At 40.9% G+C, this 43,942-nt stretch carries 46 protein-coding genes (1 of these 46 only partly in view); 38 read left to right on the forward strand and 8 right to left on the reverse strand.

What is annotated here, in order from left to right; genetic code table 11:
* Positions 1 to 7: the start of a DsbA family oxidoreductase gene (locus tag KHA99_RS18720; protein ID WP_284037962.1), read on the reverse strand. Its footprint begins 653 nt before the window's first position; the window shows 7 of its 660 coding nt (coding positions 1–7); its start codon is at positions 5 to 7; the stop codon falls past the left edge of the window.
* A gap of 243 nt (positions 8 to 250) precedes the next feature.
* Here KHA99_RS18720 and KHA99_RS31245 point away from each other — a divergent pair, with 243 nt between their 5' ends.
* The 3 genes from KHA99_RS31245 to KHA99_RS18730 all read left to right on the forward strand — a co-directional run bounded on the left by KHA99_RS31245 (position 251) and on the right by KHA99_RS18730 (position 1,959).
* A complete protein-coding gene (locus KHA99_RS31245) occupies positions 251 to 373 on the forward strand; it encodes a hypothetical protein (RefSeq protein ID WP_261363816.1) in 123 nt (40 codons plus the stop codon).
* Positions 374 to 497: 124 nt separating this feature from the next.
* Positions 498 to 758 carry a CGCGG family putative rSAM-modified RiPP protein gene (locus tag KHA99_RS18725; protein ID WP_213119020.1) on the forward strand — a complete coding sequence of 87 codons (261 nt, stop codon included), beginning with the start codon at positions 498 to 500 and terminating at the stop codon, positions 756 to 758.
* 106 nt (positions 759 to 864) lie between these two features.
* Positions 865 to 1,959 (forward strand): PrsW family glutamic-type intramembrane protease, encoded by a 1,095-nt coding sequence (locus tag KHA99_RS18730; protein ID WP_213119021.1) that lies wholly within the window; start codon positions 865 to 867, stop codon positions 1,957 to 1,959.
* A gap of 133 nt (positions 1,960 to 2,092) precedes the next feature.
* On the opposite strand, the gene speD is transcribed toward KHA99_RS18730, so the two are convergent.
* Complete coding sequence (gene speD, locus KHA99_RS18735) at positions 2,093 to 3,373, reverse strand: adenosylmethionine decarboxylase (RefSeq protein ID WP_213119022.1); 1,281 nt, start codon at positions 3,371 to 3,373, stop codon at positions 2,093 to 2,095.
* A 254-nt stretch (positions 3,374 to 3,627) separates the two neighbouring features.
* On the opposite strand from speD, the gene KHA99_RS18740 reads away from it, so the two are divergent.
* From KHA99_RS18740 to KHA99_RS18785, 10 genes are all read left to right on the forward strand, one after another.
* Positions 3,628 to 3,933: a BC1872 family protein gene (locus KHA99_RS18740; protein WP_213119023.1), complete on the forward strand. Its 306-nt coding sequence runs from the start codon at positions 3,628 to 3,630 to the stop codon at positions 3,931 to 3,933.
* Positions 3,934 to 4,154: 221 nt separating this feature from the next.
* Positions 4,155 to 4,514 (forward strand): DUF3147 family protein, encoded by a 360-nt coding sequence (locus tag KHA99_RS18745; protein ID WP_213119024.1) that lies wholly within the window; start codon positions 4,155 to 4,157, stop codon positions 4,512 to 4,514.
* A 15-nt stretch (positions 4,515 to 4,529) separates the two neighbouring features.
* On the forward strand, positions 4,530 to 4,934 hold the full coding sequence (locus KHA99_RS18750; protein ID WP_213119025.1) for a DUF3147 family protein: 405 nt from the start codon (positions 4,530 to 4,532) through the stop codon (positions 4,932 to 4,934).
* Positions 4,935 to 5,209: 275 nt separating this feature from the next.
* Positions 5,210 to 5,347, forward strand: a complete 138-nt coding sequence (locus KHA99_RS18755; protein WP_213119026.1) for a hypothetical protein — start codon at positions 5,210 to 5,212, stop codon at positions 5,345 to 5,347.
* Positions 5,348 to 5,790: 443 nt separating this feature from the next.
* Positions 5,791 to 6,369 (forward strand): DUF2087 domain-containing protein, encoded by a 579-nt coding sequence (locus KHA99_RS18760; RefSeq protein WP_213119027.1) that lies wholly within the window; start codon positions 5,791 to 5,793, stop codon positions 6,367 to 6,369.
* A gap of 64 nt (positions 6,370 to 6,433) precedes the next feature.
* The gene (locus KHA99_RS18765; protein ID WP_213119028.1) at positions 6,434 to 7,669 is read left to right on the forward strand and encodes an MFS transporter; all 1,236 of its coding nucleotides are present in this window, start codon (positions 6,434 to 6,436) and stop codon (positions 7,667 to 7,669) included.
* A 138-nt stretch (positions 7,670 to 7,807) separates the two neighbouring features.
* On the forward strand, positions 7,808 to 7,930 hold the full coding sequence (locus tag KHA99_RS18770) for a YjcZ family sporulation protein (protein ID WP_213119029.1): 123 nt from the start codon (positions 7,808 to 7,810) through the stop codon (positions 7,928 to 7,930).
* Positions 7,931 to 8,065: 135 nt separating this feature from the next.
* Positions 8,066 to 8,776 carry a ZIP family metal transporter gene (locus KHA99_RS18775; RefSeq protein WP_213119030.1) on the forward strand — a complete coding sequence of 237 codons (711 nt, stop codon included), beginning with the start codon at positions 8,066 to 8,068 and terminating at the stop codon, positions 8,774 to 8,776.
* Between the two features lie 213 nt (positions 8,777 to 8,989).
* Positions 8,990 to 9,514: a GNAT family N-acetyltransferase gene (locus KHA99_RS18780; protein WP_213119031.1), complete on the forward strand. Its 525-nt coding sequence runs from the start codon at positions 8,990 to 8,992 to the stop codon at positions 9,512 to 9,514.
* Between the two features lie 875 nt (positions 9,515 to 10,389).
* Complete coding sequence (locus tag KHA99_RS18785) at positions 10,390 to 10,902, forward strand: DUF3231 family protein (protein ID WP_213119032.1); 513 nt, start codon at positions 10,390 to 10,392, stop codon at positions 10,900 to 10,902.
* A gap of 86 nt (positions 10,903 to 10,988) precedes the next feature.
* On the opposite strand, the gene KHA99_RS18790 is transcribed toward KHA99_RS18785, so the two are convergent.
* Positions 10,989 to 12,083, reverse strand: coding sequence for a CdaR family transcriptional regulator (locus KHA99_RS18790; protein WP_213119033.1), 1,095 nt, complete (start codon positions 12,081 to 12,083; stop codon positions 10,989 to 10,991).
* 145 nt (positions 12,084 to 12,228) lie between these two features.
* On the opposite strand from KHA99_RS18790, the gene KHA99_RS18795 reads away from it, so the two are divergent.
* From KHA99_RS18795 to KHA99_RS18850, 12 genes are all read left to right on the forward strand, one after another.
* Positions 12,229 to 13,392 (forward strand): glycerate kinase, encoded by a 1,164-nt coding sequence (locus KHA99_RS18795; RefSeq protein WP_213119034.1) that lies wholly within the window; start codon positions 12,229 to 12,231, stop codon positions 13,390 to 13,392.
* Between the two features lie 108 nt (positions 13,393 to 13,500).
* Positions 13,501 to 14,469: a 2-keto-3-deoxygluconate permease gene (locus tag KHA99_RS18800; RefSeq protein ID WP_213119035.1), complete on the forward strand. Its 969-nt coding sequence runs from the start codon at positions 13,501 to 13,503 to the stop codon at positions 14,467 to 14,469.
* 223 nt (positions 14,470 to 14,692) lie between these two features.
* A complete protein-coding gene (gene larA / locus KHA99_RS18805; protein WP_213119036.1) occupies positions 14,693 to 15,955 on the forward strand; it encodes a nickel-dependent lactate racemase in 1,263 nt (420 codons plus the stop codon).
* 276 nt (positions 15,956 to 16,231) lie between these two features.
* On the forward strand, positions 16,232 to 17,047 hold the full coding sequence (locus KHA99_RS18810) for a formate/nitrite transporter family protein (RefSeq protein WP_213119037.1): 816 nt from the start codon (positions 16,232 to 16,234) through the stop codon (positions 17,045 to 17,047).
* A gap of 335 nt (positions 17,048 to 17,382) precedes the next feature.
* On the forward strand, positions 17,383 to 20,355 hold the full coding sequence (gene fdhF / locus KHA99_RS18815) for a formate dehydrogenase subunit alpha (protein WP_213119038.1): 2,973 nt from the start codon (positions 17,383 to 17,385) through the stop codon (positions 20,353 to 20,355).
* Positions 20,355 to 20,834, forward strand: coding sequence for a helical membrane plugin domain-containing protein (locus KHA99_RS18820; protein ID WP_213119039.1), 480 nt, complete (start codon positions 20,355 to 20,357; stop codon positions 20,832 to 20,834). Before fdhF ends, KHA99_RS18820 begins: the two co-directional genes overlap by 1 nt.
* Positions 20,835 to 20,930: 96 nt before the next feature.
* Complete coding sequence (locus KHA99_RS18825) at positions 20,931 to 21,293, forward strand: Na-translocating system protein MpsC family protein (protein WP_213119040.1); 363 nt, start codon at positions 20,931 to 20,933, stop codon at positions 21,291 to 21,293.
* 22 nt (positions 21,294 to 21,315) lie between these two features.
* Entirely contained in the window at positions 21,316 to 22,125 is an 810-nt protein-coding gene (fdhD, locus tag KHA99_RS18830) for a formate dehydrogenase accessory sulfurtransferase FdhD (protein WP_213119041.1), read from the forward strand.
* 110 nt (positions 22,126 to 22,235) lie between these two features.
* On the forward strand, positions 22,236 to 23,117 hold the full coding sequence (locus KHA99_RS18835) for a LysR substrate-binding domain-containing protein (protein WP_213119042.1): 882 nt from the start codon (positions 22,236 to 22,238) through the stop codon (positions 23,115 to 23,117).
* Positions 23,118 to 23,257: 140 nt separating this feature from the next.
* A complete protein-coding gene (locus tag KHA99_RS18840) occupies positions 23,258 to 23,626 on the forward strand; it encodes a CidA/LrgA family protein (RefSeq protein WP_213119043.1) in 369 nt (122 codons plus the stop codon).
* The gene (locus KHA99_RS18845; RefSeq protein ID WP_213119044.1) at positions 23,623 to 24,300 is read left to right on the forward strand and encodes an LrgB family protein; all 678 of its coding nucleotides are present in this window, start codon (positions 23,623 to 23,625) and stop codon (positions 24,298 to 24,300) included. The genes KHA99_RS18840 and KHA99_RS18845 overlap by 4 nt, the downstream gene beginning before the upstream one ends.
* A 125-nt stretch (positions 24,301 to 24,425) precedes the next feature.
* Positions 24,426 to 26,603 carry a transglycosylase domain-containing protein gene (locus KHA99_RS18850; protein WP_213119045.1) on the forward strand — a complete coding sequence of 726 codons (2,178 nt, stop codon included), beginning with the start codon at positions 24,426 to 24,428 and terminating at the stop codon, positions 26,601 to 26,603.
* Positions 26,604 to 26,716: 113 nt separating this feature from the next.
* On the opposite strand, the gene KHA99_RS18855 is transcribed toward KHA99_RS18850, so the two are convergent.
* Both KHA99_RS18855 and KHA99_RS18860 read right to left on the reverse strand, forming a co-directional pair.
* Positions 26,717 to 28,333 (reverse strand): HAMP domain-containing sensor histidine kinase, encoded by a 1,617-nt coding sequence (locus KHA99_RS18855; RefSeq protein ID WP_213119046.1) that lies wholly within the window; start codon positions 28,331 to 28,333, stop codon positions 26,717 to 26,719.
* The gene (locus tag KHA99_RS18860) at positions 28,323 to 29,039 is read right to left on the reverse strand and encodes a response regulator transcription factor (RefSeq protein WP_213119047.1); all 717 of its coding nucleotides are present in this window, start codon (positions 29,037 to 29,039) and stop codon (positions 28,323 to 28,325) included. Before KHA99_RS18860 ends, KHA99_RS18855 begins: the two co-directional genes overlap by 11 nt.
* Positions 29,040 to 29,216: 177 nt before the next feature.
* On the opposite strand from KHA99_RS18860, the gene KHA99_RS18865 reads away from it, so the two are divergent.
* The 11 genes from KHA99_RS18865 (at position 29,217) to KHA99_RS18915 (ending at position 39,045) form a co-directional block, all read left to right on the forward strand.
* Positions 29,217 to 29,879, forward strand: a complete 663-nt coding sequence (locus KHA99_RS18865) for a phosphatase PAP2 family protein (protein WP_213119048.1) — start codon at positions 29,217 to 29,219, stop codon at positions 29,877 to 29,879.
* Between the two features lie 67 nt (positions 29,880 to 29,946).
* Positions 29,947 to 31,122 carry an MGDG synthase family glycosyltransferase gene (locus tag KHA99_RS18870; protein ID WP_213119049.1) on the forward strand — a complete coding sequence of 392 codons (1,176 nt, stop codon included), beginning with the start codon at positions 29,947 to 29,949 and terminating at the stop codon, positions 31,120 to 31,122.
* Between the two features lie 19 nt (positions 31,123 to 31,141).
* Positions 31,142 to 31,807 carry a TVP38/TMEM64 family protein gene (locus KHA99_RS18875; protein ID WP_213119050.1) on the forward strand — a complete coding sequence of 222 codons (666 nt, stop codon included), beginning with the start codon at positions 31,142 to 31,144 and terminating at the stop codon, positions 31,805 to 31,807.
* 41 nt (positions 31,808 to 31,848) lie between these two features.
* On the forward strand, positions 31,849 to 32,538 hold the full coding sequence (locus tag KHA99_RS18880; RefSeq protein ID WP_213119051.1) for a polysaccharide deacetylase family protein: 690 nt from the start codon (positions 31,849 to 31,851) through the stop codon (positions 32,536 to 32,538).
* A 103-nt stretch (positions 32,539 to 32,641) separates the two neighbouring features.
* Positions 32,642 to 33,421, forward strand: coding sequence for a COG4705 family protein (locus KHA99_RS18885; RefSeq protein ID WP_213119749.1), 780 nt, complete (start codon positions 32,642 to 32,644; stop codon positions 33,419 to 33,421).
* Positions 33,422 to 33,457: 36 nt separating this feature from the next.
* Positions 33,458 to 34,057 (forward strand): undecaprenyl phosphate transporter UptA, encoded by a 600-nt coding sequence (gene uptA / locus KHA99_RS18890; protein ID WP_213119052.1) that lies wholly within the window; start codon positions 33,458 to 33,460, stop codon positions 34,055 to 34,057.
* 249 nt (positions 34,058 to 34,306) lie between these two features.
* A complete protein-coding gene (locus KHA99_RS18895) occupies positions 34,307 to 34,729 on the forward strand; it encodes a MarR family winged helix-turn-helix transcriptional regulator (protein ID WP_213119053.1) in 423 nt (140 codons plus the stop codon).
* Positions 34,730 to 34,766: 37 nt separating this feature from the next.
* Positions 34,767 to 36,098, forward strand: coding sequence for an MFS transporter (locus tag KHA99_RS18900; RefSeq protein WP_249366775.1), 1,332 nt, complete (start codon positions 34,767 to 34,769; stop codon positions 36,096 to 36,098).
* A gap of 40 nt (positions 36,099 to 36,138) precedes the next feature.
* Positions 36,139 to 36,585, forward strand: a complete 447-nt coding sequence (locus KHA99_RS18905) for a PaaI family thioesterase (RefSeq protein WP_213119055.1) — start codon at positions 36,139 to 36,141, stop codon at positions 36,583 to 36,585.
* A 146-nt stretch (positions 36,586 to 36,731) separates the two neighbouring features.
* Positions 36,732 to 38,348: an ATP-binding protein gene (locus KHA99_RS18910; protein ID WP_249366776.1), complete on the forward strand. Its 1,617-nt coding sequence runs from the start codon at positions 36,732 to 36,734 to the stop codon at positions 38,346 to 38,348.
* Positions 38,341 to 39,045, forward strand: coding sequence for a response regulator (locus KHA99_RS18915; RefSeq protein WP_213119056.1), 705 nt, complete (start codon positions 38,341 to 38,343; stop codon positions 39,043 to 39,045). The genes KHA99_RS18910 and KHA99_RS18915 overlap by 8 nt, the downstream gene beginning before the upstream one ends.
* Before the next feature lie 84 nt (positions 39,046 to 39,129).
* Here KHA99_RS18915 and KHA99_RS18920 read toward each other — a convergent pair whose 3' ends face one another.
* The 3 genes from KHA99_RS18920 to KHA99_RS18930 all read right to left on the reverse strand — a co-directional run bounded on the left by KHA99_RS18920 (position 39,130) and on the right by KHA99_RS18930 (position 41,608).
* Entirely contained in the window at positions 39,130 to 39,915 is a 786-nt protein-coding gene (locus tag KHA99_RS18920; protein ID WP_213119057.1) for a class I SAM-dependent methyltransferase, read from the reverse strand.
* 93 nt (positions 39,916 to 40,008) lie between these two features.
* Entirely contained in the window at positions 40,009 to 41,049 is a 1,041-nt protein-coding gene (locus KHA99_RS18925; protein ID WP_213119058.1) for a tripartite tricarboxylate transporter substrate binding protein, read from the reverse strand.
* A 256-nt stretch (positions 41,050 to 41,305) separates the two neighbouring features.
* On the reverse strand, positions 41,306 to 41,608 hold the full coding sequence (locus KHA99_RS18930; RefSeq protein WP_213119059.1) for a hypothetical protein: 303 nt from the start codon (positions 41,606 to 41,608) through the stop codon (positions 41,306 to 41,308).
* Between the two features lie 192 nt (positions 41,609 to 41,800).
* Between KHA99_RS18930 and KHA99_RS18935 the strand changes: the two genes are divergently transcribed.
* Entirely contained in the window at positions 41,801 to 41,968 is a 168-nt protein-coding gene (locus KHA99_RS18935; protein WP_213119060.1) for a zinc-binding dehydrogenase, read from the forward strand.
* Between the two features lie 336 nt (positions 41,969 to 42,304).
* Positions 42,305 to 43,696 (forward strand): IS1182 family transposase, encoded by a 1,392-nt coding sequence (locus KHA99_RS18940; protein WP_213119061.1) that lies wholly within the window; start codon positions 42,305 to 42,307, stop codon positions 43,694 to 43,696.
* Positions 43,697 to 43,942 lie beyond the last annotated feature (246 nt).

Genomic DNA, 43,942 nt, shown 5'->3' on the forward strand with positions numbered 1-43,942 from the left:
TGCCAATATAGCAAAATGGTCAAGCGAAGTCAGTCCACATTTCAATTAACATGCGATATACCTCCAAATTAACATATTGTAATAAAACTATAGCAGTTCCCAAATTGGGATGCAAAAATGCCGCTTGTTGGCAAGTACTGCATCATTACCTAAATAGCATAGCCTTCAAGAAAGAACACAAAATATAAAGGAAGTGCCGGACAGGCATTTTTTTTAGTAAGAAAAATGAATCGAAAAGGATGATGAAGAAATGTCTAAAAAGAAGAACAAGCAAAAACAGTATAATCCTGCAATGCCGAAAACGGATGTAGAATTTGCTCAAACTGGGCTTGAAAAGGTAGCGTTACAAGCTTTAGAAAAAACAAAAAAATAAAGTAAAAAATGATTAAAAAGGGCGCTGCAATTAAGCCGCCCTTTTTTAGTTGAACATGATGAGTGATGAATATCATCTCTTACCAGTTTAGTTCATTTTAAAAAAGACGGAAGAGGTGAATGAAATGGAAAAGAATTGGTCAATATCACTTGAGCATGAGGATTATGAACATGATAAGGAATTGGTTATTGTGGATGCTATCGATGCTGTTCAACAGACAGCAAAGGGGTACTATGTTAATGTCGTCACACCTGCCGTCTTTGGGAATCCTGATGAGTATTTAACAAAGGAGTTGTTTTCCAAGTTCGGTGCAGAAATTGATGTAATGTTTATCGACCAGTGCGGCTGCGGAGGTTACGTGTTTCGGGTTTGGAAAAGAGGTTAGATAAATAATCTTCATTATAAAAAAATAATTTTGTATGCAGTTAACGGGCATAGTAAAAACATGTTAAACATCCAATTTCAGTCATTTACCAAGAGGAGGATGCCAATTGAATTGCCCGGACTGCGTTTATTCTAATCCGGAGGGGGTAAGGTATTGCCTCAACTGCGGAAAAAACTTTAAACTGGGTGGGAATACGGACCCCGATCCAGACAGTTTATTTTATGAGTTTGCCTCTTACGTGGATGCTATGCCGAAGCAGCTACGTTCAGTCGAACCCAGATTTCAGAACATTTTTTCAAGGGTGTTCCGCAAGCATAGTACACTGGAGGCGGACCGTCTTTTCATCGTCGGTACAGCAATTACAACACCGAAGATAGAAGAAGTAAAGGAAACATGGCCGAAGCCTTGGCTTTTTGCAAGAGTATTTTTGATTGCACTGCTTGCATTCTTAGGAATGCACATAGGTGTCACCGTTTTCCATAATTTTAACTTTTTACCGGGTCTCATCATTATTGGTGCTTTTGCAGTTCCCATAACGACGCTTATGTTCTTCTGGGAAATGAATGCACCGCAAAATATAGCTTTTTATAGGGTCATTTATGTGGTCTTGATTGGCGGCATCCTTTCGATGCTGGTGGCACTAGTGTTTTTTAATCTTGTAAAAAACAACATCAACCCCATCACAATTGGTATTGTGGAGGAAGTGGCCAAAGTGATGACTGTTATCTGGTTTGTTCGAAACCACAAATACAGGTATATGCTAAATGGGCTTTTGGTGGGGGCAGCAGTGGGAGCAGGCTTTGCCGCGTTTGAAACAGCAGGCTATGCGTTAAGAAGCCTGTTAACAGGAGGGAGTTTCGAACACCTTTATACGACGATCCTATGGCGCAGTGTTTTAGCTCCCGGCGGGCATGTGGCCTGGGCGGCATTGACAGGTGGCGCCTTCTGCAAAGCGCAAGGAGATCAAAAATTCAATTTTTCACTATTGATTAAGCCGTACTTTTTATTTGTTTTCCTTCTAGTCGTAGCGATGCACGCATTATGGGATACACCGATTAAAGGCATGTCCCCATTCGGACATATCTTTCTTATGGTTTCTTCATGGGTTGTCGTTTTCTTAATGATTCGCAGGGGCCTTAAAGAAATCGCCAATAAAAAATGGCGGATTGCGTATGAACCTACTCAGCCGACACAGCCATAAAGGTGATTGGGGCATATTGACGAGTGCCAATCGGCAATTACCTATTACGTTCAAAGAATGATAGTTCGATTGCAGCCAAAAATAAAAAATGCGATTGAAGATGATCTCAATCGCATTTTTTTTATTCCCAGCATCAAATATTACCCATTTCTTGCTGATAAAGTTCATGCAGCTTAAGGTTATTTTTGCTGTTAATAATCAAGCCGGTTTTGGGCGGGTGGAACTTTGGCGGCAGGTGAAACAAAGGTTCCACGTTTGCCTCTATAGCTTCATGGTGAACGGAGATTTGCGGCCATTTTTTCACAAAATTGCCCCGTTGCGCGATGTGGAATCCCCACATTCCGAACGATGGCACCACTGAATAAAAAGCCTCCGTTTTGAAGCCTGCAGCCTGCAGTGTTTTAGCGATACTCCAATAGACCCGGGGTGTGTCCGCTGGGGAGGATGACTGGCAGACGATGATTCCATTGGTGTTTAAGTGCCGCCCGACTTGATCAAATAGTTCTTTCGTATATAATAAGCTGGTTTCAGTGTCAACTGGATCTGGAAAATCAATGATGATGACATCATAACCGTTCATTTCACCCATTAAGTAAAGTTTCGCATCCAATGTGTGAATCTTCAGCCTGTTATCTTTCAACGAACCCTCATTAACATCAACAAATGCCGGTTCATTTGCGGCAAGCTTAATAATCATCGGATCAATTTCAACAAGGTCGATATGGCTGACATCATGATATTTAATGACCTCCCGAACGGCAAGGCCATCCCCGCCTCCTAAAATCAGCACCCGTTTCCTTGATTTTGCGAGTTCCATTGCTGGCAGGACCAAGGCTTCGTGGTAATGTCTTTCATCCAGCGAAGAAAACTGGAATTCTTCATTCAGATACAATCTCAGGTCCTTTGCCTCGACAAGCAAAATGTCATTGAGCTCACTAGAACCCTGGTAGAGGATATGGTGCCCGCCATTCTTGATTTCCTTAAGAATTTTCATGTCCCATGCATTACCCGGGCGCCTGCTGTCTGTGAACCTCGGATGTGGCTCTTTTGAATATATAGGAGAAATCTGCCTTTCCATCCCTCTTTTAATTTCAATAGCTGTGGCCCGCCCGGCACCGATTTTTCCAAGGAATTTTCTTAGGACTGGCCAGGTATCCTGAGGGGAGCAGGTATATAAATCAAAGGCTGCATACCCGTATTCGGGCCAAGTATGAATGGAAAAATGGGAGGTAGAAATCGCGATGATTCCCGTTACTCCTTGTGGTGAAAAGGAATGGAAGCAGGCCAGCAGAATTTCCAATTCCAGCTCACGGAGGGTATCAAGCATCAAGGTTTTTAATTCATCAGCGTTATTTAAGAGCTCCGCCCGACAATCGTAAGCATCCACGATGAGGTGCTGACCTTTCATCTCCATACTTCCATCCCTTTCTTCGTTCTGATTCATTTATGAGTTCATATTATTGATTTAAAAAATTTTTCATATTTAAGGTATGTGAGTGTATTTCGGGAAGTGATAAATACGTAAATTCGTTTCAGTAAATTAAGACCTTGAGGACAATAAATAAATTGTCAAAATCAATTTAGTGTATGTGTGAAAATTGATACAGGCTTCTGAATCTGAAAATGGTAAAATAGGAAAATCTATTGAGGATAGGGAGTAATGTGGCTATGAACAAGACTGAAATAATTGCGCGCAGAATACTAGGCTGGAAGTTAAACAGATGGGATCGCTGGTATGATTTTGAAAAGGGAATTTTCATACCTGTAGACGAGTTTCAACCCGATCAAAACCTGGAGCACGCGATGCTAATTGTTGAAAGATTGAAAGAGTTAGGGTTTACATATAAAACAGCCGGTGCACGCCAGGCATGTTTTAATGATGTATGCGAAACGGGCAATACGTTAGCGGCGGCCATAACAGAGGCAGCCTTTGCAATCGCTGATAATAGTTCGGTTCCGGATGAATGGCTATAACAAATGTAATATTATTTTGAAACTTAAACCCAACTTTTGAACGATCGAATTTTTCAAGCATTCGTTCGTTTTGCTTTTGGTACCTATTTAGAACTTGATAACGCTTCATAAATGTTAATGAAATGTTCACATGAGCTGCGGATAAATAGGAGTAAAATAAACATATCGAGTAATTATGTGAAATCATTCACAAATATATGTGATATGGACAGGTGATAAGGATGGGTGGACTTTCCGTTAGTGCTTTACTTATAAGATTTATTTTAGGGGGCTTGGCGGTTGTCGCTTCAACGATTGTAGCGAGGAAATTGGGCGAAAAGGCAGGCGGAATATTCGCTGCTTTTCCAGCCGTATTTTTAGCGGCATTACTTACAGCGGGACTGGATTTGAAAGGTGAAGCTCTTGTTTCCCAATCTATTATTCTCTCAAAAGGAGCCATGGTTGGGATGGGAATTAATATACTCGTGGCCATTGTGGCTGTCCTTCTATTAAAGAAACACGGATGGAAAAAAGGACTCATCGAGGCGTTAGGTTGCTGGCTGGCAGTTTCAATCGTAGTGGTTGCCATCACTGTCAATTAGGAAAGGGTGTTAACAATGACAAAAGATTTACTTTTGCGGTTTTTACTTGGCGGGGCAGCTGTTATGGCCAGCTATTTAATTATAGTGGTTTCGCCATGGGAAATCTTAGGGGGGATTTTCGCTGCGTTTCCGGCTGTGATGATTACGGCCGTCTTAATGGCAGGGGTTACTTCCGGAACAAAGAACGCAGCAAAAATTGCAGGCGGTTCCGTCTACGGCATGATTGGAGGCGTTATTTGTGCAGCGACCGTCTGGCTGTTCTTAAAACTGACTCATAATTGGCCGCTAAGTATGCTGCTCGGTCTGCTTTTTTGGCTGATCAGCTCAGTGATGGTGTCAACATTAAGGGAGAAATTAAATATAAAACTATTTAGTAGAAAAATGGTTTTGGCAGAAGCTCGGTTCAGACATCATAAATAATAGAAAAAATGCCAGGCACCATCCGAAAAAGGCAAGCAGCCTGGCATTTTTCATCTTTAAATAATATCAAGGGGAACTTTTCTTGCGGGAGCCGGGAAAACCTCGTCAAGTCTAGATAATTCCTCTGTTGTTAATTCAATACAGGCAGCCGCATAATTTCAAGTGAAAACTCCTGTTCGGAATAGACAAATTTTACAAAAAAATATGCACATTTTTTAACAATCGTCATATATTAGCTTCTGTGTGAGAAATTACGTAGGAAGGAAGTATGGACGATGAATAACAACCAAGTATTAACACCAATCAAGAACGTGGGCAAAGATCTAGGAAATGGCGGATTTAAGATTGTTGAAATCAATGTGACTGACCCGTCTGAAAATTTATTTGCTGTGTGTACGCCTGTTAAAAAATAATAAAAAAGACTATCCAGAAAAACTATCTTTTTTGTAAAAATACATAGAAAGATAGTTTTTTTATTTATGCTATTTAGTGTTTTTTATATATGTAAGCGCATACATTGCAATGAGCAATGGAGGTGAGACCTTTGATGTATATCTATGGTAATGACTATATCAAGTATTTGAACGACGACAGTGCAGGACATTTAACATACGATCAATGGAAAGTGAAAAAGAGTCAACAGGGCACCGATCAATGCGCTTCATGCGGAACTGTGAAGGAACACTTGCAGCCTTGTCCGAAATGCAGACATTAATTGTAATGTTTATAAAACCCACTCAATTGGTGGGTTTTTTTATTTGCTTTATTCAAAAAAAAAATTCACTCGCCTATTGCAAATGAAATCAAATTCAAATAATATCTAATTAGATAATCATTAAAGTAGGTGTACGCAAACATGCAATTAAACAAAATCGTGGAATTTCATAAAGCACTTGGTGACCTTACTAGGATCCGAATCATTGCCTTGCTTCAACAGGGGCCGTTGCACGGGCAGGCGATTGCCGGTAAGCTGGGGCTTAAACCGCCAACGATAACTCACCATATGGCAAAACTTAGAGAGGTGGGGTTGATCAAGGAACGGCGTGATAAAAACACCATCTATTTTTCTCTCAATACAAAAATATTAGAGATGAGTGCTAAGGCTATTTTGAATGTTGGAACGGGAGGCGGAGCAGAGATGGAAATGTCGGTGACAGCGGAGGATAGGGGAGCGATCATTAAAAACTTCTTCACCAAAGAAGGGAAACTGAAAACCTACCCTGCGCAGCGAAAGAAAAAGCTAGTTGTGCTTGAGCATATGGTCAAAGGGCTGGAACTGGGTAAAGTTTATCAGGAAAAAGAAATCAATGAATATTTAAAACAGTATCATGAGGATTACGCTACATTACGTCGCGAACTCATTATGTGTCAGTTTATGTACCGTGAAAATAATCAATATGAGTTAAATCCAGTTGAGGTTTGGTGGTTGAAATAAATTTTTTTACACAACTAATTAGATAATTGTTAAATTAGATGATAATGAAAGGAGTTCCTGGGAGATGGCTCTTTCCTTTATTAAACAGGAAAAACAGTACCGGAATTTGTTTCTAGCCGGTGTCGTAAATGGAATCGGTGATCGCTTCAGTTCCGTTGCTGTATTAGCGCTTGCGATCGAGTTAACAGGGTCAGGCTTTGCAGTCGGCATGACGCTGGCGATTCGGCTATTGCCTTTTGTTATCTTCGCCCCAATCGGAGGCAGGCTGGCAGACCGTTTTTCAAGAAAAACCATTTTAGTGGCAACGGACCTCATCCGCATCGTGTTTGCCTTATCGTTTCTACTGGTTCATGGAAAAGAAGACCTTTGGATTGTTTATGTCAGTACCTTTATGTTAGCGGTTGGCGAGGCTATTTATGCACCAGCGAGAAAATCAGCGATACCTCAGCTTGTCAACAAAGAGCATCTGATGAAAATAAATAGTCTGGAACAAGTATTGGTTGGGATTGTGCTGATTGTAGGCGCCTTTTCAGGGGGGATTGTTTCCTACTTATTTGGAGCGGGTTTAACATTTATGATTAATGCCGCCTCCTTTTTAGGTGCAGCGATTATCATTTCTTCGATCACATTTCCTAAAAAGAAAAGCCTTCAGGATGAAAAGCAGCAGCATAAGGAAAAGCCGATTCCCACCTTTAAAAAGGTAATTTTACTGTCTGTACCGGTTCAAATTCTTCTTTTCTGTGAAGTAGTCATTGCGTCTATGAACGGAATTGATAATGTCCTGATTACCGTGTATGCCATTAAAGAGTACCATTTAGGGGATGTAGGTGTTGGGCTGTTTTATGGAGCGTTAGGGATTGGTTTAACATTAAGTTTTTCTGTCGCCAACCGACTGCGAAAAAATATCTTTGGGATTGGGTTGGCCAGTCTCATGCTTGAGGGGGCTTTCCTGGTAGTATTGAGCCAAACCCATTATATAGCCGCAGCGTTTCTCGTGTTTTGCGGGGCCGCGTTTATGTCCGGGATTGGGAATGCCTGTTTTGATACGGTTCTGATGAAGGAAATTCCTGAGGAACACCAGGGAACAATGTTTGGGTTATTGGCATCCATTGGCAATCCATTATTGGGTATTTCGATGCTTTTATCAGGGGTCGCTTTAGAATACCTGACCCCACGAACCTTGGGGTTAATTGGCGGCAGCGCATATATGTTAATTGCCATTTTCCTGATGGTCTTCCTGTCTGTTAAACGGGTTCGAGAAAGGGACAGCATGCCCAGTCCGGAAATTTTGAAAAAATGATGCCCCCCTTGAAATCGTAATAGAAACGTAAACCAAGCAGGACAGACATCCATTTTTAAAAGGTTATTATATTCGCATTTACGTTTACTGTCACGGCTGCATAAGAATAATTAAACCAATTAGAGAGGTGACTTTATTATGTGCGGCTGGTGCGGTTGCGGTGGTTATGGCTATGGTTTCGGCTATGGCGGCTTTAGCCCATTTGTATTAATTGTTGTATTGTTTATTCTTTTAATTATCGTTGGGGCTAGCTTTTATTAATTACAAGTAAAAAATGAGGTGTTCTTTGAGGGCACCTCATTTTTTAATGGTCCCTAAAGTTGGAATCATTTTTTTAAATGGTGAATACATAATGGAGAATAAATAATAAAGGAGAGGGTTTAGCTGACTACCACTTTGTTTCTTGTTGTTTTAATCTCATCTCTTGCCTATATTCTTGGCGGATTTCTCGTTTTAATTCGAAAAAATTGGCCGGAAAGAACCTTATTGTCATTGGTTGCTCTTAGCGCTGGCCTGTTATTATCGATTGCTCTTTTACATTTAATTCCTCATGCCATAGAAGACTATCATGATAGCAGTTTGTTCGTTTTGCTTGGTTTCCTGATTATGTATTTTATTTTTCTGCCAGGAACTTTTAATGGAAAAAATGGGGTAGAAAACAGTGGTAAATCTGGGGCAACGGGATTAACAATTGGAATGCTGCTCCATAATTTTTTTGAAGGATTATCGATTGGAATTAGCTATGCCTCATCTTTTGAATTAGGTGTTTTTGTTACGATTGCACTGGTAATTCATAAAATACCTGAAGGGCTTTCCTATACTTCGGTTATGCTCGCCTTTTTAAATGGCCGCAAAAAAACTGCCATCTATCTTGTCATTCAGGGGCTTTTTACCTGGCTCGGAGCAGGAATTGCTGTTTTGTTATCGGAAATGAAGGACTTTCAAGAAACAATTGTAGCTATGGGCTTATCAGTAACAGCTGGGATTTTTCTGTATCTAAGCGGGGCTATGTTATTGCCTTTAATAAATCAAGGGACATTTAAAAGTACACCTTTGTTTTTTATAGGTGGGATCTTGCTCTTTTTCATATTACATAGTGTTGTCTAGAACCTATATGATCCCAAATTGAAACGGCTTGGAAATTTCAAGCCGTTTTGTTTTTTGGGCTTTTTATAAAAGATTTATTCTTCTCGAAAGTTCTGTAGTAAATAAAATCGAAATAGAAAAAATATGTAAGATTTTCTGACAAATGCCTATTTAACAGCCTTTATATTTGATACATTTGATCCATATTTTATAAATAGGGATGGGGGATTTTTCATGGAAAATGGTTTAGAAGTTAGAAAGAACATAAAAATAGAGAGATGCATCGCTATTGAGGAACATATGAACGAACTCTCAGCACTTCTTATTCAGGTTGTTGGGGATGGTGCTTCGATTGGATTTTTACCGCCATTAGAGGAAAACGTGGCAAAGGGGTATTGGGAATCCGTCTTAAATCCAGAGGTGGTCTTATTTGTTGCCAAGATAAATAATATCATCGCCGGGAGTGTTCAATTACATCTATGTTCAAAGCAGAACGGCAGACATCGGGCTGAAATCGCCAAGCTCATGACGCACCCACATTATCGCCGGAATGGAATTGCTCGGTTATTAATGGAGAAGGCTCACGAAACGGCTAAACAAATGGGGAGAACATTAATCGTTCTTGATACGAGGGAAGGAGATCCTTCTAATAGTCTTTATACTTCTTTTGGGTATATTCAAGCAGGTCGGATTCCTAAATATGCATTGTCTGAAAATGGGGATTTTGATGCGACGATAATTTATTATAAAATGATTTAAACTATATAGAGATGGGTTCGTCTAAAATGTTAGACGGACCTTTGTTATGGTAGAACTTGTAATTCGTAAAATAAATGGCTTATTTTTACCGGAGGGACACTTTTATTGTGGTCACGGGAAGAATAGCTAGCTTATTTTTACCAGTGCGATGCTTTTCTTTCACTCGAGGGAAGAATAGCTAGCTTATTTTTACCAGTGCGACATTTTTCTTGGACTCACGGGAAGAATAGACGGCTTATTTTTACCATTGCGGTACTTTTCTTGTACTCACGAGAAGAATAGACCGTTTTATTTTTACCGGAGCGCTGCGTTTCTTGCACTCACGGGAAGAATAGACGGCTTATTTTTACCATTGCGGTACTTTTCTAGTACTCACGAGAAGAATAGACCGGTTTATTTTTACCGGAGCGCTGCGTTTCTTGCACTCACGGGAAGAATAGACGGCTTATTTTTACCATTGCCGTATTTTTCTTGTACTCACGGGAAGAATAGACCGTTTTATTTTTACCGGAGCGCTGCGTTTCTTGCACTCACGGGAAGAATAGACGGCTTATTTTTACCATTGCCGTATTTTTCTTGTACTCACGGGAAGAATAGACCGTTTTATTTTTACCGGAGCGCTGCTTTTCTTGCGCTCACGGGAAAATAGTAAGCCATTTTTACTTTTACCTTCAACCGAGGCCGTTTTATCTTTAAGAACCCAAAACATAGGAGTGTTTTTCAGTGATCTCGGACGGTTCTCTTGCCTCACATTCCCAGAAAATGAGGAAAAAGAACCTTCATTTTTTTCGGATTATGGGAAATGCTATTGAATGTGCTTTAGGAAAGGTGGCACGGGAATGAATTATTTTTCTTATAATTTGAGGAGGATTGCAATGGGTATTTTGAGTGGAAATCCTAAGGAAGAGCCGATGCATTATGGCGAAGTGTTTGATCTATGGGCATCTGTTTTAGCTGGTAATGGCATGATTGCGGGTTATCAAACGATGATAAACCATGCAGGTGACGACGATTTAAAAAAATTATTAAAGGAAGCCATTGAACTTTGCCAGCAGGAAAAGAAACAAGTGGAGGAACTTTTAAAGGAAAACGGAATTGGTTTACCTCCAGCTTCACCAGAGCCGCCGGAAGCTTGTTTAGAGGATATTCCGGTTGGAGCGCGCGTTCCTGATCCCGCTATTGCTGCCGTACTTTCGGCCGATATAGCTGCAGGATTAGTGACTTGCAGCCAAGTTATCGGTAAATCCATTAGGGAAGATATCGCCATGATGTATGTGCAAATCCATAACCAAAAGGCAGCGCTTGGCGGCAAAGTTCTTAGGTTAAACAAAGAAAAAGGCTGGCTGATCCCGCCGCCATTACATCCAAATAAACATGGTGACTGTTAAGGATATTAGGATGAAGACAAATTGTCTCCATCCTTTTATTGTTTCAACATTGCCTATATTTATGAACTATAGCCTGGAGGCCCCGGTCATCCCAGTTCAATTTTATTAGTGGCCCAGATGGCTAGCTGCAAAGTCAGAGCATCCCTAAAATCTTTCGGATCGTACCCTGTTTCTTCTTTAATTTTATTTAACCGATAAATTAATGTATTTCGATGGATAAAAAGGGCATCAGCTGTGTTTTGGATGTTTAGATTGTGATCGAAAAACGCTTCCAATGTCTCCAAGTAGCTTTTCAATGTACTATTCATTATTCGTTTAGAGAATTTTTCTGCATCTTCCCACTTGATCTTATAGATAAGGGCTTTTGATTCGACCTTGGAGAAGGGGACAATTTCCAGCGTCTTATCGGTGATATCGAGCGCAAGGTCACAGTCCAAATAAGATTCTTGAAAATTCTTTATGTCGGAAAAAGGAGTACTGAACGATAGGCGGTGGGAGACCTTAAGGCGTCTCAGTTCATGAGCAATCCTATCAAACACTTTTGATGTTTCAGTCAGGGTGCATTCCGAAAAGGCAATAAAAATTCTATTTATGTTAATGAAGCCAATAATTGCATTTTGTCCACTTATCGTTAGTTCCAGTTGTTTAATAAGAGTATTGTTAGAGATGGAACGCTCGTTCATTTGGATTACGCATGAAATAAACGGGGGGTGAAGCCGTTTTTCCAACAAACTTAGTCCCCGTTCAATATTAGTTATAGACGGTACCGATTTTAGCAATTCTTCTAAAATCATATCCTTGGTTCGCTGCTGCCATTCCAGCTGCGTGGAAATATAATTTTGCATGATCATGAGCTCCGTCGTCATTTTGACTAATCCCCCGAAATCCTGTGTTTCGATAGGATTTCCGGTGATGCCTATGACTCCAACGATGATGTCTTTAAACACGATAGGTAGATTAATTCCCGGCTGAGATCCTTTTAATTCTTTTGCCTGCTCCTCTGAAATAGTAACTGTTTTACCGGTCTTTAAAACTGCTAGAGCTCCTTCATGAATATCCCCTATTCTCGAAGAATTCCTGGAAGCAATGATGATCCCATGTTCATCCATTATGTTTATATTGCGATCAAGGCGAAGAGAGGTTTCTTTTACGATGGTGGAAGCGATTTCCTTTGTTAGCATAATTCCTCCAATAAATTAGTTATACCTTACAAAAAAACATATAATTTTTTAACTATTTTTGTTTATTATACACGATGAATTAAAGAAGTAGAAAAAGTATAATAATTCCATAAACTTAATGAAAACGTTTTCTAAGGAGGTTGCCATGAAAATAGTAATCGCCCCTGACTCATTCAAAGGCAGCATGAGCTCAGTAGAGGCAGCAAGCTCAATTGAAAAAGGGATTCTCCGGGCGTACCCTGACGCAGAAACGGTCCTATTGCCCGTTGGAGACGGCGGGGAAGGAACATTAGAAACGCTAGTATCTGCAACGAACGGATATACTGTCCCGGTGAATGTTACAGGACCTTTAGGCGACAAGGTTGCAGCAGAGTACGGTGTATTGGGTGATGGAGAGACATGTGTAATCGAAATGGCTAAAGCGTCGGGACTAGCTCTTGTGCCCCCATCTCAGTTGAATCCGTTAAAAGCAACAACCTACGGAACTGGGGAATTGATTAAACGGGCACTTAATGATGGCTACAAATCCTTCATTCTCGCAGTAGGTGGTTCTGCCACCAATGACGGCGGAGCTGGAATGCTGCAAGCCCTTGGGTTAAAGCTTCTGGATGCAGATGGCAAAGAGATTGGCTTTGGCGGTGGAGAACTTAGAAAAGTTGAGATAATCGAAATGTCATCATTTGATGCAAGAGTTGCAGATTGCAAGTTTCTTATCGCATCAGATGTCCAAAATCCTTTTATTGGCCCCGATGGTGCATCTAGTGTCTTCGGACCACAAAAAGGCGCATCACCTAATGATGTAGATTTTCTTGATGCATGTTTATCTAATTTTGCAGATGTCATTGAAAAGACAACAGGTATCCAAATTCATAATCTTCCCGGATCAGGAGCGGCGGGAGGAATCGGCGGTGCTTTTCAAGCCTTTTTCCCATCCAAGATGAGACGAGGTATTGACGTGGTCATTGAGTATACCCGGCTGAATCAACTGGTCGAAGGTGCAGACCTTGTCATTACTGGTGAGGGAAAGGTAGACTTTCAAACCGCATCCGGCAAAACTCCAATGGGTGTCGCACAGGTGGCACATTCGAAAAATATTCCTACCGTCATTCTCGCAGGTTCTGTCGGCAAGGGAATTGATCCGCTTTATCAATATGGTGTTGTTAGTGTTCACAGTATAATTAATAGGCCAATGGATTTAGTAGAAGCAATGGAACATGCTGAAGAATTAGCGGAATTTGCCGCTGAGCAAATTGTTCGATCGTTTTTTTATCAAAAGAGGCAGATTGAAAACCAAGTTAAGAATGGATAAAAAGTTAAATCCGTTGATGTTTATGCAGCCCGATTTCTTGTGGAAGATTCGCTTTAAAGTTTGTCTTTGAAAAATATTAATATTATCCTTGAGAGGAGCTTTAAATCTATGAAAATCAAAGCAACACTTGATAGAATTCCTGGTTCGATGATGCTGTTCCCCCTACTCATTGGTGCAACACTAAACACGTTATTTCCGGGCACCCCTACTTTTTTCGGGTCCTTCACCGGGGCGCTTTGGGGAGGAGCACTGCCAATTTTAGCAGTATTCTTCTTCTGCATGGGTACAACATTAAGTTTTAAAGCGACACCTTACATCGCCAAGAAGGGCGGCGCGTTACTATTAACCAAAATTGGAGTAGCGGCCATAATCGGTATCATTGCTGCACAGTTTATCGGTAATGGAATGGTTCTTGGAGGATTATCAGTATTGGCGATTGTTGCTTCCATGAATGATACAAATGGTGGTATGTACATGGCGTTGATGGGCCAATTCGGTAAAGCTGAGGATGCGGGTGCTTACTCAATAATGTCTCTTGAGTCCGGTCCTTTCTTGACAATGGTTTCTTTAGGTCTTGCCGGTCTTGCCGGTTTCCCATGGCAAACAATGGTTGGCGCGATTCTACCAATGGTTTTAGGGATGATTATTGGAAACTTGGATCCGGATTGCCGTGAGTTTTTCGGAAAAGCTGCTCCTGTTTTAATACCGTTCTTCGCATTTGGACTTGGTGCCGGGCTTGATTTCAACAAAGTCGCAACTGCCGGTTTAACCGGAATTTTATTAGGTGTTGCTGTTGTAGTTATTACAGGTTCTGCTTTATTCGTTGTAGACAAATTGACAGGCGGAAATGGAATTGCTGGTCTAGCAGCCGCTACTACTGCCGGAAATGCTGCTGGTGTTCCTGCAGCCGTTGCTGCTGCCAATCCTGCTTATGCAGAGGTTGCTGGTACTGCAACAATCATGGTAGCAGCGAGCGTAATTGTAACTGCAATTTTATGTCCGATTGTTACTGCATGGTATGCGAATAGACTCAAGAAAAAAGAGCAATTCAAACTCCAAGCGAACAGAGCAAGTTAAGAAATCCCTGGAAAACTATCCGTTATTTAAAAATGGATTCATAAATGATCCGCGTATGTTATGCTCTAAGGTGTTTAACAAAAGGCAATGTAAAACAACCATAAACCCCTGAGAGCGATCTCAGGGGTTTGGCAATTAGGTTTTTTTCTCCTTAAACGGAAATAAATTAACTAGAAGCACGTTAGTATATACTGAAAACATTTGCGAAAGAGAGTGTATAGACATGAAAACAAACCTGTTATATGGCCAAAACGGACTTGAAATTGAAGTTCCTGACAATGCGTTTGTCGTAGAACCAAAAGACCTCCCAGCGATGGAAGATGAACGGGAAGCGATTAAACAGGCACTGAGAAACCCAATTGGAACGGCCCCTTTAAGAGAAATGGTCAAGCCTACAGATACCGTTGCCATTGTTATTAGTGATATTACAAGACCGACCCCGAACCATATTCTTGTTCCATTATTGATTGAAGAATTGAGCCACGTCCCATTGGAGAATTTCGTTGTCATCAATGGAACAGGGACTCACCGCGATCAGACAAGGGAAGAATTTGTGCAAATGTTGGGTGACTGGGTTGTAGACAATATTCGGATCATCAATAATAACTGTCACGACAAAAGCACACAGGTAAACCTCGGACGCAGCAAATTTGGCTGTGATGTATATCTCAATAAAGAGTATGTGGAAGCTGACTTCCGTATTGTAACAGGTTTTATCGAGCCCCACTTTTTTGCAGGATTCTCTGGCGGACCAAAGGGAATTATGCCGGGCATTGCTGGAATTGATACGATTATGACTTTCCACAATGCCAGAATGATTGGCGACCCTCTTTCAACATGGGGAAATATGGTCAATAACCCTGTCCAGGATATGACACGGGAAATCAATGGCCTTTGTAAACCACATTTTATGTTAAATGTGACACTGAATAAAGAAAAAGAAATCACAAATGTATTTGCGGGAGAGTTATACGAAGCCCATGACAAGGGATGTGCCTTTGTAAAGGAACATGCGATGGTCCGCTGTGACGAGCGGTTTGATGTGGTTATTACCTCCAATTCTGGATACCCGCTGGATCAGAATCTTTACCAGGCCGTTAAAGGAATGAGCGCTTCACAAAAGATTGTCAAAAAAGGCGGCGCCATAATCGTTGCTTCAGAATGCTCTGATGGACTGCCAAGCCATGGAAATTATGCAAAAATCTTTGAATTCGCAGACAGCCCGCAAGGCTTACTTGACCTAATCAATAATCCCGAATTTAAAATGTTCGACCAATGGCAGGTGCAAAAACAGGCGGTCATTCAAGTATGGTCGGATGTCTATGTGTATTCGAAGCTAACAGACGAACAAGTCAAAGGGGCCATGCTTAAACCAACACATAATATTGAGAAAACACTTGAAGAACTTAAACAGGCATATGGAGAAAACATGACTGTGGCTGTCTTACCGCTCGGGCCGCTGACAATTCCATATGTTGAAGAGTAGTAGTTTGAAATAAAAAAAGTCACAAAATGTTCACAAAAAATAAGAAATATGTTATCTTATAAAATGTTAATAAGAAATAGAATGTTCATTGATGAAATGTAACATGATGTCGCACTTTCATTCTGTTATTCTATTTTTATAGTGGCGGGAAGGATTACTAGTATTTTTAAATGCTTAGATATTAGCCCATCATAAACGGTTTATGTGAATTTGTTTGCATGAAACCGCTTTATGGTGGGCTTTTTGTTTTTTTTAATACATAAGGGAGGAAAATAAATGGCATTTCATAGTCCTGATCAAATTGCCCGAAAAGTAGTTGAAGCGGGCGCGAAGAAAGCAGTAATGCCGATTCGTCATGCCCTGCTGTTAGGTTTCTTAGGAGGAGCGTTTATCGCATTGGGTTTTCTATTAGACATACGGGTGAGTGGCAACTTGCCAAAAGAATGGGGGTCATTCGGCTCATTTCTTGGCGCTTCGGTGTTCCCGGTCGGCCTCATGCTGATCATTATTGCCGGCGGTGAACTGCTGACGGGGAATATGATGGCCTTGCCGATGGCAGTATTGGCTAAGCGGGCAACAACCCTACAACTAATGAGGAATTGGCTGCTGATTGTTGTCAGTAACTTTGTCGGTGCTATCTTTGTAGCTTACTTCTTTGGCCATGTGGTTGGCTTGACAGAAACAGGGCCATTCTTGGAAAAAACAGTGGCAATCGCCCAAGCAAAAACAAGTGAAACCTTTGTTCAAGCATTAATTTCTGCAGTCGGCTGTAACTGGCTGGTCTGTTTGGCGGTGTGGATGGCATTTGGTGCTGAAGACATTGGTGGAAAGATGTTTGCGATTTGGTTCCCTATCATGGGATTCGTTGCAATCGGTTTCCAGCACGTCGTGGCCAATATGTTCGTGATTCCAGCGGCCATTTTTGCCGGCAGCCTTAGCTGGACCGATTATTTTAGTAACTTTGTACCGGTATTTATTGGCAATGCCATTGGCGGAGGAATTTTCGTCGCCTTGATCTACTGGATGGTATATAAAGAGGCATTACGGACTAATGCTTCACAAGCATTAAACAACATAAAGAAGGCCGTTTAGCAATCTAACTTGCCGTAGTTCGCAAAAAATACAAATTTATGATATATTCATAGTATTAATGTTTAAAATTAGTGAAGAATGCATTGAAATCAGGTAACAGTTGTTGCTTTGATTTCCTGCTTGCTCACAGATAATATGGCGGGAATGATCGCTAGTATATAAAATATGCTCAGAAATTCTCCCCCCATGAAACGGTTTATACCAATTAGGTATAGCAACTGTTTTATGGGGGGTTTTTTGGCTAATAAGAAAGTATAAGTGCAACTACGCCTCTGTCTTCGCCCTTAGGGGCTCACCAGTCGGCGAGTTTTCTTTATGTTTAGGAGGGTTTTATTTTGTCGGAAAAAGTGAATGTGTTTATTAATGGAACCGCCCGTGAGATTGAGGCTGGAACTCGAATCTTGGATTACCTTATTTCACAGGATATCCAGCATCCACATGTTTGTTATTCAGAAATTCTTGGTCCAGTCCAAAGCTGTGATACCTGTATGTGTGAAGTGAACGGCACTATTATGCGGGCCTGTTCGACTGTCATGGAGGAAGGGATGAATATCCTGACAGCTTCCGAGGTGGCGAAAAAGGCCCAGGAAGAAGCGATGGACCGGATTTTGGAAAATCATTTATTGTATTGTACGGTCTGCGACAACAACAACGGCAATTGTCGTGTCCATAATACGGCGGAAATGATGGGTGTCCAGCATCAGACACGTCCGCATCGTTCCAAGGGCTATGAAGTGGATATGTCCCATCCATTTTACCGCTACGACCCGGACCAATGTATTTTGTGCGGGCGCTGTGTGGAAACCTGTCAGGACCTGCAGGTCAACGAAACATTGATGATCGACTGGGAGAGCCAGCAGCCTCGTGTATTGTGGGATGGCGGAAAAAGCATCAATGAATCATCCTGCGTTTCCTGTGGGCAGTGTGTCACGGTTTGTCCATGTAATGCCTTGATGGAAAAATCGATGCTTGGCAATGCCGGATTCATGACGGGAATAGAAGATGACTTGCTAACTCCAATGATTGATCTTGTTAAAGCGGTAGAACCGGATTACCAAACCATTTTTGCCGTATCTGAAGTTGAAGCAGCGATGCGCGACACACGCATCAAGAAAACAAAAACCGTTTGTACGTTCTGCGGCGTCGGATGCTCATTTGAAGTTTGGACAAAAGATCATGAGATATTAAAAATTGAACCATCTGAAAATGCGCCGGTTAACAGTGTATCTACGTGTGTAAAAGGAAAATTCGGCTGGGATTTTGTCAATTCAAAAGAACGGATTACCACTCCATTAATACGTAAGGGCGATGTGTTTGTTGAAGCCTCTTGGGATGAAGCCTTAGATCTTGTGGCTGAAAAATTGGGCGGCATCAAAGATACGTACGGAAGCGATGCACTAGGATTTATCGCTTCTTCTAAAATCACTAATGAAGAGAACTACCTGATTCAAAAATTAAGCCGTCAGGTATTTGGCACCAACAACGTGGATAACTGCTCCCGTTATTGCCAGTCGCCTGCTTCTTGGGGCTTGCAGCAAACAGGCGGCATCGGCGGTGACTCCGCAACGATTCAAGACATTGCGGGCGCTGGACTTGTTATCTTAGTAGGCTGTGCGCCGGCAGAGGGACACCCTGTTCTTGCTACACGAATTAAGCGAGCACATAAGCTTCACGGGCAAAAATTAATCACCATCGATGTCCGCAAACATGAAATGGCCGACCGCGCTGATTTGTTTGTGCGTCCAAGACAAGGTACAGATTATGTATGGCTGTCTGCTGTAACAAAATACATTATTGACCAAGGCTGGCATGATGAAGAGTTCATTCAAAAGCATGTCAACCATTATGATGAATTCTTAAATATGATTGCTCCTTATACGCTCGAAGAAGCGGAGAGAATGACTGGCATCTCGCAAGAAGCATTAATCCAAATCGCGGAAATGATTCATGATGCGGACGGGACCGCCATTTGCTGGGGAATGGGCGTCACGCAAAATATTGCAGGTTCTCATACATCAGTTGCCATTGCCAACCTTCTCCTTGCGACAGGAAATATGATGCGCCGCAATGCAGGGGCATTCCCGCTTCGTGGACATAACAACGTACAAGGTGCCGCTGACATGGGCACGATGCCAAATATCTTCCCTGGCTATCAGCAAGTAGCAAGCGACGAAGTTCGTACAAAGTTTGAAAAAGCTTATGGCGTAACACTTCCTGCAAAGCCTGGTCTTGATAATATTGAGATGCTTGAAGCAATTGATAAGGGCGAATTGAAAGGAATGTATATCGTCGGGGAGGACATGGCATGGGTGGATGCCGATTCCAACCATACTCAAGCAATGCTTGCTAAACTCGATTTCCTTGTCGTTCAAGAAATTTTCTTAACGACAACGGCTCAGTTTGCAGATGTGATTTTGCCAGGCGTGCCTTCCCTTGAGAAAGAGGGTACATTCACCAATACAGAGCGCCGTGTCCAACGATTATACCAGGCATTGGAGACAACTGGTGACAGCAAGCCTGACTGGTGGATTCTACAGCAGGTGGCAAACCACATGGGCTTTAACTGGAATTATACCCATCCAAGTGAGATTTTTTCAGAAATGGCAAGCTTGACCCCGTTTTTTAAACATTGTAACTACAATGTGCTTGAAGGCTGGAACAGCTTTACATGGGGATCGCCAGACGGAACGGACACGCCTGTTCTTTACCTGGACGGCTTTAACTTCCCTGATAAGAAAGCTCGGTTCGGATTGTTTGATTACGTACCTCCGGTGGAATTCCCGGATGAGTTTGACTTGGCTCTTGATAACGGACGTTTGCTTGAACACTTCCATGAAGGGAACCTTACGCATAAATCAGAAGGGCTACAGTACAAGTTCCCGAAAGTTTTTGTTGAAGTTTCACCTGAGCTTGCCAAAGAGCGTGGGGTGAAGGATGGAACGATTGTCCGTCTCGTTTCACCATATGGTGCGATTCGTCTTCCGGTTCTTGTAACAGACCGTGTTGAAGGAAAAACCGTGTATGTCCCAATGCACTCCTCAAGCCATGAGAGCGCGGTAAACTTGTTGACAGGCGGGGCGGTTGATGTTGTAACACATACACCTGCTTATAAACAAACAAAGGTGCGAATGGAAGTCCTGGAAATCGATGGAGAAAATCCGCTGCCAAGATTCAACCCGCGAAATGCTACACGAACGCCGCAGATGGGTCTTGAAATCTACAGGAAATGGGAACGAGGCGATTATGTGCCGATTTCAAGCGTCAATGAACAGGTAAAGCCAGGCCTGTATGACAGGAGGAACGCATAGTGGCTCAGCCAATTAAAATCATAAAAAAAGTAGAATTGACAGAAGAGCAACAAAAAGCGCAATCCTTGGAGAGTCTTCTCTCCGAGGTTGCCCAAAATAAAGATTCCTTGCTGGATACACTTCAACTGTTGCAAGAGCTCCACAAAAGCGGTATTTTAGATGCTATGAACAGCCTTGTCAAAGCAAAAGAGCAAGTGGCAAAAATTGCGGTTGGCCAAATGACACGAGAGCCCGTTACGAATCTCATCAACAACGCAATGGCAGCAGGCGGCGCCTTGACGACACTTGATCCCGAAATGACAAAAAAGCTGATGAATGGCGTTGCAAATGGTTTGGAAAAGGCGGAACAAGGGCTCCAATCCAATTCAAAAGTAGGAATACTTGATTTATTGAAGGTATTGAACGATCCGGATATCAATAGGGCAATTGGTTTTGGTTTAAATCTCTTGAAGGGTGTCGGGGAAGGCTTAAAGGATTAAAGGAGGGGGAAACCCATTTGATGATTTTAAAATGAATGGGTTTCCTTGTTTCAATCGAAAACTATTCTAAGACGACAAATGAAGGGGAAGTCGATAATGGGAAAAAATTTAGAACACCAATTTAGTATGCTGGTTCGGGAAATCAGAAAAGAGTACGTTGGAAATGGCCCAAAAGAAATTAGTACCCGCTTCGTGGAAAACTGGGCAATTAGTGAAATGAAAGGCAACCTTACGAATGTAGAGAAGTTTATGATTAACTCTGAACAAGGAAAGCAAACCGTTCATGAGGCTCGGACCAAGCTGGTAAAGGAAATCTATAAAAGACAAGAGGTTGTGGATAAGTTTGAAACCTTAATGGGAGCAAGAGTGCTGCGGCTCTTTTCCGACATTAATATAGATGAAGATATCGCCATGACTGTATTTGTTTTTGATAAACCAATAGATCAAAAAGGTAAATGAGGGAACAAGGGAGACAGGGAGTATGGACCAGCAAATGCAGGTAACAAACCAGGTGCTGCGATATGAAAATGGTGTCGTGCAGCTTGTTGAGGATGTGGTTGTGACGGAATATCCAATCACGATTATGTTAAATGACCAAGAATTTGCCACCCTCGTATGCAGTCCGGAGAATATTGAGGAACTTGTCGTCGGATTTTTGGCGTCAGAGGGGATGATCAGCAGCTATGAGGATATAAAGGAACTGCAAGTAATTGAAACACTAGGTAAAGCAATGGTGACGACACATCGAGTGAATAAGTTGAATGAAATGTTCCACTCCAAGCGCATTGTAACATCGTGCTGCGGGAAAAGCCGGCAGAGTTTTTATTTTTATAATGATGCCAGAACCGTTAAGCCGATTGAAGTGAAAAACAAAGTGCTCACCGTCGACAACTGCTTTCGTCTGATGGAGATGCTGCAGGAATCCTCTACCATTTTTCAAGATACGGGCGGTGTCCATAACGCCGCATTATGTGATGAAAATGGCATCATTGTAGCGCGGACGGACATTGGCAGACATAATGCTTTGGATAAAATTTACGGCCACTGTCTGAAGCATCACATTTCCATCGAGGACAAAGTGATTGCTTTTAGCGGGCGCATTTCCTCAGAGGTATTATTGAAGGTAGCAAAAATTAAATGTGGAACCGTCCTGTCAAAATCTGCCCCAACGGAACTGGCACTAAGGTTGGCAGAAGAGCTGGGGATTACGACTGTGGGTTTTATCCGAAATAATGCCTTAAATATTTATACAAACTCGGAACGGATCATGACACCTGAATTAGCGAAATAAGGGGGTACCGCTAGTCGTTGCTAAGCGGTATTTTTGTTTTTCAATAGTATTGGTAAGTTCTGCAGATATGTTAAAATTCTTCTAAAGAATCCTTAAGATGAGGTGTTTTCATGGAATTACGCCAATTAAATCTATTTATGGAGGCAGCTAAACACAAAAGCATTACCAAGGCAGCGGAGAGTGTACATATTTCACAGCCTGCCTTGAGTAAATCGATTATGGCGTTAGAAGAAGAGCTTGGCATGACCTTGATTATCCGCAGCAATAAGGCAACGAATCTCACAGACGCTGGGAATGTGGTGCTAGAATATGCCCAGAAAATTTCCGGCCTGCTTGATGAAATGACCAAGACATTAAATGACATGACCGATCTGAAGAGGGGAGAAATAAACATTGGCCTTCCGCCTTTTATCGGAAGTTTATTTTTTCCAAAAGTGATGGCAAAGTTTCATCAGGCCTTTCCAAATATTAAATTAAATATCACCGAGTACGGCGGGGCGAGGGTCGTGAAAAGTGTGGAAGAAGGGGAATTTGAGCTAGGCGTTACCGTTCTGCCGATTGATGAACAAGAGTTTCGTGTTTACCCGATTGTGGAGGAAGAATTAATGCTGGTGGTTCACAAAGACCATCATTTCGCTGCCCGTAAACAAGTGGAAATAAAGGAATTGGCAGACGAAGAGTTTATCTTTTATCATGAAGAATTTTCGTTAAATCAGATTTTACGGAATCAATTCTTTATATCGGGTGGTTTCGAGCCGAAGATTTTATTTAAAAGCACACAATGGGACCTAATGTCGGAAATGGTCGCAGCCAACCTGGGGATAACCATTCTGCCGCAATCCATTTGCAATCGCTTGCTGAATAAGGAATTAAAAATCATTACTCTGAGACCGGCCACACTTTGGAGGCTTGCAGTTATCACCAAAAAAGACCGTTATATTTCCAATGCAGGGAGAACGTTTATCGACTTTATTTTGAAGGAGTCATTATAACTTTGAGTTATGAAAATCATTCTAAATATGTATTATACGAATAGCGGAATTCGTCGTAACATTACTCTATAGTTTAAATCGAGAAGTAAAAAGGAGCATGAAGGAATCTCCTTTTTCTTCTTTTGGAGTGGATTTTTACGATGAAAATTGGAGTTATTATTTTACAGATATTATTCATACATGTCTTTTTATTTCTCGGAGCCGCACTAAAAGAAATCGTTGCACTACCGATACCTGCTTCAATGTTTGGTTTGTTCCTATTGTTTTTGGCACTTTGCCTACACATCATCAAGCTGGAATGGATTGAAAAGGGCGCTAACTGGCTGCTGGCAGAGCTGCTCCTATTCTTCGTACCGTCTGCAGTAGGAATTGTCAATTATGATGAAATCATCAGCTTTCAAGGAGCCGAAATCGTCGTATTGATTGGGGTCAGCACCGTCATGGTCATGGGAATGACAGCCTTAATTGCAGAAAAAGTAACAAAAAGGAAAGGAAGTGAGCAGCTATGATGATGGTATTGTGTATTTTAGGCACTTATCTCATCTATCGTTTATCGAAAAAAATTTATGGGAAATGGCCGTTTCCTTTATTTCATCATTTACTGCTTGCCCCGACTCTTTTAATCGTTGCCATTTCAGTCATGCATGTATCTGCGAATCAATATTTGGATGCAACAAAATGGCTGACACATATGCTGGGGCCAGCTACGGTTGCTTTCGCGGTACCTATTTATAAACACTTGCCAACGGTCAAAAAATATTTAGGCACCATTATTATCAGTACCATTACCGGTTCGCTGGTGGCGATTTTTTCAACATTTGCTCTTTCAAAAATAATCCATTTGAAATATGATTTTATGACGTCGATCCTTCCGAGGTCCATAACTACGCCGTTTGCCATTGAGGTATCAAAAGAGATTGGCGGCCTGCCAACGTTAACAACCGTGTTCGTCATCTTGACCGGCGTGATTGGCGGAGTTGTCGGCCCCTCCGTTATTAAATGGCTATCCATCCAGACACCGATTGCAAAAGGTCTTGCACTAGGAATGGGCGCCCATGGGGCCGGAACAAACAAAGCGCTGGAATATGGGGAGCAAGAAGCGACCTTTTCGTCGCTGGCTATGATTTTTGCTGCTTTTATAACCTTATTGTTGGGGGCTTTGCTGATACCGGCAATGATTTAGTGGAAATCCCCCATAAAGAGAGCATTCCTTACGAATATGTTTATATGTAAAAAAAAAACATGGGGACGGTTCTTCTGCTTCTGAAGCAGAAGAACCGTCCCTATGCATCATCGGAGAGAAGAAATATGACAGAAGAAACTTATCAATCTCGTGAGGAACGAAAAAAAGCGGAGAATACAAGGGAAAGCCGCCAAATAAACAAAAAATTGCCCATAAAAGGGTCGATGTTAAAAAAGGTGGTCATTTTTTGTTTAGTGATTGGACTTGTTTCCACCGGGGCGGGGGCTATCACGTTCGCATCGATGTTAAAGGGTACACCTGAACTAGATGCCTCCAAATTAGTCGACCCTCTATCGACGAAATTTTATGATAAAGATGGAAACTTCATTTATGAATATGGGAAGGAAAAGCGGACGAAAATTTCGTATGAGCAAATTCCAGAAGTCTTGGAAAATGCGTTCATTGCCACGGAGGATTCCCGTTTTTATGACCATCATGGCATTGACATCAAAAGGACGGCGAAAGCCATTTTTGTCAATGTAACAGGGGATTTCGGATCACAGGGCGGGAGTACGATTACACAGCAGGTTATCAAAAACTCATTTCTGACACGTGAAAAAACATTGAAGCGGAAGGTGCAGGAGTGGGATTTGGCGTATCAGCTTGAGAAAAAGTATTCCAAGCACGAAATCTTAATGATGTATTTGAACAAAATCTACCTTGGCAACCACTCATACGGAGTGGCTGCCGCAGCAAAGAACTACTACGGGCTAGAGCCAAACGATTTGAAAAAGCTGACTCTCTCGCAGGCAGCGATGCTAGCCGGACTGCCGCAAAGTCCCAATAATTACGACCCAACCAAGCAAGAAAACAAAGAAGCGGCTACCAACCGCCGTAATCTAGTCTTAAGCTTGATGCATCGGCACGGCTATATTACCGAAAAACAGATGGAGGAAGCCTCAAAAGTTCCAGTCACAGAAGGGGTTATACCAAAAAGTGAGCAGCAGGGAATGCCATATGAAGCATTTTTGGATGCAGTGGTAAAAGAGATCAAAGGAAAGCTAAAGGATGTAGACGTCAGTGCCGATGGGTTATCGATTTATACGACGCTTGATCCAAAGGCACAGGATTATGCCGACAAAATGATGAACACTAATGAAATCATTGCTTACCCAGATGCGAAGTATCAGGGAGCGTTTGTCTTTATGGATACAAAAACGGGAGAAGTCAGGGCAATTGGCAGCGGCCGAAACGACTATCAGGCTGATTTTCTTGGCCACAATTTGGCGGTTGACATCAATCGTCAGCCGGGTTCCACCTTTAAGCCGATTCTTGATTACGGCCCAGCAATTGAAAATTTAAAGTGGTCTACGGCCCATTTAATTAATGACCAGCCAACAACTTATTCAACCGGTCAGCAGATTTCTAACTGGGACCATCAATATCATGGAATGTTGACCATCCGCTCCGCGCTGCAAAACTCGTATAATATCCCAGCCCTTCTCACACTCCGTGAGGTTGGTTTTGATAAAGCGAAGAACTTTGCGGAACAGCTAGGCATTACATTTAAAAATAATCAGGTCTTTGAGTCTTATGCAATCGGAAGCAATACAGTCAGCCCTCTAGCAATGGCAGGTGCCTACAGTGCCTTTGGAAATGGCGGAATTTACAATAAACCTCATTTTGTCCAAAAGGTTGTTTTGGCAGACGGCACTACGGTAAATTTCGCTGAGAAACCAAAGCGAGTGATGCAGGATTACACTGCCTATATGGTGACTGATATGTTACGGACTGTCGTCGATGCCGGAACAGGTACAACAGCCAATATCCCCGGTTTGGATGTCGCGGGAAAAACGGGTACTACCAATTTTGACGCCCAAACCCGTGCGAAATATGGATATCCTAACAACGCGACAAATGACAGCTGGTTCGCAGGCTACACACCACAATACACAATGGCAGTTTGGACCGGATATGCCCAAAACGGTTCTGGCAACTATCAAGCCGGAAATACAACGAAAATTGCTTCGCTTATGTTTAAATCGATGATGCAGTCATTTGGGACGGATTCGTCGAATTTCCAGCAGCCTAACAGCGTGTATGAGGTCAATAACGAATTGTATATCAAAGGTATCGCTTCCGCCGAAGTGCCGCCAAAGCCAATTGAAAAAGTAAAAACTGAAATCGAAAATGGCTGGAATAATGGGAAAGAGAAGCATAAAAAGGACGAGTGGAAAAAAGAAAAAGAAAAGGAAAAAGAAAAGGGAAAAGGCAAGGGTAAAGGGAAAAATAAGGAAGATTAAGATTGTACGAAAAGGATTTTCGGGGCTGCCGACTAAGTCGGCAGTCTTTTTCGTTTTGGTGTGTAAAATCAATGCCAATAAAAAAGGACCGTTTTCCATTAACGATCCTTGCATTATTCATGTTCCTCCTGAAAAGGTAATTCGATGGAAATTTGAATGACCTCATTTTTATAATCAACACGAATAGTTCCTTGATGCAATTCAATGATGCTTTTTGTGATGGCTAGGCCTAATCCAGCTCCAGACTTGTTGGAGGAACGTGAGGGATCCACGCGGTAGAAACGATCAAATAATCTAGCAACCTCCTCTTCAGATAGGGAATCACATGGATTTGAAACAGATATCTGAACAGAGTGTTCGTTTTTGACCATATGAACATGAATTTCCCCAGAAGGGGTACTATATTTTATGGCATTTGTTAACACATTTTCCAATGCGCGCACCATTTGATTCGGGTCGACCTCCATTAGGATCGGTTCTTTTGGGAGATTGCTGCTAATCATGACATCGTGATCTTTTGCGATCGGGTCAAGTTCATCCATTAGCTGTCTGAGCATTTGGTTTAGGCTGACCTTTTCTCTTTTGAGCTGGATACCTTCATAAGTTAGACGGGTAAAATCGAATAAATTCTCGATTAAAATTTTTAATTGTTCAGATTTACCATATGCAATATCAACGTATTCATCCAATTGTGCCTGGTTCTTATACTGATGGTCTTTCACTAGTCTCATATAGCCCATGATCGAAGTTAAGGGTGTACGTAAATCATGGGAGACGTTGGTGATTAGCTCATCCTTTAATTTTTCAGTCTGTCTTTGCCTTTCCATCATTTCGGTTAATTCTGAAGCCATATAATTAATGTTGGTTGCTAGTGAACCTACCTCATCCTGACTTTTCTCACGAATCCGATTTTTTAAATTCCCCTTGGCGATTTCGGTTAAACCTAACGCAATCTCCTCTATTTCCCTCATCTTTCGTTTTGTTATGAAATAATAACAGAGAATAAACGTAATAAGTCCAAGAAGATAAGGGGTGACTCCCGTTTCTTTCACATAAACGGAGGTGGATTTTGGCACTCCACTGACAAGTAGGTAGTTTTTTCCGCCATCCATGGTGATCGGATAAATTCTTGTCACAATCGGATGATCATCATGCTCCTTGCCAGCAAGGGGCATTTTGGCCTTTTTCATTTCCTCTTGGAGATTAACTTGAGTATCAATTGCTCCTTTTGATCGATAAAGGACTGTACCACCGGAATCTGTAATCAATGCATTAATGTTGTTTAGTTGTTTAGGCGTATTTATTAAATATTGAACTAATTCATCTTTCGATAATACATAAAAGGACTTCCCGTCATAAGGGACGGTTAACCGTTCCGCGTTTCCTTTCCCCGAAGGCTGTGACCCCTGAAGAAATTGACTTTTGAAATCTGGATCTTGATCCCCTAAATCCTTGACAAGTTCGATTATGTCTTGATTCATCAAATTCATTTGTTTCACCAAATCTCGTCCACTTTCATCAATGGTGACGACGCCTTCCGTAAAATCAAGTTTCCGATCCTCACTGACAAAAAAGGGGCTTGAGGCCCAACCGACCAAAAGGGAAATAATAGTACAAAAGGCAAAGGCTAATATCAGCTGAATGCGGATACTAGTCTTCACTAAATTAGTAAGCTTTTGCAAATATCCACCTCTCGAATGGCCATGTAAAAACTTCTTCTCATTGTTCAATTTTATAGCCCACCCCCCAAACCGTTTTGATATACCGTGGTTTCCGCGGGTTAATCTCCAGTTTCTCGCGCAAATTACGAATATGAACCATTACGGTGTTTTCGGATTCATAAAACGGCTCATTCCAAACCTGTTCATAGATTTTTTCTGTACTAAACACAACTCCAGGATTGCGGGCCAATAGCTCTAAAATGGCGAATTCCCTAGGTGTTAACTTTATATCTTTCCCATCCACTTTAACCTCGTGTGTAGAAATGTTAATGACTAGTTCATCAATCGAAATGACATCCAGCTGCTGGATTGTATTTGCCTGATGGCTTCCGTCCGTTTGATTTAACCGAAGATAACGACGAAGCTGCGATTTGATTCTTGCGACTAATTCCAAAGGCTGAAACGGCTTTGTTACATAGTCATCCGCACCGGTGGTTAGTCCCATAATCTTATCCATATCCTGCGATTTGGCAGATAGCATAATAATAGGAACATTTCTTCTTTCTCTGATTTTCATACAGGCTTGAATACCGTCGAGACGAGGCATCATGATATCCAAAACAACTAAATGAACTGTGTTTTCTTCAAGATACTGTAACCCCTCGATCCCATCGGCTGCTTTTAAAACGTTATATCCTTCATTCGCCAGATAAATCCCTATCAAATCTCGGATTTCTTTTTCATCATCAATAATGAGAATGGTTTCTTGTGCCATGAAAACCTCTCCTTTCTAACTCACTAAAGTTTACTCTATTCCTCTTAAGAAAAAACAATAGAATTTCTGAAGATTTTCTGAAGTTCTCTTTAAACTCTTAAGAAAATCTTCAGAAGGAACGATATTTTTCCTTAAGAAGTTTTTTGTAAGATACATACATGCGAGGAGGTACTCAGCGTGAACAAAAAATGGAAAATAGTTGGAGTGCTTTGTTTTCTGTTCAGCATTCCGGCGATGATGTTGATTTATCCATATTTAAATACACCCACTCGCGGTGTTCATACATTAATTACAAGTTTAGATAAAACGATTCCTGTTGTGAAGCTATTTGTGATTCCTTATGCTGCATGGATTGTTTATATAACCATTACGTTGGTTTATTTCTGTTTTAAAGATACTTCACTTGCATTCAAAACAATACTTGTTTTTGACCTAGGATTGCTGGCCAGCTTCCTTATTTATTATTTTTACCAAACGGAAGGTCCAGTACGCCCTGAGATAGTGGGCAATGATTTACTATCACGGATGTTGCAATTTGTTTATCAAATCGATCATCCATACAACAGCTTCCCAAGCATTCATGTGATGAGCAGTTATTTAATGATAAGGGCCTCTCGTGACAGTTCGTGGAAGAACAGGTGGATGCAATGGATTATAGGATGTTTCTCGACTTCCATTATCCTTGCCACTTTGTTTATAAAACAGCATGTGATTATGGATTGTTTAGCCGCCATTTTATTGGTCGAATGTTTATTCAAAATGGTGGAGTACGGATATATGCGGGTGTTTGTACAGAAACGCACAGTGAAATCCGTTGGCGAGAAATCTTTTTCAGTATAGCCATCGTTGCTGTATTGATCACCTGATACCAATAGATACGTTAAACCTTTTAAAGGAGTGGAGAAAAATGAATGCCGTAAAAAAAGAAAAAATTTTAATCCTTACTGGAAATTATGGTGATGGTCATATTCAAGTAGCCAATGCATTAAACGAAGCGATACAAATTCGTTTCCCTGACTTGGAACCGGTTGTTTTTGATTTTATGGAATGGGTCCATCCTTATTCAAATCAGGTAAGCCGTTTTATCTACCTTCAAGGGGTGAAAAAATTCCCTCAGGTTTATGGCTATATTTATCAAAAAACACGTAGAGTGAACACTTTTTCTAAGATGATGAAGACGATTTTGTCTACAGGGCTGGGAAGGATGAAAAAATTACTTGAAGAAGTGGAGCCGACAGTCGTTGTCAGTACCTTTCCGTTGGCTGCTGCTGTGATGTCGAAATTAAAATCTTTTGGATTAACAGATATTCCTACCGTTACAACCATCACCGACCATACCGATCATAGCTGCTGGATTTATCCTTACACGGATCAATATATCGTTGGCTCCAAGTTGGTTCGTGATGCTTTGATTAGCTTAGGTGTTGAAAAGAAACGAATCGCCCATACAGGGATTCCCATTCGCCAGCAATTCTCGCAAACCTTTAAACGGGAAGAAATTTGCGAGAAATATGGCTTAGATCCTCAAATGCCCACAGTATTAGTGATGGGAGGAGGCTGCGGTATGATTGGTGATGGGAGTTCCACCATCCAGGAGTTTGATGCATTACCGCAGCCAATTCAATTGATTATAGTTTGCGGACATAATGAGAAACTTCGCTTGCAATTGAAGGAAAAGCTGAAGAATTCCAAGCATCGCATTCAACTCACTGGTTATATCGATTACGTTCATGAGTTGATGGCTATTTCTGATCTCATGATAACGAAACCAGGCGGCGTCACTACTTTTGAGGCGATTGCTATGGAGCTGCCAATGCTTCTTTATAAACCGATTCCCGGTCAAGAACAGGATAACGCAAAATTTCTAGTCCGTTCGGGGGTGGCAGTTCAAGCCAAAACGGATCGGGATTTAACCAATCAATTATCCAAATTGTTGAACACTCCAAAATTGCTTCATCAGATGAGGGAGAGTTCGAAACAATTTCATCCAAAAGAATCTTCGATTGCATCAGTCGAAATCATTCTCGATACAAAAGGGACCCATATCAGTCTTGATGACCATATGTATTCTTTTGGGGTATGAGTCAAGAGGAAGGTGAAATATGGAAACTATTATGATGTCGACATCCAAAATAAAACAATCGAGAGCCCGCTCTCTATCAATAGGAAGTTTGATGATTTTCTTACTTCTAACAGGGTTATATTTGTATTTTCTTCATACAGGCGCTGCTAAAGTATGGCTTGAATCCATCCGGCATCTAGGTGTTTTTGGTGTCATTTTAGGTATTTTGATCCAAACAGTTGTCAATGTAATACCGGCACCAGGGGAATTTGTCTCCCTTTTCCTTATCGAGATATATGGACCATTTGCAGGTGGATTCTATTCTTGGATTGGCGGGATAGCAGGTGCCGTCCTTGCGTATTATCTTTCTGATTGGATTGCACGTCCAATCATTGAACCAATGGCTAAACCATATCTGGAAAAAATCGACCGATGGCTGCGAAAACGAGGCGATATAGGGCTTTTGTTGATCCGTTTCGTTCCATTGGTCCCGTATCATTTCATCAATTATGCAGCAGGTATATTGGGCGTGAGTAAAAAGGGATTTCTATGGACGACGGCCTTAGGGATATTGCCTTATACCATATCAGTTAGCTGCCTATTTGCTGGCGTTCGTTACGGAAGATTCCTTCCGTTTATTGTGGGCGGTGGATTTTTTATCTTGTCATCTATCTTAAGTATCGTTCTAAGGAGAAAAATGGATTAAGGCTTTTTCTGTAAAACTTAATAGAAAGGAGAAAACAAAGAATGGTTAAGATTATTCTTCTGCTTTGTTTCATATTAGCACTGTACTGGTTAATTCCATTTATTCTTTCTGCCGGTTTTAGCATTGGAGTATTAAAACGGAAAGAGACTTCAGAAAAGATCGCATTTACTTTCGATGACGGTCCAAATCGTATTTTCACTCCGCAGTTATTGGATTTGTTAAAAAAATATAATATCAAAGCAACATTTTTTGTCCTTGGTTCTAAAGCGGAAAAATACCCGGAGTTAATTGCGAGAATGCATGAAGAAGGGCATTTAATCGGAATGCACAATTACGTTCATAAATCCAACTGGGTGATGGGTCCATGGACAATCCGGAAGCAATTAGGGAAGACTGCTGCCATCATTGAAAACATTACCGGGGAACGTCCAATTTATTATCGTCCGCCATGGGGATTATTAAACTTATTTGATTTTTTCCTAATGAAAAAGTATAAAATGATCCACTGGTCAGTAATGGCAGAAGACTGGCGCAGTAAAGGCGGCAGCGAGAAGATTAAAACTAGATTGATACGGGATATAAAGAATGGGGATGTCGTTCTTCTGCACGATTGTGGGGAAACGTTTGGAGCAGATCAAGATGCTCCGGCCAATACAATTGATGCATTAAAAGATGTTTTTAAAGAACTATCATCTCAGGGTAAATCCTGTGTAAGAATCGATGAATTGTAGACAAGTATAGTTTGTTAAAAGGAAATCATAGCTTCTGATTTTTAGGCGATTCCGGTAATTAATATAAATTAGAACAGGAGTGAAACACTTGAAAAAAATTAGTATGGAAAGTTCATCGTTAAGCAGTGAGATGTTGAATAAGGTTCCACAGGTCACGATATTCTTTTGGATTATTAAAATTATGGCTACAACAGTTGGAGAGACAGCAGCGGATTTCCTAAACTTTAATTTGCACTGGGGTTTGACAAATACGACGTTAGTCATGACTGTTTTATTGGTCATCACTTTGTTATTTCAGTTTAAATCCAGCAGATATGTGCCGGCGATATACTGGCTAGTGGTGGTGCTAATCAGCGTGGTAGGGACTCTGGTGACCGATAATCTTACGGATAACTTAGGAGTTCCTTTACAAACGTCCACCATCAGCTTCGCTATCTTGTTGATCTTAACCTTTACCGTTTGGTTCGTTAGTGAAAGGACTCTATCAATTCACTCTATCTTTACGACGAAGCGAGAAGCCTTTTATTGGTTGACGATTCTGTTTACCTTTGCTTTAGGTACAGCTGCCGGTGATCTTTTATCAGAGGATATGAATTTAGGTTACTTTAATTCTGGACTGATATTTGCAGCAATGATTGCGCTAATAACTGTTGCGTACTATTTCTTCAAGTTAAATGCTGTGTTAGCCTTCTGGCTTGCCTATATTTTGACACGCCCTTTCGGTGCCTCTCTTGGTGACTTTTTGTCACAATCACATAAGCACGGCGGACTCGGATTAGGTACTACAGGAACGAGCGCAATCTTCCTGGTTATCATTCTTTGCTTGGTCATCTACCTAACCAAAACAAGAATAGATGAGAGTGGACAGAAAAAATCAGAATAAGGAAGCATCACTTTCTTAAAAAAAGGTAGGTATTATATGTCACATTTTATCCAATCCATCTTTGATTTGCTTTCAGGTCTAGGTTATTTTGGAATTACTCTTGGTTTAATGGTAGAGGTAATTCCCAGTGAAATTGTATTAGCCTATGGGGGGTATTTAATTTCTGTTGGAAAGCTCTCACTCATAGGAGCGGTAGTTGCCGGGACAATTGGAGGTATCATTGCTCAATGGTTTTTATATTGGTTGGGCAAGTATGGCGGGAGACCTATTCTAGATAAATATGGAAAGTATTTGTTGATTAAATCTTATCATTTAGATGTCGCTCAACAATGGTTCCTAAAATATGGGTCAGGAGTTATCTTTACAGCACGCTTCATCCCTGTCGTGAGACATGCCATTTCCATTCCTGCAGGTATTGCCCGGATGTCATTTGCGCGGTTTAGCATTTATACTACGGCAGCGATTATTCCATGGACGATACTTTTTCTTTATTTAGGGATGACACTGGGATCAAAATGGAACCAAATTAACAAGGCTGCAAGTCCATATGTTACACCTGTCATTATCATAGCCGTGGTTTTCACCATATGCTATGCCCTTTATAAATGGAAAAATAAAAAGATAAATACAAACTAGATCAATATAAAGTAAGTCGTTTAACAATTTTATAGACTATTAATTAAGAGGATGTCTCATTATTAATTTTGAGACATCTATTTATTTTGTTGAGAAAACTTCTTAGTAAATTTCTCTATAAATTAAAAAATCCTTGAAATAGAAAACTGCTGAATTACTTGCATACAAATCACTTGTATACAAATGAATTTGAATGTGTTATATTCTTACTAATCAGAAAGTTCGAAATAGTAATAATGGAGGTGGATTATGGAAAAAGTCGATATCTGTGTTCATTTTCTACTAGGAAAAGCATTGCAAAAGGTGAACCAAGTGAGTAAATCCAAACTATCATCCTACGGTGTGACACCTGTTCAATATGCACTGCTTCGTCAGCTGTGGAGAAAGGATGGACAATTTGGTTTTGAATTAGCCGAAAGACTTCAATTAGACAGCGCAACCATCACAGGGATCATCGACCGCTTGGAACAAAACGGGTTTATTGATCGACGTGTTGATCCGAATGATCGGCGAAACAAGCTAGTTTTTCTAACAGATAAAGGGAGGTCGATGGAGGTTCCATTATGTCAGAAAATGGATGAGATGAATGAAGAAGTGATGTCAGACTTAAGTGATGTAGAGATTCAACAATTTAAAAAAATACTTTATGATATTGGCATCAAGAATAAGTAATGCAGGAAAAAGACTATTCGCAAAGGATGGTGACAACTTGAACGATAGAATTATTATACCCTTATGGGCAATTGGCTCGTTTTTGGTCCTTATGAACACAACAATGTTTAACGTTGCCCTCCCAACCATCATACACGAGCTGCACATATCTGCCGGTGAGGGTTCCTGGATTGTCTCGGGGTATTCCATTGTGTTTGCTTTGTCCACTGTCATCTTTAGCCGATTATCCGATTATGTGTCAATCCGAAAGCTGCTGTTTGTTGGTTTGACCCTGCTTGGCGCGGCATCCGTAATGGGTTTTTTCGCACATAGTTTCGGGATTCTAATGGCTGCCCGTTTAGTTCAGGCAAGTGGTGCCGGTGCCGTGCCGGGATTAGGTATTGTCCTGGCAAGCCGTTACGTGCCGTTCGAGCGCCGTGGACGGGCCATTACCATTATCGCCTCCGGGTCTTCTTTGGCTTTTGCGTTAGGACCCGTGATTGGTGGAGTGATTACACAGTTTATGGGCTGGAATGGACTGTTTCTAATCACCAGCCTGGTCATACCTTTGGTTCCGGTCCTGTGGAGGCTGCTGCCACAAGAAATCCATACAGAATTCAACTTTGATATCCCTGGTGCCGCCCTTACAGCCATTGTTGTGGTATCAATATTGATTAGCGTCATGCAATTATCCATATGGTTCCTGCTGCTTAGCTTCGGTGCACTCGTAGCGAACATTTGGCACTTACGCAAGGTAAAAAATCCATTTGTACCCCCCAACTTGTTTCATCATCATGGTTACCGCAAACTCCTGGTTGTTAGTTTTTGTGCATTTATACTGAATATGTCAATGATTTTTATGCTGCCCCTACTGTTGGCCGATTGGTTTCATATGTCTGCTGGCACCGTTGGGCTGATGATGTGTCCTGGCTCACTGTTAGCTGCTCTATTAATCAGGAAAGTTGGCCGCTGGATTGACCAGTATGGAAATTACCGCTTCCTCATAATCGGGCATTTTTTCCTGGCTGCAAGTATGATTTTGATGACGCTGCTGGTTCAGGTATCGCCTTACATCGTCATGATCGGCTATATCATATTCGCCCCTGCTCTTTCAACGGTATTATCCGCTTTGTCGAATGAAGTTTCGCGAATATTGGCCAAAGACCAAATCGGTTCTGGAATGGGCTTAAGCCAACTTAGCCAATTCTTCGGAGGATCGTTAGCTGTCGCAGTATGTGGTGTATTAATCAGCTGGCAAACGAATAAACCACTCATTACCGGATTTCAGAATATCTATTTGCTGTTAATTGTCGTTCTTCTGGGATCAATCTCTATACTAATCTGGTATGGAAAGCGGGCCCATAAAGGAGAAATCAATATTCAAGTTTAATAGAATCTGATCATAAAAATAATTTTGGAAGGTGAATATTATGAGTCGCTTAGAAGGTATGAAGAAAATGATAACTGGTGAAGTACCTATTGCACCGGTTGCGGAAGTCCTTGGGTTTCAAGTGGTAGAGGTGGAAGAAGGCAGAGTTGTGATTGAAATGGAAGCTTCTGAACGGTTACATAACCCAATGGGGACACTGCACGGCGGGATTCTGTGTGACATTGCGGATGCTGCGATGGGATATGCTTTTGTCACAACGCTGGCCGACGACGAATTATTTACGACAGTCGAAATTAAATTTAATTTCCTTAAACCAATTTTTAAATCGAAGCTTCGTGCAGAAGGGAAACTCATTAAGAAAGGCTCTACAGTGGGATTGCTGGAATGTCATGTATATGATGAAAAAGGGAGTCTAGTGGGGCATTCTACTAGTACATGCATGATATTAAAAGGTAATCCTGAACGAAAGAGAGTTCAGCTAAAATAAATAGGACATCATTATAAAATGTAAAGAGAGAAGGAGTGCCTTCTCTTTTTTTATTTTTCAGAAGAAGTTTACATATTTACTTGTAATTATCATAATTGTTATATAATTAAAACAATTACATCATGTATATAAGCGAGGGGAAATGATTGGGCAAAAGATTGAAAAAGCCACGGCTCCTAACACAAATGATTGTGTTTATTTCTATTATAATTCTAATCATGATTGTATCCGTAAGTGCCCTCTTTTCCTCTATGATTGATGATATGATTAAAACTTCATTAGGAAACCAGGCTATGGCGGTAGCAAAGATGACAGCTCAAAAGGGACAAATTATCAATGCTTTTAAGGATTCGAATCCTTCTTTAACCATCCAGCCTATTGCAGAAGAAATACGTAAAGCCACAGGTGCCGGCTATGTCGTAATTGGGAATAAAGAAAATATACGGTATTCTCACCATATCACAAAATATATTGGAAAACCCATGGGTACCAGCAACAAACAAGTATTTGAAAATAGCGCTTCGATTATATACGAAGGAACTGGCATTTCAGGAAAGGCAATCAAAGCAAAAACCCCTATTTATAATGAGGACGGAGAAATAATCGGCGTATCGTCAGTTGGTTTCTTAACCTCTGAAGTTGAGGGGAAAATACATAGCTACCGGATTAAGTTACTTCAGTCTGCCATTTTTATTTTGTTAGTTGGGGTAGCAGGGGCTGTCATTATTTCAAAGAGGATAAAAAAATTAATTTTTAACCTCGAGCCAGAAGAAATAACCTATTTGTTTGAAGAAAAAGAAGCGACCTTAGAATCTATTAAAGATGCTACCGTTGCAGTCAATAAAGACGGTGAAGTAACCTCTATCAATAAACGGGCAAGAGAGCTGCTGAAACACGGTCGCCTTGAGAAGGGGATGAGAATCGAGCATAGCCGTTTAAACGCGCTGATAGAATCGGTAATGGAAAAACAACAAAATACCTTAAATCACAAAATAATCTTCGGCGATCAGCTCTATTTAGTAGACGCCTCCCCCATACTAGAGAAACAAAGAACACGGGGAGCGGTATTAACAATTCGCCCTGTATCTGAAATAGAGGAAATTATCGATGAAGTTTCTAAAGTTCAAAATGTTTCAGACCATATTCGTTCCCAAAATCATGAGTATCTAAATAAATTAAATACTATTTACGGATTGATTACCCTTGAACAGTATGAAGAGGCAAGGAACCTTATTTCAGACGAAGTTAAAGAACGCCAGGATATTGTGGTTTTCTTAACTTCTTCGGTTAAAGATCCTTTTATTGCAGCATGTTTACTCGGAAAAATAAATCGATCAAAGGAATTGAAGGTTGATTTAGAAATCGATAAAGACAGCAACCTGGAGAGTATCCCTGCTGCATTGAATACGAAACTATTGGTTTCGATACTTGGTAATCTGATAGATAATGCCATGGAGGCAGCCGTACGGGCACATTCTTATGGGGCTTCTGTGAAAGTTTCGTTCACAGATATTGGAAGCGATATCATTTTTGATATAGAAGACAATGGCAACGGTATTCCGGAAGAATGGCAGGATCTGATTTTTAATCAAGGATTTACGACAAAAGAAGGAGAAAATCACGGCTTGGGACTAGCCATTGTTAATAATGCGTTAAATCAACTGGATGGGGAGATTTTTATTTCCATTAGTGATTCAGGCGGGGCTCGATTTACCATCGTTCTACCAAAAGGCAACTATGAGAGGGGTGTTATAAATGAATGAGGGGCTAATCAAAGTAATGATTGTAGAAGATGATGAAACAGCTGCAAAAATCTATGAAAAATTTACTGATAAAGCAGAAGGTTTTCTAGTAGTTGCCATTGCAAATACAGGGAGACAGGCACTTGATATGCTTAATATTTTTACTCCCGACCTCATTTTGCTAGATGTTTTTCTACCTGACATAAATGGGATTGATTTATTATGGGAGATTAGAAAGAAACTGAGAAGCGTGGACGTCATTATGATTACAGCTGCTAATGATGTTGGTACTGTAAGTGAAGCCATCAGGGGAGGAGCATTCAGTTACATACTTAAACCTATTATGATAAACAAGTTTTTTGAGGCTATGGAACAATTCAAGGAAACTAGAGAAAAACTAGTGAATTTAACCATTGTCGAACAGGAAGATGTGAATGATTTTTTTAGGGTAAAAAAAACACGGGAAGAGCCTTTTACCCGGGAGGAATTACCTGGATTACTGCCAAAGGGCATTGACAAACATACATTAAAAAAAGTGAGGCAGCAAATAGGGGAAATAAATGAAAACATCAATGCAGAAGAATTTTCAAAAATGATTGGAGCCAGCCATTCTACTGGCAGAAGATATCTTGAGTATTTGGTTTCAATCAATGAATTAGAAGTGGAAGTCATCTACGGGACTATAGGGCGTCCTGAAAGGAGATATAGGAGGAAGTAATCTGGTCATTTTTTCTTTGCCAAAACTTATCTATTAACAAAAAACCCGATTAGGCAGAGTAAGCCTTAATCGGGTTCTTTTAACTTATTCACTTTTTTCAAGCATTACCATCCATTCATCAATTTCAAAGGAATCTATAGTGTTCTCTGAATATTTAATAGAAAAATAATGTTTAATATTGTCGTTAGCGGATAGTAGATACTGATCAACTTCCTTTACCTGCTCCTCAGAAGAAGTTGTCCGCACTACCCATTCTTTATAATCAAACCTTTTTTTACGGAGATTTTCTTGAATTTTTTTAAATCCCGCTTGTTTAAACCATGTTTCCCATTCGTTTAAGGAGTAGCTTCGTACGTGGCTGTTATCCCTCGTTTTTTCCAAATGATTCACAAACTCATCTAATTCCTTATCAGCAGGAGAGACATTATCAATAAGGACGAACTTTCCGCCCGGTTTTAATACTCTTGCAGCCTCCCTAACAAAGATGTCCGGGTTTGGGAAGTGATGGGCAGCAATACGGCAAACTGCTGCATCAAAGGTTTGGTCTAAAAAGGGCAGAGCTTCTGCGTCTGCAGTTACAAAGAAAATATTAGGCCCGGAATCCGCTAAATGAGACCTAGTATTATTAAGCATGTCGTATGTTAAATCGGTTGCAAATACATATGCTCCATGAGGGGCAAGTGCTTTGGCCGCATGGCCGCCTCCAGTTGCAATATCTAAAACCGTCGCATCAGAAGGCAGCTCGAGCCACTTAGGTAAAAGCAAAAGGTCAGCCCCTTTTGAATGTGTGCTGCTGGTGACATATTTATCGGCATTGGTTCCAAATTGTTTCTGCACTGTTTTTTTTACCTGATCCGATTGTTCCTTCACTGGTTCTTCCTCCTTAACAAAATTGAAAAGGCGGGAATAGTCGATCTTTTCCCGCACATAGAGCTCTCTTAAAAGTAAAACCCCAATAATTATCTATTTTACCATATTTAGTGAGGTTAAGATCTCTTTAACTAACTTTTCCTGTTCCTTTAAGAAGGCAGCAAAATCACTGGAATTCTTATAGCCATCTTCCCATCCATTGGTTTCTAATACTTGTTTCCATTCAGAAGTTTGGCTCATTTTAGTTAATGTTTTATTCCAGTAGTCCACAGCATAATCAGGCATGTCTTTAGGGCCGAAAAGTCCGCGCCAGATCGTAAACTCAGCGTCTATTCCTTCTTCCTTATAAGTAGGGATATCCGCATAAAGTCCTTTTAATCTCTGAGGAGAGGAGACACCGAGCACTCTGACTCTCCCGGCCTTTAGATATTCCCCCGTTCCAGAAATATCAGTGGCAAGAACATCTGCGTTCCCTCCGATTAACGCGGTCATTGCTTCTCCACCTCCGTCATAGGACACATATTTGATCTTGGTCGCATCCACACCTGCTTTTACAGCAGGGAGCATCGCCACTAAATGATCCTGTGAACCAGGCGCCGAGCCGCCGGCCAATGTCAGACTGCTAGGGTTTTTCTTTAAATCTTCAAAGAGTGACTTCAGGTCCTTATATTTTGAATCTGCGGGGACAACAATCGCTCCATAGTCTTTTGTTAATTGTGCTAATGGAGTTAGGTCCCTATAGGAGTAAGGGCTGTTTCCTTCCTTTTTAAGATTGTTGATTAACAATGGAACAGATGGAAGATAGAGTCGATAAGGATCTTTAGAATCTTGGCCGACAAAATCAGCAAGACCTACGGCTTGTCCTCCGCCAGGTTTGTTTTCAACAGACAAAGCTGTTTTAGATAGGCCTGTTTCCTGCAAAACTTTAGAGAGAGCACGGGCAGTTGTATCAAGACCACCGCCGGCACCAGAAGGGGCAGTAACAACAATTGGCTTTTCAGGATATGCTTTGTTACTGTTATCCTTGCTTTCTTTTGATGAAGTTGATGATCCACTACATGCAGCCAAGCTGAAAATCAATGCTGCGCTGGCAAAAAGGCTGCCCAATTTTCTGAATCTAGTATTCGATACCATGTATTTTCCCCCTTGTAAATATGTTGAAGACGCTTTCAACACGAATCTTACCACTGAGAGAAAAATGTGAACATATTGTGAACATTTATAACATTATTTTCATAATTATCACAGAATTCTAGTGGAACCTATGAAAAATATGAATTTAATGCAAATAATAAATTTAATAAGCGAATGGAAGAATAGAATACTTTGAACAATGGGGCTTTGCTGGAAAAATGAGCAAAGCCTTTATCCATGTGAGGATTGTTGGAGGTCAATCGTAGCGGACTTGATCTTCTCCTTCAACAATTAACTCCAATTCTGTTAAAAAGTTGAGTTGGAGCGGTGCGGGTAAACGCTCGATCATCTCACTGATTTCAGGAAGATTTTCTGCATCATCGATAGTGGCTGGTGGTTGATCCAACTGCTGATACCAAATCTTTAATTCGTCAATAAACTCATAAAAATGTCTTTCAAACCGTTCGGCACATTCTTCGCTTTCATCCTCTAAAGCGTTCTTCATCATTTCCCAATCCAGAAGGGCCGCCTCCAATTTCTCGTAAACACGAATTATCACATCATCACTCCTCGGCTTTTAGTATTTAAGGAAAAGCTGGCAGAAAACGTTCCTCGAACAAATACCTACTATGGTTTTGAGTATACAGAAGCAAACCTATTAAGACAAAGGATTTGTCACGTATTATGACTATTGGTCTAATTCGTAATACTCAAGTCATATGCATGATTATAACGGAATTGAGGTGGGGTAATGAATGCAGTTGTGTACACAAAGTACTGCACTCCCGATGTTCTTAATTATCGAGGCTGGAAAAATCGCACAGTTATTTATAAAAATTTCAAATTAAGTGAAATTAAGGAAGCATTCAAGTGTTTTGAACAAGGTCATGCTCAAGGTAAGGTAGTTATTACAATTTGAAAACTATTAATTAAAGAATGCACCGCTTTTGCGGTGCTCAGGCTGTCGAGAAACCCTCGGCAGCCTCTATTTTTATTCGCATTCTTTAACAATTCACCGCGTTAATTTGTTATAATATTATTAATACATAGATTTTTCAACATGTCTGTTGATTTGCGCTCCAGGCACTTCGCTTTCCGCGGGCGTGCCGGGGAGCCTCCTCGGCGCAAGCGCCTGTGGGGTCTCCCCCTGCCCCGTACTCCCGCAGGAGTCTTCGTGCCTTCCGCGCAAATCAACAGGTGTTAATAAAAAGACCTGCAACTCAACCAATAAATAATAAAATAAGTGGTGAAATCAATGTTAAAGCCAAAAGAGTCTAGCCAAAGTGAATACGAATTTGTTTCTATCGATGAATTAGTTCCAGACAACCACCTTCTTCTCTTGATTGATAAATATATAGATTTTTCATTTCTTTTAGAAAAAGTTCGTCCATTTTATAGTGAGGATAACGGCCGCCCATCTGATCCACTAATTCTTTTTAAAATGATGTTTATTGGATACCTTTTTGGTATTCGATCTGAAAGACAACTAGAAAGAGAAATTAAAATGAACATTGCCTACTGGTGGTTTTTAGGTTTAAAATTCCACGATCCGGTTCAACATCATTCTACGATCAGTTGGAATCGCCAACATCGTTTCAAGGTTATCAATACGGAAATTGATACCGATATATTTCAGGAAATATTTGATGAGATTGTTCTGCAGGCAATGAACCACAAAATGGTTGGAGGACGAGTTTTATTTACGGATTCTACTCATTTAAAGGCAAACGCCAATAATCATAAGTTTACAAAGGAAGAGGTAGAAGTTGAAACTCGCGAATATCTTGAGGATCTTAATAAAGCTATAGAAGAGGATAGAATTAATCATGGAAAAAAGCCGTTAAAGGAAAAAGAGGAAGTGAAAGAGACAAAAGAAATTCGGGTAAGCACAACAGATCCTGAATGTGGTTTTATGTCCCGTGAAAATAAGCAGGAAATGTTCTGTTATCTTGATCATCGGACTACAGACATGAAGTTCAATATCATTACTGATGTCTATGTCACTCCCGGTAATGTTCATGATTCCGTTCCTTACCTGAATCGATTGGACCGTCAGGTCCAACGGTTTGGTTTTATGGTTGAAGCTGTTGCTTTAGATTCAGGCTATCTCACTAATCCTATTTGTAAGGGACTTTCGGATAGTAATATATTTGGTGTTATTGCCCATAGTAGATTCCATCCTACTACCGGCTTATTCCTTAAATGGAAATTTACATATGACAAAGAACGGGATCTTTATATTTGTCCTAATAATCAAGAATTACCCTACAAGACAACAACCCGAGAGGGCTATAGAGAATACAAATCAGATTCAAAGAAATGTGAAAGCTGTCCGTTTTTATCCCAATGCACCCGATCAAAAAATAAAGTGAAAGTTGTCACCCGACATGTATGGGAGGAGCACAAAGAGAAGGTAAGAATAAATCGCTTATCTAAATCAGGAAAAGAGCTTTATAAATTTAGAAAGGAAAAAATTGAGCGAAGCTTCGCAGACTCAAAAGAGCTGCACGGGCTTCGCTATTGCCGGTTACGGGGGATAAAAAAAGCAAGTGAGCAGGCCCTTCTTACTGCAGCTTGTCAGAACATGAAAAAGATTGCAACACACTTATTCAGACTGGAAAAAGTGTGTTGCAATTCTTTAGTTTGATAATCTCCCTGTTGATTGGAGCGGAAGGTGCGCAGACTCCTGCGGGAGTACGGGACAGGGGAGACCCCACAGGCGCGGAACGCGCCGAGGAGGCCCCCCGAACCGCCCGCGGAAAGCGAAGCACCTGGAGCGGAAATCAACAGGCCCATTAGCAGGGACAATTTTTCATAAAAATGAATTTCGGATTCTGATAAAATAAAAAATTGCCGAGAAAAATATACTTTCTCGACAATCTGAAAAGCGAAG

Origin of the sequence: Neobacillus rhizophilus (assembly GCF_018343535.1) — a bacterium.
Lineage (GTDB): Bacteria > Bacillota > Bacilli > Bacillales > Cytobacillaceae > Neobacillus > Neobacillus rhizophilus.

What these genes read in the sequence shown, in the direction of transcription:
- KHA99_RS18785 (WP_213119032.1), top strand. Translation starts at nt 10,390, where the DNA reads ATGGGTATTTTGAGTGGAAATCCTAAGGAAGAGCCGATGCATTATGGC.
- KHA99_RS18905 (WP_213119055.1), top strand. Translation starts at nt 36,139, where the DNA reads ATGAGTCGCTTAGAAGGTATGAAGAAAATGATAACTGGTGAAGTACCT.
- KHA99_RS18845 (WP_213119044.1), top strand. Translation starts at nt 23,623, where the DNA reads ATGATGATGGTATTGTGTATTTTAGGCACTTATCTCATCTATCGTTTA.
- KHA99_RS18840 (WP_213119043.1), top strand. Translation starts at nt 23,258, where the DNA reads ATGAAAATTGGAGTTATTATTTTACAGATATTATTCATACATGTCTTT.
- KHA99_RS18740 (WP_213119023.1), top strand. Translation starts at nt 3,628, where the DNA reads ATGAACAAGACTGAAATAATTGCGCGCAGAATACTAGGCTGGAAGTTA.
- KHA99_RS18850 (WP_213119045.1), top strand. Translation starts at nt 24,426, where the DNA reads ATGACAGAAGAAACTTATCAATCTCGTGAGGAACGAAAAAAAGCGGAG.
- KHA99_RS18825 (WP_213119040.1), top strand. Translation starts at nt 20,931, where the DNA reads ATGGGAAAAAATTTAGAACACCAATTTAGTATGCTGGTTCGGGAAATC.
- KHA99_RS18810 (WP_213119037.1), top strand. Translation starts at nt 16,232, where the DNA reads ATGGCATTTCATAGTCCTGATCAAATTGCCCGAAAAGTAGTTGAAGCG.
- KHA99_RS18935 (WP_213119060.1), top strand. Translation starts at nt 41,801, where the DNA reads ATGAATGCAGTTGTGTACACAAAGTACTGCACTCCCGATGTTCTTAAT.
- KHA99_RS18750 (WP_213119025.1), top strand. Translation starts at nt 4,530, where the DNA reads ATGACAAAAGATTTACTTTTGCGGTTTTTACTTGGCGGGGCAGCTGTT.
- KHA99_RS18770 (WP_213119029.1), top strand. Translation starts at nt 7,808, where the DNA reads ATGTGCGGCTGGTGCGGTTGCGGTGGTTATGGCTATGGTTTCGGCTAT.
- KHA99_RS18765 (WP_213119028.1), top strand. Translation starts at nt 6,434, where the DNA reads ATGGCTCTTTCCTTTATTAAACAGGAAAAACAGTACCGGAATTTGTTT.
- KHA99_RS18915 (WP_213119056.1), top strand. Translation starts at nt 38,341, where the DNA reads ATGAATGAGGGGCTAATCAAAGTAATGATTGTAGAAGATGATGAAACA.
- KHA99_RS18790 (WP_213119033.1), bottom strand. Translation starts at nt 12,083, where the DNA reads ATGCTAACAAAGGAAATCGCTTCCACCATCGTAAAAGAAACCTCTCTT.
- KHA99_RS18745 (WP_213119024.1), top strand. Translation starts at nt 4,155, where the DNA reads ATGGGTGGACTTTCCGTTAGTGCTTTACTTATAAGATTTATTTTAGGG.
- KHA99_RS18895 (WP_213119053.1), top strand. Translation starts at nt 34,307, where the DNA reads ATGGAAAAAGTCGATATCTGTGTTCATTTTCTACTAGGAAAAGCATTG.
- KHA99_RS18755 (WP_213119026.1), top strand. Translation starts at nt 5,210, where the DNA reads ATGAATAACAACCAAGTATTAACACCAATCAAGAACGTGGGCAAAGAT.
- KHA99_RS18800 (WP_213119035.1), top strand. Translation starts at nt 13,501, where the DNA reads ATGAAAATCAAAGCAACACTTGATAGAATTCCTGGTTCGATGATGCTG.
- KHA99_RS18795 (WP_213119034.1), top strand. Translation starts at nt 12,229, where the DNA reads ATGAAAATAGTAATCGCCCCTGACTCATTCAAAGGCAGCATGAGCTCA.
- KHA99_RS18885 (WP_213119749.1), top strand. Translation starts at nt 32,642, where the DNA reads ATGGAAAGTTCATCGTTAAGCAGTGAGATGTTGAATAAGGTTCCACAG.
- larA (WP_213119036.1), top strand. Translation starts at nt 14,693, where the DNA reads ATGAAAACAAACCTGTTATATGGCCAAAACGGACTTGAAATTGAAGTT.
- KHA99_RS18940 (WP_213119061.1), top strand. Translation starts at nt 42,305, where the DNA reads ATGTTAAAGCCAAAAGAGTCTAGCCAAAGTGAATACGAATTTGTTTCT.
- KHA99_RS18880 (WP_213119051.1), top strand. Translation starts at nt 31,849, where the DNA reads ATGGTTAAGATTATTCTTCTGCTTTGTTTCATATTAGCACTGTACTGG.
- KHA99_RS18780 (WP_213119031.1), top strand. Translation starts at nt 8,990, where the DNA reads ATGGAAAATGGTTTAGAAGTTAGAAAGAACATAAAAATAGAGAGATGC.
- KHA99_RS18870 (WP_213119049.1), top strand. Translation starts at nt 29,947, where the DNA reads ATGAATGCCGTAAAAAAAGAAAAAATTTTAATCCTTACTGGAAATTAT.
- KHA99_RS18860 (WP_213119047.1), bottom strand. Translation starts at nt 29,039, where the DNA reads ATGGCACAAGAAACCATTCTCATTATTGATGATGAAAAAGAAATCCGA.
- uptA (WP_213119052.1), top strand. Translation starts at nt 33,458, where the DNA reads ATGTCACATTTTATCCAATCCATCTTTGATTTGCTTTCAGGTCTAGGT.
- KHA99_RS31245 (WP_261363816.1), top strand. Translation starts at nt 251, where the DNA reads ATGTCTAAAAAGAAGAACAAGCAAAAACAGTATAATCCTGCAATGCCG.
- KHA99_RS18875 (WP_213119050.1), top strand. Translation starts at nt 31,142, where the DNA reads ATGGAAACTATTATGATGTCGACATCCAAAATAAAACAATCGAGAGCC.
- KHA99_RS18925 (WP_213119058.1), bottom strand. Translation starts at nt 41,049, where the DNA reads ATGGTATCGAATACTAGATTCAGAAAATTGGGCAGCCTTTTTGCCAGC.
- KHA99_RS18725 (WP_213119020.1), top strand. Translation starts at nt 498, where the DNA reads ATGGAAAAGAATTGGTCAATATCACTTGAGCATGAGGATTATGAACAT.
- speD (WP_213119022.1), bottom strand. Translation starts at nt 3,373, where the DNA reads ATGGAGATGAAAGGTCAGCACCTCATCGTGGATGCTTACGATTGTCGG.
- KHA99_RS18760 (WP_213119027.1), top strand. Translation starts at nt 5,791, where the DNA reads ATGCAATTAAACAAAATCGTGGAATTTCATAAAGCACTTGGTGACCTT.
- KHA99_RS18835 (WP_213119042.1), top strand. Translation starts at nt 22,236, where the DNA reads ATGGAATTACGCCAATTAAATCTATTTATGGAGGCAGCTAAACACAAA.
- fdhD (WP_213119041.1), top strand. Translation starts at nt 21,316, where the DNA reads ATGGACCAGCAAATGCAGGTAACAAACCAGGTGCTGCGATATGAAAAT.